47 protein-coding genes and 4 pseudogenes (1 of these 51 running past the window's edge) are annotated in these 57,671 nt (G+C 40.6%); 29 read left to right on the forward strand and 22 right to left on the reverse strand.

All coding sequences use genetic code 11. The features are described 5' to 3' along the window. The first annotated feature begins 131 nt into the window (after positions 1 to 131). From F7734_RS14990 to F7734_RS15025, 8 genes are all read left to right on the forward strand, one after another. Positions 132 to 350 carry a hypothetical protein gene (locus F7734_RS14990; protein WP_155745464.1) on the forward strand — a complete coding sequence of 73 codons (219 nt, stop codon included), beginning with the start codon at positions 132 to 134 and terminating at the stop codon, positions 348 to 350. Positions 351 to 547: 197 nt separating this feature from the next. Then, complete coding sequence (locus F7734_RS14995; protein ID WP_155745465.1) at positions 548 to 1,123, forward strand: hypothetical protein; 576 nt, start codon at positions 548 to 550, stop codon at positions 1,121 to 1,123. 474 nt (positions 1,124 to 1,597) lie between these two features. After that, positions 1,598 to 3,151 (forward strand): diguanylate cyclase, encoded by a 1,554-nt coding sequence (locus tag F7734_RS15000; protein ID WP_155745466.1) that lies wholly within the window; start codon positions 1,598 to 1,600, stop codon positions 3,149 to 3,151. A 686-nt stretch (positions 3,152 to 3,837) separates the two neighbouring features. Next, positions 3,838 to 7,110 carry a PAS domain-containing hybrid sensor histidine kinase/response regulator gene (locus F7734_RS15005; protein WP_155745467.1) on the forward strand — a complete coding sequence of 1,091 codons (3,273 nt, stop codon included), beginning with the start codon at positions 3,838 to 3,840 and terminating at the stop codon, positions 7,108 to 7,110. Positions 7,111 to 7,306: 196 nt separating this feature from the next. Next, entirely contained in the window at positions 7,307 to 7,537 is a 231-nt protein-coding gene (locus tag F7734_RS15010; protein ID WP_155745468.1) for a hypothetical protein, read from the forward strand. Between the two features lie 664 nt (positions 7,538 to 8,201). Next, the gene (locus F7734_RS15015; RefSeq protein WP_155745469.1) at positions 8,202 to 8,753 is read left to right on the forward strand and encodes a DUF4126 domain-containing protein; all 552 of its coding nucleotides are present in this window, start codon (positions 8,202 to 8,204) and stop codon (positions 8,751 to 8,753) included. Between the two features lie 244 nt (positions 8,754 to 8,997). Then, positions 8,998 to 11,355: an EF-hand domain-containing protein gene (locus tag F7734_RS15020; protein WP_155745470.1), complete on the forward strand. Its 2,358-nt coding sequence runs from the start codon at positions 8,998 to 9,000 to the stop codon at positions 11,353 to 11,355. A 1,011-nt stretch (positions 11,356 to 12,366) separates the two neighbouring features. After that, entirely contained in the window at positions 12,367 to 12,654 is a 288-nt protein-coding gene (locus F7734_RS15025) for a hypothetical protein (RefSeq protein ID WP_155745471.1), read from the forward strand. A 93-nt stretch (positions 12,655 to 12,747) separates the two neighbouring features. On the opposite strand, the gene F7734_RS15030 is transcribed toward F7734_RS15025, so the two are convergent. Next, positions 12,748 to 15,516 (reverse strand): CHASE2 domain-containing protein, encoded by a 2,769-nt coding sequence (locus F7734_RS15030; protein ID WP_155745472.1) that lies wholly within the window; start codon positions 15,514 to 15,516, stop codon positions 12,748 to 12,750. A 904-nt stretch (positions 15,517 to 16,420) separates the two neighbouring features. On the opposite strand from F7734_RS15030, the gene F7734_RS15035 reads away from it, so the two are divergent. The 3 genes from F7734_RS15035 to F7734_RS15045 all read left to right on the forward strand — a co-directional run bounded on the left by F7734_RS15035 (position 16,421) and on the right by F7734_RS15045 (position 19,677). After that, positions 16,421 to 17,953, forward strand: a complete 1,533-nt coding sequence (locus F7734_RS15035) for an AAA-like domain-containing protein (RefSeq protein ID WP_155745473.1) — start codon at positions 16,421 to 16,423, stop codon at positions 17,951 to 17,953. A 164-nt stretch (positions 17,954 to 18,117) separates the two neighbouring features. Further along, entirely contained in the window at positions 18,118 to 18,309 is a 192-nt protein-coding gene (locus tag F7734_RS15040; RefSeq protein ID WP_155745474.1) for a hypothetical protein, read from the forward strand. A 66-nt stretch (positions 18,310 to 18,375) separates the two neighbouring features. Further along, complete coding sequence (locus tag F7734_RS15045) at positions 18,376 to 19,677, forward strand: MltA domain-containing protein (protein WP_207714106.1); 1,302 nt, start codon at positions 18,376 to 18,378, stop codon at positions 19,675 to 19,677. A 178-nt stretch (positions 19,678 to 19,855) separates the two neighbouring features. Here the strand turns inward: F7734_RS15045 and F7734_RS15050 are convergent, their stop codons facing one another. From F7734_RS15050 to F7734_RS15070, 5 genes are all read right to left on the reverse strand, one after another. Then, positions 19,856 to 20,788, reverse strand: a complete 933-nt coding sequence (locus F7734_RS15050; protein WP_155745475.1) for a methylenetetrahydrofolate reductase — start codon at positions 20,786 to 20,788, stop codon at positions 19,856 to 19,858. Between the two features lie 74 nt (positions 20,789 to 20,862). After that, a complete protein-coding gene (trpS, locus tag F7734_RS15055; RefSeq protein ID WP_155745476.1) occupies positions 20,863 to 21,876 on the reverse strand; it encodes a tryptophan--tRNA ligase in 1,014 nt (337 codons plus the stop codon). A gap of 275 nt (positions 21,877 to 22,151) precedes the next feature. Continuing rightward, entirely contained in the window at positions 22,152 to 22,562 is a 411-nt protein-coding gene (locus F7734_RS15060) for a transcriptional regulator (protein WP_155745477.1), read from the reverse strand. After that, positions 22,537 to 22,845 (reverse strand): type II toxin-antitoxin system HigB family toxin, encoded by a 309-nt coding sequence (locus F7734_RS15065; protein WP_155745478.1) that lies wholly within the window; start codon positions 22,843 to 22,845, stop codon positions 22,537 to 22,539. The genes F7734_RS15060 and F7734_RS15065 overlap by 26 nt, the downstream gene beginning before the upstream one ends. 132 nt (positions 22,846 to 22,977) lie before the next feature. After that, complete coding sequence (locus F7734_RS15070) at positions 22,978 to 23,559, reverse strand: TetR/AcrR family transcriptional regulator (RefSeq protein ID WP_155745479.1); 582 nt, start codon at positions 23,557 to 23,559, stop codon at positions 22,978 to 22,980. Positions 23,560 to 23,654: 95 nt separating this feature from the next. On the opposite strand from F7734_RS15070, the pseudogene F7734_RS63460 reads away from it, so the two are divergent. After that, positions 23,655 to 23,882: pseudogene (locus F7734_RS63460) on the forward strand (glutathione S-transferase N-terminal domain-containing protein); the annotation flags it as partial. A 268-nt stretch (positions 23,883 to 24,150) separates the two neighbouring features. Here F7734_RS63460 and F7734_RS63465 read toward each other — a convergent pair. From F7734_RS63465 to F7734_RS15100, 6 genes and pseudogenes are all read right to left on the reverse strand, one after another. Beyond that, positions 24,151 to 24,312, reverse strand: a pseudogene (locus F7734_RS63465) (IS4 family transposase); the annotation flags it as partial. A 241-nt stretch (positions 24,313 to 24,553) separates the two neighbouring features. Continuing rightward, positions 24,554 to 25,561, reverse strand: coding sequence for a histone deacetylase family protein (locus tag F7734_RS15080; RefSeq protein WP_155745481.1), 1,008 nt, complete (start codon positions 25,559 to 25,561; stop codon positions 24,554 to 24,556). Then, entirely contained in the window at positions 25,558 to 26,358 is an 801-nt protein-coding gene (locus F7734_RS15085) for a hypothetical protein (RefSeq protein ID WP_155745482.1), read from the reverse strand. Before F7734_RS15085 ends, F7734_RS15080 begins: the two co-directional genes overlap by 4 nt. 83 nt (positions 26,359 to 26,441) lie before the next feature. Beyond that, entirely contained in the window at positions 26,442 to 27,323 is an 882-nt protein-coding gene (locus tag F7734_RS15090) for an EamA family transporter (RefSeq protein ID WP_155745483.1), read from the reverse strand. A 610-nt stretch (positions 27,324 to 27,933) separates the two neighbouring features. Further along, positions 27,934 to 28,260 carry a PIN domain-containing protein gene (locus F7734_RS15095; protein WP_207714107.1) on the reverse strand — a complete coding sequence of 109 codons (327 nt, stop codon included), beginning with the start codon at positions 28,258 to 28,260 and terminating at the stop codon, positions 27,934 to 27,936. Between the two features lie 86 nt (positions 28,261 to 28,346). Then, positions 28,347 to 28,583 (reverse strand): antitoxin family protein, encoded by a 237-nt coding sequence (locus F7734_RS15100; protein ID WP_155745484.1) that lies wholly within the window; start codon positions 28,581 to 28,583, stop codon positions 28,347 to 28,349. Positions 28,584 to 28,765: 182 nt separating this feature from the next. Between F7734_RS15100 and F7734_RS15105 the strand changes: the two genes are divergently transcribed. Further along, entirely contained in the window at positions 28,766 to 30,337 is a 1,572-nt protein-coding gene (locus F7734_RS15105; RefSeq protein ID WP_155745485.1) for a B12-binding domain-containing radical SAM protein, read from the forward strand. 1,404 nt (positions 30,338 to 31,741) lie between these two features. Here F7734_RS15105 and F7734_RS63470 read toward each other — a convergent pair. After that, positions 31,742 to 32,011: pseudogene (locus F7734_RS63470) on the reverse strand (IS1 family transposase); the annotation flags it as partial. A 134-nt stretch (positions 32,012 to 32,145) separates the two neighbouring features. On the opposite strand from F7734_RS63470, the gene F7734_RS15110 reads away from it, so the two are divergent. The 13 genes and pseudogenes from F7734_RS15110 to F7734_RS15165 all read left to right on the forward strand — a co-directional run. Continuing rightward, positions 32,146 to 35,223, forward strand: a complete 3,078-nt coding sequence (locus F7734_RS15110) for a peptidase domain-containing ABC transporter (RefSeq protein ID WP_155745486.1) — start codon at positions 32,146 to 32,148, stop codon at positions 35,221 to 35,223. Between the two features lie 19 nt (positions 35,224 to 35,242). After that, on the forward strand, positions 35,243 to 36,784 hold the full coding sequence (locus F7734_RS15115; RefSeq protein ID WP_155745487.1) for an HlyD family efflux transporter periplasmic adaptor subunit: 1,542 nt from the start codon (positions 35,243 to 35,245) through the stop codon (positions 36,782 to 36,784). A gap of 32 nt (positions 36,785 to 36,816) precedes the next feature. Next, positions 36,817 to 37,023: a hypothetical protein gene (locus tag F7734_RS15120; RefSeq protein ID WP_155745488.1), complete on the forward strand. Its 207-nt coding sequence runs from the start codon at positions 36,817 to 36,819 to the stop codon at positions 37,021 to 37,023. A gap of 149 nt (positions 37,024 to 37,172) precedes the next feature. Next, positions 37,173 to 37,955, forward strand: coding sequence for a peptidylprolyl isomerase (locus tag F7734_RS15125; RefSeq protein WP_155745489.1), 783 nt, complete (start codon positions 37,173 to 37,175; stop codon positions 37,953 to 37,955). 392 nt (positions 37,956 to 38,347) lie between these two features. Next, positions 38,348 to 38,659, forward strand: a complete 312-nt coding sequence (locus tag F7734_RS15130; RefSeq protein WP_155745490.1) for a hypothetical protein — start codon at positions 38,348 to 38,350, stop codon at positions 38,657 to 38,659. A 154-nt stretch (positions 38,660 to 38,813) separates the two neighbouring features. Continuing rightward, positions 38,814 to 39,074 (forward strand): hypothetical protein, encoded by a 261-nt coding sequence (locus F7734_RS15135; RefSeq protein ID WP_155745491.1) that lies wholly within the window; start codon positions 38,814 to 38,816, stop codon positions 39,072 to 39,074. 75 nt (positions 39,075 to 39,149) lie between these two features. Beyond that, positions 39,150 to 39,464 (forward strand): hypothetical protein, encoded by a 315-nt coding sequence (locus F7734_RS15140; RefSeq protein WP_155745492.1) that lies wholly within the window; start codon positions 39,150 to 39,152, stop codon positions 39,462 to 39,464. A gap of 26 nt (positions 39,465 to 39,490) precedes the next feature. After that, positions 39,491 to 39,727 (forward strand): hypothetical protein, encoded by a 237-nt coding sequence (locus tag F7734_RS15145; RefSeq protein ID WP_155745493.1) that lies wholly within the window; start codon positions 39,491 to 39,493, stop codon positions 39,725 to 39,727. 290 nt (positions 39,728 to 40,017) lie between these two features. After that, on the forward strand, positions 40,018 to 40,371 hold the full coding sequence (locus F7734_RS15150; protein WP_155745494.1) for a hypothetical protein: 354 nt from the start codon (positions 40,018 to 40,020) through the stop codon (positions 40,369 to 40,371). 209 nt (positions 40,372 to 40,580) lie between these two features. Then, complete coding sequence (locus F7734_RS15155; protein ID WP_155745495.1) at positions 40,581 to 42,326, forward strand: GNAT family N-acetyltransferase; 1,746 nt, start codon at positions 40,581 to 40,583, stop codon at positions 42,324 to 42,326. Positions 42,327 to 42,534: 208 nt separating this feature from the next. Further along, complete coding sequence (locus tag F7734_RS15160; protein ID WP_155745496.1) at positions 42,535 to 42,954, forward strand: Nif11 family protein; 420 nt, start codon at positions 42,535 to 42,537, stop codon at positions 42,952 to 42,954. A gap of 21 nt (positions 42,955 to 42,975) precedes the next feature. Next, a complete protein-coding gene (locus F7734_RS65295; RefSeq protein ID WP_279239720.1) occupies positions 42,976 to 43,104 on the forward strand; it encodes a hypothetical protein in 129 nt (42 codons plus the stop codon). A gap of 100 nt (positions 43,105 to 43,204) precedes the next feature. After that, positions 43,205 to 44,095 (forward strand): annotated as a pseudogene (locus F7734_RS15165) (radical SAM protein); the annotation flags it as partial. A gap of 292 nt (positions 44,096 to 44,387) precedes the next feature. Here the strand turns inward: F7734_RS15165 and F7734_RS15170 are convergent. Then, positions 44,388 to 44,600 carry a hypothetical protein gene (locus F7734_RS15170; RefSeq protein WP_155745497.1) on the reverse strand — a complete coding sequence of 71 codons (213 nt, stop codon included), beginning with the start codon at positions 44,598 to 44,600 and terminating at the stop codon, positions 44,388 to 44,390. A gap of 287 nt (positions 44,601 to 44,887) precedes the next feature. Between F7734_RS15170 and F7734_RS15175 the strand changes: the two genes are divergently transcribed. Beyond that, positions 44,888 to 45,601: a hypothetical protein gene (locus F7734_RS15175; protein WP_155745498.1), complete on the forward strand. Its 714-nt coding sequence runs from the start codon at positions 44,888 to 44,890 to the stop codon at positions 45,599 to 45,601. 93 nt (positions 45,602 to 45,694) lie between these two features. Here F7734_RS15175 and F7734_RS15180 read toward each other — a convergent pair whose 3' ends face one another. Together F7734_RS15180 and F7734_RS15185 are read right to left on the reverse strand one after the other, a co-directional pair. Next, on the reverse strand, positions 45,695 to 47,917 hold the full coding sequence (locus F7734_RS15180) for an adenylate/guanylate cyclase domain-containing protein (protein ID WP_155745499.1): 2,223 nt from the start codon (positions 47,915 to 47,917) through the stop codon (positions 45,695 to 45,697). A 141-nt stretch (positions 47,918 to 48,058) separates the two neighbouring features. Next, on the reverse strand, positions 48,059 to 48,829 hold the full coding sequence (locus F7734_RS15185; protein WP_155745500.1) for a DUF928 domain-containing protein: 771 nt from the start codon (positions 48,827 to 48,829) through the stop codon (positions 48,059 to 48,061). Between the two features lie 126 nt (positions 48,830 to 48,955). Between F7734_RS15185 and F7734_RS15190 the strand changes: the two genes are divergently transcribed. After that, positions 48,956 to 51,814, forward strand: a complete 2,859-nt coding sequence (locus tag F7734_RS15190; protein WP_155745501.1) for a CHAT domain-containing tetratricopeptide repeat protein — start codon at positions 48,956 to 48,958, stop codon at positions 51,812 to 51,814. Positions 51,815 to 52,330: 516 nt separating this feature from the next. On the opposite strand, the gene F7734_RS15195 is transcribed toward F7734_RS15190, so the two are convergent. The 5 genes from F7734_RS15195 to F7734_RS15215 all read right to left on the reverse strand — a co-directional run bounded on the left by F7734_RS15195 (position 52,331) and on the right by F7734_RS15215 (position 56,023). Further along, entirely contained in the window at positions 52,331 to 52,666 is a 336-nt protein-coding gene (locus tag F7734_RS15195) for a DUF4351 domain-containing protein (protein WP_243146896.1), read from the reverse strand. 29 nt (positions 52,667 to 52,695) lie between these two features. Continuing rightward, complete coding sequence (locus F7734_RS15200) at positions 52,696 to 53,640, reverse strand: DUF4351 domain-containing protein (RefSeq protein ID WP_155745502.1); 945 nt, start codon at positions 53,638 to 53,640, stop codon at positions 52,696 to 52,698. 110 nt (positions 53,641 to 53,750) lie between these two features. Next, positions 53,751 to 54,896: a pyruvate kinase gene (locus F7734_RS15205; protein WP_155745503.1), complete on the reverse strand. Its 1,146-nt coding sequence runs from the start codon at positions 54,894 to 54,896 to the stop codon at positions 53,751 to 53,753. Between the two features lie 405 nt (positions 54,897 to 55,301). After that, positions 55,302 to 55,634, reverse strand: a complete 333-nt coding sequence (locus tag F7734_RS15210) for a hypothetical protein (protein ID WP_155745504.1) — start codon at positions 55,632 to 55,634, stop codon at positions 55,302 to 55,304. Next, on the reverse strand, positions 55,634 to 56,023 hold the full coding sequence (locus F7734_RS15215) for a hypothetical protein (protein WP_155745505.1): 390 nt from the start codon (positions 56,021 to 56,023) through the stop codon (positions 55,634 to 55,636). Before F7734_RS15215 ends, F7734_RS15210 begins: the two co-directional genes overlap by 1 nt. Positions 56,024 to 56,422: 399 nt before the next feature. Between F7734_RS15215 and F7734_RS15220 the strand changes: the two genes are divergently transcribed. Further along, the gene (locus F7734_RS15220) at positions 56,423 to 57,172 is read left to right on the forward strand and encodes a DUF429 domain-containing protein (RefSeq protein WP_155745506.1); all 750 of its coding nucleotides are present in this window, start codon (positions 56,423 to 56,425) and stop codon (positions 57,170 to 57,172) included. A gap of 55 nt (positions 57,173 to 57,227) precedes the next feature. Here F7734_RS15220 and glgP read toward each other — a convergent pair whose 3' ends face one another. Further along, positions 57,228 to 57,671, reverse strand: partial view of an alpha-glucan family phosphorylase gene (gene glgP, locus F7734_RS15225; protein ID WP_155745507.1) — the final stretch only. It continues 2,175 nt past the right edge of the window; 444 of the gene's 2,619 nt are visible here — the last part of the coding sequence; the start codon falls outside the window, past its right edge; the stop codon is at positions 57,228 to 57,230.

Genomic DNA, 57,671 nt, shown 5'->3' on the forward strand with positions numbered 1-57,671 from the left:
CCCTCCTATGGCGCATTCGCGCCACGCACACGGTTCAGGGCTGGCTCCCCAACCTACGTGTTTTCGTATTTTTAGGCAAAACCGACAAGTATTGACTCAATATCTTCTCAAAAACGAAAAATTCCCTGAGAATGAGAACTGGAGGCAAATACCAAGGTTGGGTGCAATGTTTGTCAAGTCATACCATCGCAGTCTCCGATGCTACTCAGCCTTCAAAATTGTACCAGCCGATTGTCGAAGCCCAAGATTGGATCAAAACTGCCGACGGCATGATTATGTTAGTTGCCTCTGCTCCCCAAGCTATATCGTCTGCTTACACTACCTCAAAGATATGTCAAGTTACTCAATAACAAAAAAAAATTATCTATCTGGAGAGATATTTTAAGACTTTTCTTTTTGTCTTTTTAGATTTTGATTATCCTTTATGGGAAAATAATTATCAGGAATTTCAGTGGTGTCCATTTTATAAAGCAAATTGCAATTTAATGTTCTACCCTTTTTGGGAATTTATCTAAATATACAAAATATTTTTTAAGGAGAAAATTTTATGGCAACTATCAACGGAACCAATAACGACGATTGGATCATCTACCAAGTTTCTGAGAACCCGATCGCTGATGGTTATGGTGACAATGACTATCTTTGGAATGCTAGCGGTGGTAATGATGATTTGTACGGTGGTGATGACAATGATACATTTTTAAATCAGTACGGCAATAATTACCTTTCTGCTGGTGGTAATAGTTTTGATTCTCTTCTTGAAGTGTTTCGTAACGCTATCCTTGATGGCGGTGCTCTTTCAGATATTTTAATAGGTGATGTAGGCAATAATTACCTTCGTGCTGGTAATCTTATTGACGATCTTAATGGAGGGTTTGGCAACGATATCCTTGATGGCGGTGCTCTTTCAGATACTGTTGGTGATGTAGGCAATAATTACCTTCGTGCTGGTGGTATTGGTATTGATTCTCTTCTTGAAGCGTTTCGTAACGCCATCTTTAATGGTGGTGCTCTTTCAGATACTGTTGGTGATGTAGGCAATAATTATCTTCGTGCTGGTGGTCTTATTGATTATCCTAATGGAGGGTTTGGTAACAACATCCTTGATGGCGGTGCTCTTTGAGATACTTTAATTGGTGATGTAGGCGCTGATAAATTCTACTTCTACTCCAGGTTTGACGGTGAAAATACTTGCTGGGTGCTTTCTATAGATAACGGCTAGAAGTTAACTTTATCGTGTTTTTAACGACTAGGCAGAAGGTAAGGGACTTCCAATTAAAAAATTATCCCATCGTAGGGGCGCAAGGCATTGCGCCCCTACACGTTTATTTTGGATTTGGGATAATTTATTTTTTGGTGTTCCCTAACAGCTTCTCTATCTTCGCCTTTCAACCGTAAAAAAAGCTGATTTGGTGTATATATAGCCACGGTATAATTAGTATTTCTCGAAATTTAACTAATTTTTATTGTTAAAAATTTTACTATTCATTGTTGAATGTTAGAAAATTTACGGTTGAAGGTTGACCTTTTGAAAGGTCATCTTAGTGTATTGGGCTTTTCCTATCCAAATTGAAAAACCCCTTAAGGAAGGTACATTATGGCGCAAGGTGCTGGAAGTTTGCTCATTGTGGACGATCAACCTGACAATTTGCGGTTACTGGCGTCTATTTTGAGTAAGCAAGGATACAAGATTAGGAAGGCATTAAATGGAGCCACCGCACTGGAGTCGGCTCAAATTCAACCACCTGACTTGATTTTGCTGGATGTGAAAATGCCGCAAATGGACGGCTATGAGGTGTGTTCGGCTTTGAAGTCTATGCCCCAAACCTGTGACATTCCCGTGATTTTCCTTAGTGCTATGGATAGCACGGCAGATAAGGTAAAAGCGTTTACCGTAGGAGGTGCAGACTACATCACAAAGCCCTTTGAGGGTGAAGAGGTGTTAGCGCGAGTTAGGCAACAACTCACGCTCCAGTTCCAAAAGCAACAACTCCAACAAGAGATCCAAGAGCGAAAACAGGCACAAGCAGAAACTCAACTGTTATTAACCACCATTGAGGCAGTGAGCGAGGCATTAGATTTTGAGGCAGCTCTGAGTGCAATGCTGTGCTCCGTAAGACAGGCGATCGCTTGGGACTACAGCGAAGCTTGGACTCCAACCCCTGATGGGACAGCATTTTACTTAAACCAAACTTGTTACAATCCAAAAGATTTACAACTGCAACACTTTGTTGAAGTCAGCCAGTCTCACACTTTTGCAAGCAATGTGGGTTTGCCGGGTAGAGTCTGGGCATCCCAGCAACCAGAGTGGATTGTTGATGTTTCTCAAATGAACGTTTCCGTATTTTTACGAAGGCAAGATGTTATTGCAGCAGGGCTAAAAGCGGCTTTTGCAGTGCCGATCGTCCTGGATGGGCAAGTCTTGGCAGTGATAGTGTTCTTCAAACGGAGGCAAAACGAGTTTGACGCCAAGTTAGTTCAACTCGTGAGTGCGATCGCCCTACAATTAGGTGGGTTTATGCAGCGCAAGCAGGCAGAGGAAAACCTCAGACAGGCAAATCAAGAATTGCAGCGTCTGGCGAACCTTGATGGATTGACTCAAATTGCCAATCGCCGCTATTTTGATGAAGTTTTACAACAGGAATGGAAGCGGCTTGTGCAAGAACAAGCTCCGCTCTCAATCATTTTATGCGATATCGACTTTTTCAAACTCTACAACGACCACTACGGACACCAAGCAGGAGATGATTGTTTGAAACAAGTGGCTCAAGCGATCGATGACAGCGTTCGTTATTCGGAAGGCTTGGTGGCTCGGTATGGTGGGGAAGAGTTTGCCGTTATCCTTCCGAATAAAACAACTGAAGGGGCACTTCATATTGCAACGCAAATTCAGGTAACACTAGCAAATTTAAAAATTCTTCATGCTCGCTCTGAGGTTAGTAGTCTTGTAACTCTAAGTATAGGTGTTGCCACTTTAATTCTGAAACCTGAATCATCTCCCCTCAATCTGATTGCAGTAGCAGATCGAGCATTGTATACCGCAAAAGCTGAGGGGCGTAATCGGTACTGTTCCTACAAACAGCCTTGCCTCAGTTCTTTGATTGGTAACACCCTTGACTCAATGGAGAAACCAGATACAGTCTTTACCTGATTCAGCTGTATTTTTGATGGCAATCGCTCGATATGAAAATCCGCTTATAAGCTATCTTCGATTGTTAATTATTTTCTCATTATATATTTAGTTCATTATTTTCTCTATCACATTTGGGAATATATCGAAAACGGTTTAGAACTAGACTTTCCAACAATTATCAACACTTGTAGGGGCGCGGCAGCCTTGCGCCCCTACAAATGCTGTGAACCCATTCTGAAAAAGAACAGTTCTTATACCAATTCTCTATGAAGCTGCACATTATTTTTACCCCTCCCAGCCTCCCCTTGGTAAGGGGAGGTGCCGTAGGCGGTGGGGTTCTTTGTATGCATCTTCATATGAAAACGGTATTAGGCGTTCATAGTATATTAATGATAAGTTGCAATTGAATTTGGATATAACCTCACTTGATGCCTACTAGCTTTTAGGCGTGCATTTAATGTTATATAGCAATCCTATTTGAGATCCAAACAAGGGAGACAAGGAAGACAAGGAGGACAAGGAAGAGGTGTTTGTAAATCATTTAGGACTGCTATATTTGTTAAATTTTCCAGATCTAGTTCCCAACTCTTGCGTCACCACAAGTTGCTCAAAACCTGTTTGAGGTTTAATTGAAAGAGAATAATATCCCTCTAAAACCTTTTGCGACAAACCGCAGGGACAAGAGTCACACTTGAGACAGGTTCATGCTAAATATCATCACAAACTTCTTTAGTTCTAGCAGTTTTATCCCTCACGGTCACTGCTACCTCTGGAAACCAGCGCTAGTCTGGCTTCATATCCTTTCAGACTCCCTAACTGCTGTTGCCTACTACTCAATTCCGGTGACGCTGTTCTACTTTGTTCGCAAACGACAAGACTTGCCGTTTAACTGGATATTTTTGCTGTTTGCCAGCTTTATTACTGCTTGTGGCACGACGCATTGGCTGGAGGTGTGGACGCTATGGCATCCAGTATACTGGGTATCAGGAACAGTGAAAGGCGGCACGGCTCTGGTTTCGCTGTGTACAGCAATTATGTTGGTGTTGCTAGTACCAAAGGCATTGTCTTTGCCTAGCCCAGCCCAACTTGAAGCGGTTAACCGCGATTTGAGGCGTGAGATTGGTGAGCGCCGGCGAGCTGAAGCAGATTTACTTGAGAGCCAGCACCAGTTAAACCTAGCATTTGAACGCCTGCAACAGGAACTCTTTAAACGAGAAAAAGCAGAGCGACAGTTACAGGAGACCCTAATGTTACAAAAGGCAATCCTTAACAGTGCAAACTACAGCATGATTTCAACAACGGTAGACGGTACAATCACAAGTTTTAATGCCGGTGCTGAAAAAATGCTCGGTTACACAGCTGCAGAAGCGATTGGCAAAATGACTCCTGCCATTTTTCACGATTGTTTTGAGGTAATTGCTCGTGCGCGGGAGCTCTCTCAGGAATTAGGAGTACCGATTGAAGCGGGATTTGAAGTCTTGGTTGCTAAAGCCAAGCGGTTTGAGGTTTCTGAATGTGAGTGCTGTTACATTCGTAAGGATGGCTCTCGGTTTCCGGTATTGCTTTCGGTGACAGCATTAAGCGATAGTGAAGGAACTTTAACCGGATTTTTAGCTATTGGCAGCGATATCACTGCTCGCAAGCATATTGAAAACGAATGCAAACAAATTGAGGTGGCTTTACGAAATAGTGAAGAGCAGTTTCGCCATGCCTTTGAAGATGCATCGATTGGGATGGCGATCGTGTCGCTTGACGGACGGTGGGTAAAAGTCAATCCTGCGTTGTGCCGGATTGTTGGCTATCTTAAAGAAGAGTTATTAGCGTTAACCTTCCAAGACATTACCCATCCTGATGATTTAGAAGTAGATCTCAATTACGTGCATCAGCTCTTAGCAGGCGAAATTTTCACCTATCAGATGGAGAAACGATACTTTCACAAACAGGGGCATACTATTTGGATTCTTCTCAATGGATCGCTGGTACGAGATAAGCAGGGAAATCCTTTGCATTTTATTTCTCAAATTCAAGACATTACAAACTTAAAACGTGCTGAAGAATCTTTGAGAGCCAGCGAAGAACGTTGGAGATATGCTTTGGAAGGAAATGGGGATGGTTTGTGGGATTGGAATGCTCAAACGAATGAAGTTTTTTTCTCCCATCAATGGAAAGAAATGTTGGGGTGTTTGGATGATGAAATTGGAAATCAATTGAGCGAATGGGATAAGCGAGTCCATCCAGACGACAAAGAGCGGGTGTATGCCGAAATTGAAAGACACTTCCAGGGTGAAGTCCCCCAATATGTGAGCGAACATCGTATCTTATGCAAAGATGGTACCTATAAGTGGATTTTAGATCGGGGCTTAGTTATGAGCCGCGATGAACAGGATCGTCCATTGCGGGTGATTGGAACTTATACCGATATCAGCGATCGTAAATGCATTGAACTGGAACTGCAACAGGCAAAAGAAGCGGCGGAGGCAGCGAACCAGTCAAAAAGTACCTTTTTGGCTTCCATGAGTCACGAGCTACGAACACCGCTGAACGTCATCTTGGGCTTTACCCAAGTACTGCGCCGTGAGCCGTCCTTATCGGTTGTTCAAAAAGAAACAATTCAAACCATTCATCGCAGTGGAGAGCACCTGCTGAGTCTGATCGAAGATATCCTAGACATTTCCAAAATTGAAGCCAACCGCACGAGTGTAGAAGAAAGCAGTTTCGATCTCTCCGATCTTCTGAGATTTTTAGAAGATATGCTGCGCCACAAAGCAGCATCTAAAAACTTACAGTTTTACTTCGAGGCTTCTCCAGGTGTTCCTCAGTTCATTACCACAGATGCTAAAAAACTGCGTCAAATCTTAATTAACTTGGTAGGCAATGCCATCAAGTTTACCGAGCAAGGGGACGTGACACTACGGGTGAAAGCAGAACCCATTCAAGAAAGCCTTTTTGAACCTTTAGAATCTTCAATGGATCGAAGCGATCGCGCAACTCTTTTAATTTTTGAAATCAAAGATACAGGTGTGGGGATTGCAGGTGATGAGATTGAGGCTGTATTCGACGCATTTGTGCAAAGCCGTTCTGGAAAAATGACTTCGGGTGGAACAGGGCTGGGGTTAACCATCAGTCGTCGATTGGCTCGTTTGATGAACGGTGACATTTCAGTTAGCAGTATCTTGGGACAAGGGAGCACGTTCTTTGTTCGTCTTCCCATTGAGATTGCTTTAGCTGGAAGTGTTCCTTCTCCTAAACAAGAGCGACAACTCATTGGGTTAGTTCCCAGCCAACCCACGTACCGCATTCTGATTGTGGACGATCGCGCCGAAAACCGCTTGCTTTTAACGACGCTGATGACTCAGTTAGGAATGGAGATCCGAGAAGCAACCAACGGACAGGAAGCCATTGCCTTTTGGCAACAGTGGCAACCGCATTTGATCTGGATGGATATCCAAATGCCCGTGTTGAATGGATATGAAGCGACTCAACAGATTCGCTCTCTTTCTACAGAACAATCCCCAATCATCATTGCACTGACAGCTCAGGCATCAATAAGCGATCGCACTCTAGCCTTTGCCTCTGGTTGCAACGATTTTGTCATCAAACCCTTTAATGAAAACCTTGTCTGCGAAAAGATGGAAAAGTATTTAAACCTGCAATTTGTCTATGCAGACACTCAAGAGCGATCGGATGCCCATTCCGTAACAACCACTCAAAACACCTTTACTGTGCTGACACCACAGAGCTTTTCTGTGATGAGTGCCGATTGGCTTGCCGCGCTGTATACTGCTGCCCAAATTGGCGATGAAGAAGAAATTGAGCAACTTCTTCAGGACATTCCAGACTCTCATGCTCCCTTAGCAAACCAACTAAGGCAACTTGCCCGTGATTACCAGTTTGGACAAATTAAACTCCTGTTACGAGAAAACTGCCACCCAGAAGCTCTTCGTACTGCTCCTGAGACATCCGCATGGCTCATTTGAGTTAGTGGAGTTCAAGGAAGCTATGGTTAGCACAGAATAAGGGTTTTCTCATGTTTTTTTCATAATACTTTAATGTAATTAAAGTAATTTTTTCCATTTTAAAATGATGACACCATTGAAATTTAAAAGTCAGTAACAGATTATAGGGATGGGACGCAATCCCAAATACACAATCAAAACTTGGAGTAGATTGAACATGGCTAAGATTAAAATTTCTCAACTGCAAACTGTTGATACTGCCTCTATTCAAGAGTTAACAAATGCTGAGATTCATACAACAAAGGGTGGAATTGCTGGTCTCCCCTTTGATGTTTTGGGTGTTGTTAGTGGGGCTAGTGGTGTAGCACTGGATGCCGTTAGTGGAGCGTCTTCTGGCGTTCAAAAATATCTGTCTGAGGATTTACCAAAAAGTTTAGGATTGGCTTAGGCTTGGGTGCCTAAGCCAGGAAATGAAAAGTACTGACAAATTAAAGTAAGGCAGTACATTTCGGATAATTAAGCGATTGTTAACCCGCTTTTCTTTATGAGAGCGGGTTTTGTTTGGGTAATTCTTTAAACTATATTAACTGAGAAAAATCGAAAATGATATCGAGGGAAAATGTTTTTAGATGTTTTTCGGATGATAATGTAAATATTTAAAGACATAAGTGTTTTCATTATAGTTCACGTACTTGCCAAATGTATTGCGTAGGTTGGGTTGAGGAACGAAACCCAACCTACGCTCTTCTTAATGTTTACTTTATAAATCATCTCTAAAGCGCTCCGAAGGGTGTAATTTGCTTATCTGCTTGCTTGCACCTTAAATTCCCCAGACAAAAGTTTTATTATTTACATATTTATTTTTTTCTAAGTATTTTAACAGATGCACTATCCCCTCAATTGCCTGGACAAAGGAAATTATGTGTAAATATTTCTGAAATTCATGATTTTACTTATAAATACTGATTTTTTCAGAAAAATATGTATATTTATAAACAATAGTAAATACTATGGTGTCAAATTTTAGTTTTTGTGCCAGACTCTAACAAATGGGGGTAAGTCTGAGTGTTTGCCCTTTTATACACAGTTAAGCGCAATGTAAAAATAACTCTATGATTGACATCCTAGCCGCACTATCTGCATCTGCGGCGGCAGGAATTAGAATAGCCCTGCCCCTGCTTTTTATTGGACTACTGCAAGGTAAAAACCTTTGGTCAGGTGTTCCAATCCTGTCTCATGTTTCGACACCGTTCTTGCTGTTCTCGCTGACAAGTTGGTCAGTAGTTGAGATATTTGCCTCGAAAAAACTATTAGGGCAGCGAGTGCTACAAGTATTTCATTTATTACTTGCCCCATTTGTTGGAGCAATTATGGGGTTAGCCGTTGCTAATGCGACAGCAACACCAAATTGGTTGATTGCTCTTATTGGCGGTTCATTAGCCTTCGTGCTTCAACTCGTTCAAATTGGTTGGTTTTACCGATTGAAAGGCATACCACTATGGGCAGTCTTTATTCAAGATGCTTTATGCGTTGCATTAGTATTTTTTGCCTTAGATGCTCCCACACAAGGTGGATTAATTGCTTTGATTCTTTTATGGTTTGCTGTTCGTAGTGCTCGGATTTGGTATCGTTGGTATCGCAAACGACTCATCAATGGCTCCTAGCGCTAACAGAGTTGTCCTTTGAGCCTCAGTCAAACCAGTTACTCTTAAAACGTACAAGCAATTTCCTGTTTGAACATCCCAAATCCTTGCTCTAAGTTTGACAATGTCTGAAATTGCTGAAAAGCTTTTTTTTAAAGTGTTTATAGTACTTTACATAAGTTTATATAGTTTGGTTTAATTGTGCCTACCTACTTACAATGATGTGGGTGTAAATAGCAAATTGACTCTTTGGAGAGAACTGTTTATGACATCAGTGGAGCTTGAAAAAACAGGACTCAGTGATGAGCAGGTGGAGAAACTGTGGGCAGCATTTAAAGTCTTTGATGAAGATAACAGTGGTACTATCTCAACAGAGGAATTAGGACAGGTTATGCGTTCATTGGGACAGAACCCCAGTGATACAGAGTTGCGAGATATGATTAAAGAGGTAGATGTTGACTTGTCGGGTAGCATTGATTTTGAAGAGTTCAAAGCACTGATGGTGTCCAAGCAAGGCGATCGCAACAGCCGTCTGAAATTGGCGTTTAGTGTGTTTGATGAAAACGGCAGTGGCGAGATCGCTGTAGACGAAATGCGTTCCGTCATGAGTAAGTTTGGGTTGACAGACTCTGAACTTGATGAGATGGTCAAGGAGGTAGACCACGATGGCGATGGCTCCATTGATTTTGAGGAGTTCTGTAAACTCATGCCAAACGAGTCGGAGGTAGCAACTGGCTATAAGGACTCACCAATTCCAACTACCAAAAGCTCACTGACTAGGAATGCAACCACTGCTCCTCCTGAGCCTAATATACAAGAGGCAATCGCTCTTGACAGTTCTGAAGTTCCACAAATGCAAGAGCTACTCACCCAAAGTCCGGCTAGTACACAAAGGTGCGGTACATCCCGTTTGCATATGCAAATTGGGCTGTTTCGTCTGATTCAAGGAGCAGCTTATCGTTGCTTTCGAGAAAGTTTTTCAGCCAATCACGAGACTCATCTACGCGTAAGAAATCTGCCCTATAGAATTACAGATTTTGTGCAGTTTGTCAAGACGGCCATTGAGTTTTATAAGGGGTTAGGTGTGGTGGAACAAGCCTGCTATCCCGTATTGGATGAAGTGGTTAAATCAATCGCGAGTGAGTATGCTCGCTTAGAAGAGCGTATCAAAAACTGGAAGACAGTGGAAAAGACAACAGAGATGTTGGCAGAGGAAAAAGCGATGTTAGAAGCGCGAGGGAAATCTGCTAGTGTCAAACAGAAGTTTGCTGCGGGTGTCGAATTTGCTATCACATTGAAGAAAAAACATTTCAGCTTGCGTGATATTGCAGAAGGCGTGCTTGCTATCAACGAACTCAATCGACTGAGGAATATGGATCTGAATGAGGAGATGGCTCCTCCACCAACTCAATTAGGAGAAGATCCTTATGAGTACCTGAAAAAGTGGAATCGTGTCATTCTCTCAAATGCCTCAGAGGAGGTAGATGGTGCGATGATGCCAGTGGCATATTGGTATGAGGATTTCATGCCAAAGTTACTGGCTGCGTTTAGTGTCAGTACAGAAGATAATATTCAATGTAATACAGTACCTGATGAAGCAGCTTTAAACAAGTGGTACGAGACTACCAAAGCTGCAGGAGAGTTCGAGCGCTATGGGGCAGATGTTGCAGCAGGCTTTCCAAAATGTACTCCAAAACAGAAGCTCATACTTCAGCAAGCGTGGCGTCTTACACACCACTACCTTAATGGGGTACAAAAGCGTCGCGAACGCTTGGAATTTGGGCGTGAGTCAGGGGCGCTTTCACAATACGTTTCATTTATTGACATATATTTAGGTCGAAATGATGTGAAGAATGCACAAATGCGTGTCAGCTTTCCATACTACCTCGGTCCTGCAGTATGGCGCTTCTTCCACACTACAGCAGAGATAGTTTGTACTAAAACAACCGATCGACAAAAATCTCTGGTGAAAGTCTTTGAAGACTTTTTCCGTCTGTTTGCTAGCCTGTATCCCTGTCCTTACTGTCGTCACCACCTTAATATGTATGTTGTCCAAAACAAGGAAGTGGAGATGTACCCTGTGGAGTACCTTTTGCTTGGACGCGATCCACAGCTAACGAATTTTGAAGTGTCATTAGATGCAAAATTATCCTGCGTTGTCGATGGTCCTTCTCTTCGTCTATTCTTCTGGAAACTACACAATACCGTTTCTTCCTCTATTGCTCGTTCAGAGGAGTGGTACCATAAAGATGAAAAAGCATTTTATACTACCCGCTATTGGCCCAGCCTGGATTCCGAGTTAGCAAAAGCAAAAGCACTCAAACATCATAGTATTGCTTGCGATCGCATTTACCGTCTTTATGGTACTTTAAAATCAGCATCACGCCTGGTAGGAGTCAGAACAACTTTGCAAAAGCTGTTGTCCAAGGGTGATGAAGAAGGTATTAGAGAGGCATGCTTAATTGCACAAGACTATATCAAGGATTTAGAGGAAGCTGTCATTAGTAGCAACTTCTTACAAGAAACTTACTACTTTGACCCCGAACTTGTCGATCGAACCCCATACTTTTCTCCCGAAGAAGAGGCGTTTGCACGCAGTGGTGTGTTTGTTGAACTTGCCTAACCGTTTTCTACAGTCATGCCGAAGGGTTAATTAGCTCGAGCGGTAATTGGTAACTATTAATTTGGTAATGGGTAATCTCTCATCTACTCATTACCTATTCCCATTTTTTACTTTTAACCATATTAATTTTTATGACAATTAAATAAAGAGCTTGCACACTCCAGAGATAATTTACTCAAATTTCTGACTTTTCTTATATTTCTGACGTTTCTGACGTTTCTGACTTTACAGACAGCGAAGCCGCAGGCATTGCTCTACTGACTGTACCTATAAGTTAAACAAAATTTTTAGCGAGAGTATATTTAAGGATACTATATACATATGCTAAAAATTATCTATCAGAGAAAATTATATGGTGTAGCTGTTAGCCACAATGAGTGGTCAGCCTATGCCAATAAAATGCGATCGCAGTAGTAAAACACTAAAATTTACCGTGATTGTGGAACATTAATCTTTGACTACGCCCATAAAACTTCAAATCTTTAAAAATTTGAAAAAACGTTCCATTTAAGTAATTGAGATGATATTTCATAAATTCTTCATTGAGAGTTCATCGTTCTTAAGTATGAACTCTGTTATAAATTGTGAGGTAGATAACCTTATGAGTTAACTCGTTTGAGAAGGGCAAACAGATACTCTCTATCAAAGGAAGCTGGGGGACAGCTTACCTTAGTATCCCTTCATTATATGTCTGCTACCAAATATGAGTGCTTCTAGGCAATATGCCTACTTTGTCCATTTTTGAAGATAAAAATGACAAAGTACCCTCTAGTTTCAGGTACTTGATTCTAAAAATATCTGGTTTGTTAAATCATTACCGTATATAAAGTAATCGAGCAAGCCAACTATTCAAATTTTCTCCAATATATTAATTTAGGGGTGGAATTGAGAAACCACCCAGGCGGGGCAGAAAAATTTGTCTACCTCATAAGAGTTATATTTAACGCAAGTAAATACCTCCATATCATCCCTCTTTGCCTAATGATGCCAAAATATTTTTTATTAGGATTTATGCCCTTAAGTATATTCGTGCCTATTCTTTTGGGCTTTAGTTCTACTACTTGTACTCAGTCTAAATTACGGTTTCCAAACAATGATTGGCAAAAGCAGATCGTGTTTCAAGAGACTTTTGAACCTCCAGGAGACGGAGAACCAAAAGATACCGCTGGTGCTGGTTCCCGCAAGGGGTTGAGTTGTTTTCCAAATGAACAGTCTATGAAAACGTTAATTAGGTGGCAGCGTATCTGTACCCAAAAACTTACAGCATTAAAATTTATTAATGATAGTGCTAATGGCTAATGGCTAATAGCTAATGGCTAATGGCTAATGGCTAATAGCTAATGAAGAACTATCAACGGAGGATGCACAATTAGCAATTAGCAACAAGAGATTTTACAAATTTCTAAGAATTTTCTCAATAAAAGCTTGATTTTCTTTACTTTCTGCTTGCTTGAGATACTCAATAGCAATTTGTCCTTCGACTGGTTGATCCTTGGAGAGTGTAACTAATAATTTTACTGTTTCACGCAGTTGTATCTTCTCCAAGTATTTGCTAACACAAATTTGTACGCAAACGGCGGCAACAATGACTCCAATCAGTGGAGGGACAACAGGAATCCACCAACCTTTTAAAAAAGCGAGAAAACTAACTGCTATCATTCCTCCACTTGCGCTCACAAGAAGAAGTACCATATTTCTCAGTGTTTTAGCCTGCCAACTGAATACTGCTCCGACTCCAGACCATAACAGAATCCAAAGCCATTCAATCGGTTCAGACCAAACTTTTAGCATTGGTCGTCCATCCAAAGCAGCACTCAGAATTTGACTAACAATATTTGCGTGCAATGTGACTCCTGCCATCCGATATGGAGGATCGAATATGCGACTGCTGTAAGGTGTTTGAAACATATCATTAGTGCTTTCTGCTGTTAAGCCAATCAGCACAACCCGATTGTAAATTTTATCTTGTGGAATACGCTTAGCTAACAAATCTGTGAAAGAAAATATTTGGAATTGTTTTTCAGTTCCATAAAAGTTCTGTAAGATTTGATAGCCTCCGGCATCATTACGGACGTAGCCACCATCATTTGGTCTAAAGGGAACAAGCACGGTTTTTCCCAACTGAATGTAATGCGGTAATCTGGGAAGAGGTTTGGGCGCAATCCCTTCAGCTTTTAAATAAAGTAATGCCAGTCGCAAGCCCAGATTGAAACGCAAACCAGCTTTGTGAGAGCGAACTGAAAGTAAGGCGCGACGCACTTTGCCGTCTCCATCCAACACCTGATCCGACATTCCCACCTGACCTAACTTTGACAAAACAGTAGGTGGGTCAACTTTACTTCCTACAACTTTTTCAATACCAATTAAATTTGAAGTCGTTTTATAAAGTTCTACTAGCTCTTTATGTCCCGGTTCCACGGGTAAATCTCTATACAAGTCCAGACCGATAGCTCTGGGTTTATAGCTTTTTAAAGTTTGGAGTGTTTGAGCTAGTACCCGATCTGAAATTGGATAATGACCCGCTGCTTTGATATCTAACTCATCAATCGCAATTATCACAATACGAGGATCGATCGCCGCCGGAAAACGTGATTGGAAAAAGTTATCTAATGTTGCCCATTCCATACCCTGTAACAAACCAGTCAAACGCAAAAGAATGACTGAGCCAGCAACACCTCCTGCAATTCTTGCAATCCACGCTTTCCGTAAATTTATGTTTTGGGCGTACTGTTTGGCAACTCTCCGCGCATCAGCCAAGATGTTATATGCTTGTTTTGCCGCTTGTAGGGCAAATTTCGCCTTTTCTCGCTCAGCTTGTCTCGCTTGTTTCTCGAAAGCCAGAGATTTTTCAAGTTCTTGTTTTGCTAGTTCTTGACTAGCAGCCAAAAAACGGTAATCTGTGTCGCTGAGCTTTTTATCTTCAGCCCAAGCCAGTGCTTCTTGTAATGCCTTGCCTCGGAGAAGTTGTGACTCGTCTTGCTGTTCGGAAGCAACCCAAGCTTTCAAGTTTTGTGCATAAGGACGCATATTCTCCAGTTGTTTGGCAACCCATTCCTGATTAAATATAGCTTTGTAAATAGGATTTTTTACCTTTAGTTTTCCCTGTTTGCGGACAACTAAACCTGACAACTGTAGTTCTATATGTTCTCGGCTATCCTCTATTGGTATATTCTCTCCAGCAAGTATTTGTTGATAAATATTCAACAAGCGTCCTGCTGTTTTTTCACTGGCTAAGAGGCGATCGCGAATCGTCCTGAAATGCTGAGGTTCATCTTGAAATTCCCACTTCTCAACCATCTGCGATTTGACAACACTTTCTACCCAAAAAGCTTCTGCACCTCGCGGAATCGTTAAACCACCACTCACAGCTTCTTGACTAAAACTTTGTATTAAATAACACAATTTTTGAGTAAGAAAGGGCTGTCCTCCTGTCCAAGCTAAAATTTCTTTAAGAATGACAGGCACTTGTGCAGATGCGCCAGCCATATTCTCTACAAGCAATCCCTCTGCTAAAGGTTGAACTTGCTCTAGAGAAAGATCTTGCAGTTCTACAGCTTTACCAAGATTAAACGGAGTGCGCTTTTTATCTTGAATCAAATCTGAAGGTGTTGCTACGCCGAAGAGCGCAAACGTAATACGTTGATATTTTGGATCGATAGCTCTTTGGTTGTAGCAAAACCGAATCAGGGCAAAAAAGTCATCTACTGAAAAATCAAGACTGAGAATGCTGTCCACTTCATCAAGAAAAATAACAAGTTTTTCTGGTATATGAACCAGCAGAACATCAGAAATAAACTGACTCAACCTTTGAGGTAGAGAAATGCTTTCATGCTCTTGCCACCAGGCTTTCAAATTGACTTTTTTTGACAGCTTCAACCCAGACCATAACTCACCAACAATTCCCTTGTACCATTGAGCAGGAGTCACGGTTTCACTGCCAATATTTGTCATATCAATACTTGCACACCGGAACCCCTGTTGTTGCAAGCGATGCTTGGTTCTTACCAATAGGGATGATTTGCCCATTTGCCTGGTGTTGAGGACATAGCAAAATTCACCATTCTTGAGCGCTTCATAGAGTTCCTCATCCGCTTGTCGCTCCACATAACTTGGAGCATCACTCCTCAGACTACCACCTACTTGATATACGTAAAAGTTCATTATATAAATTATTAATTAAGATAAATTTTGCACTGTTTTACACCCAAACATACTCAGTCTCATTCCTCTTTTCTTTTATTAGAGCGTTCATTTAATTTTAGAAACTTTTCACACAATCATTCCTAATTCCTCCTGACATTTTTTTTGATACTTATGTCCATAAAGCACTTTTAAATGGTACAAATTTTACCAGAAATGGATAGAAATAACAATTTACAAGAAAACGGAATAGAGATTTTAGCAATCTGCGATCGCATTCACAATCCCTATTCTCAACCCTAAAATGGTAATAACCTCAGGGTTAAGCTTCCAGAGATAAATTTATACCGTCTTTGAAAAGGATAAAATACATCCTTTGTATTTTATCATTTGACAACAACATCTTAATATCAAGCTACCAATAGAGTTATTGCTCGCTCTTACATCCAACCAGGTTAGAACTACTGTAAAACAATAGCTAGTAAAACTGACCTTTTGGGAGAAATGTGACTTCCCAAAGATGTAAATTTGAAACTGTTGCCAGGGATGTTTAAAGTACCAGTAGGCTCTCACCTAGCATGGCTAGACTGTGAGTTGATAATGTTATCTTTATTTAGTCATATCATTTGCCGAGAAATTAGTATACTATTTTTAAAGTGTATTTAGTAAGGAATTTAATTGTAAGAAAAGGGGGAAAAAGCAGGAAAAAGCAGGAAAAAAGCAGGGCAAATTGCCGAGAAAATAAGTATTGAAAGTAGTAATCGTCAGAAATGTAGTTGCTGCTTACTAAGCGTTTCCACTCCAGCACCCTAATGTATGTCCTTATGTCTCCTTCATCAGCGAAGTGCTGGTTTGAGTGTAAGAAGATACACTTTGCATTTCTCAATAAAAGTGGTATCATCTAACACAAATACCGTTGAAACCAATGACCCTCTACCAATACCAAATTGGTGGTAGCCTGACTACTGATGCACCAAGTTACGTAGAACGAAAAGCAGATTCGGAATTGTACAATGCCTTGAAAGAGGGAGACTTTTGTTACGTCCTCAACTCAAGACAGATGGGCAAATCCTCTCTGATGGTAAAAACTCGTCAGCACCTGCAGAAGCAAGGCTTTAAATGCGCTACGATAGATATGACTAATATCGGTAGTGAAAACATTACTCCATTGCAGTGGTACAAGGGAGTCGTTGCTGAATTATGTTCGGGTTTTAAGCTGTATAAAAAAATTAACTTCAAGGCTTGGTGGAGCGAGCAGGAAGGAATATCTCTACTGCAAAAGTTAAGCCGCTTTATCTCTGAAGTACTGTTAGTGGAATTCCCCGATGAAAGGCTTTTTATATTTATAGATGAAATTGACAGTATTCTCAGTCTAGACTTTTCAGTAGACGATTTTTTTGCCTTAATTCGCTACTGTTACAATCAAAGAGCTACAAACCCTGAGTATAACCGTATTACATTTGCAATCTTTGGAGTAGCAACCCCATCAGATTTAATTCAAGATAGGAATTGTACGCCATTTAACATAGGAAAAGCTATAGAGATTCACGGGTTTGAGTTATCAGAAGCACAACCATTAGTCAAAGGATTGGCAGCTATACCAGTGAACCAACCCCAAGTCATATTGAAAGAAATATTGAATTGGACTGGTGGGCAACCGTTTCTCACACAAAAGTTGTGCCAGCTGGTTGTCACTTTTATTCATGGATCTAAAACAACAGGTATATCTATATTCCCTGGCACAGAAGCTTTTTGGGTAGAAAGGGTTGTTCGAGAAAAGGTGATCGATCAATGGGAATCTCAAGACGATCCAGAACATTTACGAACAATTCGCGATCGCATCCTAGCAAATTCACACCGTGCAGGAAGACTACTTGGCATATATCAACAAATTTTGCAGGGAGAGAAAGTACCAACAGATGACAGTCACGAGCAAATCGAACTCTTGCTATCGGGTTTGGTTATCAGACAACAAGGCTATCTTCAAGTAAAGAACCGGATTTATCAAGAAGTCTTCAACTTAGAGTGGGTAGAAAAGCGATTGGGATTTCTGCGCCCGTACTCTCAAGCTTTCGATGCTTGGATTGCGTCAAGGCAAACAGATTCTTCAAGACTGTTGCGCGGACAAGCATTAATTGATGCTCAAATTTGGTCACAAGGCAAAAGCTTAAGTGACTTAGATTATCAGTTTTTAGCTGCTTCTAACGAATTAGATCGGCGAGAAATGCAACAAGTCTTAGAAGCACAGCGACTTAAAGAAGTTGAAGCCCGCCTCACAGAGGAAAGAAGAAGGTTCGCACAAGAAAAGAAAACTGCTAGAGCACAACGGTTGCTCATTGTGACATTAAGCATCGCTTTTTTGAAAACTCTCATGTTGGGAGGAGTCATTGTCTATCAGTATCAGCAAAAAGTGGTTAACAGCCACAAACATACAACGAGTATAATCAGTGACCAGTGACCAGCGCTCGGCGATCGGTCGGTAGGGCAATGTTCGCCCCACTAACCACTAACCACTAACTACTAACTAACATATTTAACAATGAGTTAAGTAATGAGAATTATTGGTTTAGAAATCTTACAATCCAAGAACCAACTCTGTTGAGATTATGAGGGTTTTATCGGATGCTAAGTACTCCGACTCTGATTGGGCTGATAATTGCAGTAATTGGTGTAGTTGCTTGGATTGGTGGCAGTCTAAGAGTTGCTAACCTCGAACTAAATCTTCAAACAACAAAGGGGCGCATCACATTTATCTTTGCTGTATTACACGTTTTCGGGGGATTGGCTATCATTATTATTGATTTATTCCTCTAATGACAATTAAGGGAGGTAGTGGTTAGAATACTACACACTTCATACCTCCTTTAATGTTTCAGCCCTATGTTCCGGAAGACAAAAGCACTTGCTGTCATAGCCATTGGCTTTCCCGTTACTCCTTTAATTGCACTCATACCCGTGCAACAAGTAGCACAAAACCAACTGAGTCCTCCAGAATGTAGGGTGGCAAAGTGGGAATTACCCGCCACCGCTCAAAATCAACCTCAAAATATCACAAATCCAAAGCCTGTTACACCACCACTAGTACCTATTCAAAAGTCACCTTTTCCTTGTTGTAAAGATGATATCTCTTGCTTGGATAAGCAATTATGGGGAGAAAACAGTCAATTACCAGACAAAAAAGCGCTGATAACGTCTGTCGATCGCAGCCTGCAATATTTGTCTTCCAGTAACGCTGCAGTGGCTTACCAAGGAGCTCGAGTAGAGGGAATTACACGAGAACGTGTTATTAAAAGTTTACGAAGGTTTCGCGAACTTCTGCTACAATCCAAATCAGCCACAGAACTCAATGCAGCGATCGCAAAAGAATTTGTTTTTTACCAATCTGTAGGTAGTGACGGCAAAGGTTCCGTTTTGTTTACCGCTTACTACGAACCAGTTTACGCTGCCAGTCGCGTTCCCACAGCAGAATACCGCTATCCTGTTTATCGTTTACCACAAGATTTACAATCTTGGTCGAGACCCCACCCTACACGCTTGGAATTAGAAGGTGCGGATGGGTTGCAAGCTTCAAAAGGTCGATTGCAGGGGTTGGAGTTGTTTTGGTTTCGCGATCGCCTAGAACCATACTTAGCACAAATACAGGGTTCTGCTCGATTGCAGTTTCCTGATAGAAAGCAGACAACTATAGGGTACGCTGGCAATACAGCTTATAACTATAAAAGTATTGGAAAATCCCTAGCAGAAGATGGCAAGCTTCAACTTGAAGGGATGACTATGCCAACTATTTTGGACTATTTCCAGAAATATCCACAAGAATTAAATATTTATATTCCTCGCGATCGCAGCTTTGTGTTTTTTCAAGAGAACTATGGAGCGCCAGCACGAGGTTCTATTGGCGTAGCACTGACAGCCGAGCGTTCAATAGCAACGGATAAATCCTTGATGCCCCCCGGTGCTTTGGCGTTCATTAGAGCACCTTTTCCCTTTGTAAACAAAGCTAGTGGAAAAATGGAACACCGGATTGTGAGTCGTTACGTTCTCGATCAAGACACAGGAGGTGCAATCAAAGGCGCAGGTAGAGTCGATTATTTTCTAGGTACCGGTTCGGTAGCAGGCGATCGTGCTGGTGTCACAGTCAGTCCCGGTCAATTGTACTATTTACTGTTAAAGCCCACCATATAAATCTCTCGTTCCCTGGCTCTGCCTGGGAACGCGGACTGTGAGATAAATCTCTCGTTCCCTGGCTCTGCCTGGGAACGCGGACTGTGAGGCTCCGCCTCCTGTATCGATCTCTCAAGGGAGGCGGAGCCTCTTAAAAGGCATTCCCAGGCTCAGCCTGGGAACGAGGTGGGATGAAGTTTTAACGTGGCAAACCACTGCTGTGAATTGACGCAACTCCTGCTAAATCCAAAATTTGCGGAATCAAATCTTCACGCTTCACTGCCATCATGTGAACTCCGTGACACAGTTGACGCGCTATCTGCACCTGTTCGGCTGCAATTTTCATTCCTTCCTCTAAGGGTTTTTTTGCTTTTGCCAATCTATCTATTATGTGTTGGGGAATATTTACACCCGGTACACATCGATTGATAAATTCAGCATTCTTAGCAGATTTTAAAAGAAAAATTCCAGCTAAAATCGGTTTATTACAACTACCAGCTATTTGATGCATAAACTTTTCTAGCCGTTCAAAATCTGTAATTAACTGACTTTGAAAGAACTGTGCGCCTGCTTCTAGTTTGCGATCGAATCGGCTTTGCAAACCCGACCAACTGTTACATTGGGGATCGACGGCTGCGCCAGGAAATAAGTTAAGTGCTCCATCTGTGAGTGGTTGCTCGTTGCAATCAACACCATGATTGAGTTTTTGTATCAATTGTAGCAAGCGTACTGCCTCTAAATCAAACACCCCTTTGGCTTCCGGGTGATCTCCTGCTTTTACGGGATCGCCAGTCAATGCGAGTATGTTAAGAATACCCAATGCATGAGCACCCATAAGATCTGCTTGCAAACCGATACGGTTACGATCGCGGCAAGCAATCTGACAAATCGGCTCAATTCCATTTTGTAATAATATAGCTGATGCCACGAGTGAGGACATCCGCAGCACAGCACGACTGCCATCTGTGATGTTGACGGCATGAACCCTCCCCTTAAGAGTCGCCGCCATTTCAATCATGTGTGTTGGATCTCCCCCTTTAGGAGGTGCAACTTCAGCAGTCACGAGAAACTCCCCTGCTTGCGCGGCTGCGCGAAATGAACTCAAGGGAGTGGTTTTCAAGATGTTGTCCATAAAATTGGAAGAAGTTAATTCTAGACCTTAGATGTATGGTCAATCTAAAATCTAAAATTAAATGTGTAAAAATGCTACAGTGGTAAAGAGTAACCCATTGCCTTTTTAACCTGTGTAACTGTTTCGTTGGCAGCAGCCTCGGCTTTTTGCTTTCCTTCGCGCAACACAGACTCAAGGTAACCTTTATCGTTCAATATTGCCTGGTACTTTTCCTGAATGGGTTTCAACGCGGCATTCACCACATCTGTCAACAAAGGCTTAAATTGCCCCCAGCCCATATCCTGACATTCAGACGCAACTTCTTCTTTGGTCTTGCCTGAAAGCAGCATATACAGCGTTAATAAATTGTTACTTTCAGGACGTTCCGGATTGTCAAACTCCAAACCTCGAACTGGATCGGTTTTACACCGCTTAATTTTCTTGGCAATCTCATCAGGAGAATCTAACAGATTAATCCGGCTCAATTCCGACGGATCGGACTTTGACATTTTCTTAGTACCATCTGTTAAACTCATTACCCTAGCACCTTCCTTACGAATTAAGGGTTCTGGTAACTTCAGCACTGGACGATCCGGTTTGGCAAACAAGTGGTTAAACCTGTTGACAATATCCCGTGTTAATTCCAAATGTTGCTTTTGGTCTTCACCCACTGGGACTTTATCTGTTTGATAGAGTAAAATATCAGAAGCCATTAACACCGGGTAGTCTAACAAACCCGTGTTAACGTTTTCTCCCTGCTTCACTGCCTTTTCTTTAAACTGAATCATATCTTCCAGCCAATTTAGGGGAGTGATACAGTTAAGCAACCAAGTCAGTTCGCTATGGGCAGATACGTGAGATTGTATAAAGATAGTGGAGTAGTTTAAATCGATACCACACGCAAGGTAAAGAGCTGCGATCGTGTAGCTATCTGATGCAAGGGTTGCTGGATTGTGCGGTGCTGTGATGGCGTGTAAATCCACCACACAAAAGAAATTATCGTACTGGTTTTGGATTTCCACCCAGTTACTAATAGCACCTAAGTAGTTACCTAAATGTAGATTGCCCGTAGGTTGAACGCCAGAAAAGACTCGTTGCTTGTTGCTCATGAATTTTACTGTGAGTTGTTAATTGCTAATTGCTAATTGCTAATTGCTAATTGTTCAAAAACTATTAGCCATCAGCCATTAGCCATTAGCCACTAACAATTAGTTTACAAAAATAGACAAAACGTAAGCGAGCTTCGAACGCTGATTTATGCAGGTAGTCCGCGAGTTGTGGTGAGCCTTTGAAGCCCAGATGACCAAGCAATATCAGAACTTATGAGGGTTTTTTACGAAAAGATGCTAAAAGACGCCGATCGCCCCTAATTTTAAAATGAATCTCATTCCTTGGCAAAATAACTAGGGGAAATATGGAAAAAAGTAGCCAATTCTTTAATTTGAGCCTCTGTAAGTTGCTGTTTACCATCTAAAATATCTAAAACAGTAGACTCACTTCCACAAATGTGAGCCACATCTTTTGGGCTAAGATTAGATTCCTCTAATAAGGCTTTGAAAAGGTCAACTCCTTTAAGAATTGGCATCTGCTCATATTTTTGTTCATAGTCGTAGACTAGAGTTCCAAGCACTTTCAAATAATCTTTATCATCTTGGATGAGATTTCCTTTATCCAAGATAGAGTTTATGTGATTTTGAGTAGCAATTAACTCTATGTCATTGGTAATTGGACGGGGAGGAAATCTATTAATTAGCTCCATATAGTAGTTGCTAGGAATTTTTAAACCACTCGTCATTTTTCCAATTCTCCTTATCGTATTCAGCATGGGTAAGCACAGCACGAACAAAGATTATTTGAGAGCTATAATCTATGTAAGTAATGAGTCGGTAGTGATTACCGCTAATATTGAAAACTGTAAAATTACTAACTATATCCGCAGAAGGAAAAACTTGGTGTAAACTAGTCAAGTCTTGAAATTGAGAATCAGATATGCGTTGATACCATAACAACAGCCCAGATTTAGCATTAGAGTGTTTCTCCCAAAATTCTCTTAGAGTTCTTTTGCTAATAACACGCATGAAATTTTGGCAATCCTTTTGGATATAATCCAGTAAGCACTGTTACAGTATTCTACATAGATTTTAGCTTCTATAACTACCATAGGTTTGTTATGGCAAATACCTTGTGCTGGCTCATTCTTAATTATGGCACTATGATGACCCAACAGGCTTATTAAGGCTTCCTAGAAGTGAAGAGCAAAGTTCTTGCGGTAATTGTTTTACAACACGCTCAAAGGGAGTTAGCTCGTTTAACCCATGCGACACTATTAAAGCCCCTTGAATCGCTATGAGGGCATTTTCTGCTCGTTCTCTTGCTAAAGATTCTTTTAATCCTGCTTCTATTAAAACATTTGCGATCGCATCAATCCACGCACGCAAGACTGCTTGCACCTTGGCATGAAAAACATCTCGTGCTGACCCCATCAATATTATGGCTGTCAAGCAGGGTTGTTGCCCACCCTCGTATAACTCCAGAACGCGATCGCACATTCTAGACAATCGAGTGAGCGCATCTCCTTCTGAACGCAGTGCTTTTAAAATGTGTTGCTCAAACCAGCTATTGATAAAATCCAACACAGCCGTCATCATTTCATCTTTGCCACCAGGGAAGTGGTGATAGAGGCTTGCTTTCCCCAGCCCTGTTGCTTGAGAAATTTTGGATAGGGTTGCGCCATCGTAGCCATATTGTCGGAATAATTGCAGCAAACAGGGGATATAAGTGTCTTTTGCCATTTGTCTGGAAATTAAATTTGACCTCTTGACATTATACCAAACGATTGGTACAGTTTTTATACCGAACGATTAGTACAATTTTAGAGGATAAATCCATGATTAAACTTTACGGTCACGAATTATCTGGTAACAGCTACAAACCAAGGCTTTTGCTATCGCTTTTAAATATTGAGCATGAATGGATAAAAGTTGATTTGATGAAAGGCGAACATAAGTCTCCTGAATTTCTTGCCATCAATCCCTTCGGTCAAGTTCCCGTTCTTGTAGATGGTGAGACTGTGCTTGCAGATGCTCAAGCAATACTCGTCTATTTAGCTCGTCAGTATGGTGGCGAACAATGGTTACCACTGGATGCGGTAGCACTGAGCCGAGTTGTGCGTTGGCTGTCTACTACAGCAGGTGAAATTCGTCAGGGACCGGAATTTGCTCGTCGCTACCACCTGTTCAATGCCAATTATGTCAATATCGATTGGGTAAACCAAAAAGCAGAATTTATTCTGACACAGCTTAACCAACATTTGAGCGATCGCCAATGGTTGGAATGCGATCGCCCGACTATTGCAGATATAGCAGTTTTTCCTTACGTTGCTCTAGCACCTGAATGCCAATTGGAGTATTACGTCGGTGTTCCAAGTAACCGCCTAAACAAGCGATCGCTTCAACAGCCCAACTAACTGTTAATATCTTGGGTAGTTTGGGCGATTTAGCTTTCAAAACTTTAAGCTCAAGGGGATTAAGAATTTCAATGGCGGGTGCTGAAGCCTGGGTACGATGTAGGTCTGTGTTTGGTCTAATCAAATTGCCGTATGGCGACCCTTATTTGTCAGCAGACCTTGAAGCCCAACTCCCCCATACTACCTCCTTGTAAGTCATGTTCAGAGGTATTTGCTCTGCCTGCTTGCTCCCACTTTACGCCAGTTGCGTAAGACCTGCTAATATCTGATGAAAGTTGTAAATCTTTGCTTTTCAAGTTAGCATGAGAATGCTCAAAAATTTAATATAGAAAGGGTTCTAGAAAACTACTAACACATTTCCCAAGATATTGAAGATTATATCCTCCTTCTTGAATTAAAACAGTTCTGATATTTAATTCTCTTATTTTTCGAGCAATTTTAGAATAACTTTCTATATCCAGTAAAAAGCCCCCAATTGGATCTAGTTTATAAGTATCAAATCCTACAGTTACAAATAGAATATCAATTTTTTTACTCCTAATTTCAGTTAAAGCTTGTTCTAAAACTTCTAGGTAAACTCCCTCAACAGAACCAGAAGGTAAGCAAAAGTTCCGATTAAACCCTACCCCCCTATCAGCACCAACTTCATACTCAAACCCTGAAAAATAAGGATATTTATTATTAGGATGAGCATGTATAGAAATAGTCAACACATCTGAAGAATCATAAAAAATTTCTTGAGTTCCATTGCCATGATGAAAATCTATGTCTAGTATCGCAGGAAAAAATCCACAGTTCAAAGCATATTTAGCTGCTATAGATGCGTTTGCAAGATAACAGTATCCGCCTGCCATACTTTCAGTTGCATGATGTCCTGGTGGACGACAAATTGAATAACTATATTCTCCAGTTTGAATTGTATGTTTCGCTGCCGAATATGCTAGAGAAACAGAATTTTTAGCTACTTCCCAAATATTTGGCGTGAATGGAGTAAAAAGGTCAAAACAATACTTACTTGCTAATATAATTGGTTTTGAATGTTCCTGCTTTAACCACTTTGAAAATTTAAAAACCGAAGGGTAAATAATTGGAGTCTCACACACCTCTAAATTCTTGAGAAACTGTACATAATCTTGTTTATGAATTTCAAGTATCAAGTCTTCTGGAACTGTTGTGATTAAAGAAAATTCAATTTTATGAATTTTGCCCAAATCTTCTAAAATTACTTCAACTCTTTCAGAAACCTCTGGGCATTCTAGTTTTTGCCCATTAAAAAGTTCAAAATTTATTTCATGTTTCCTATGAATTTCATTTATAAATATTTTCATGAGTTTTGGTCTCCGTAAAGTCTAGTAGCCGTGTAGCTGTAGCTGGGATTGGGAGTAGACTCATAAGCTAAGTTAAGCACAATACGAGAAATATTATCGTTAAGAAGCTCTGTTACTTGGTGAAGACATCGATCGGCACGAAGCAAATATGCATCTCCTGAAGCATGATGTTTGGTTTGAACAAGATTAGAACAACGAGCAAGCTCAACTAAAGGGTCAACATTGAGTTTTGGGTCAGCACCAAGACTATCTAAAAAGTTATTCCAATTAGGAATAAGCTCAAGCAAGCCTCCCTCAAGCTCACAAGGAGCCTCAAAAATAATTACTAGAGCATAGCTTGGATCGTCTAAATGCCAACCGTGAGTGGCTCCAGCGCAAAGCAAAAAGTTAGCTACCATAAATTCTTCTGGGTGAAGACAAGGATAAATTTCAGTACCCACAATCATTTGAAGGAAATGACTCAGATTTTCATCTGAGTAAAGACTTTTTAGCATCGGAGATAGCTTTAAGATTTTTTGTCCCCCAAGAACACTGAGTACGCGCGGGGTTTCATAGCCTTCCATCACGAAGTTCTTTTTTATGGCGAATGGTTCGATGCGCTTAAGTTCTGCTTTAAGGTCAGTAAACGCCTCCAAAGAAAATAAACCTGGAAGCTTAACATAATTGTCAGTGATAAATTCATGTCTAAGTTGTGTCAAAACATCATAATCTGTGTATTTTTTAGAGAGAAGATTTGCCCAAAGACAAGGTTGAGCGTCTGGTTGTTTAAGAGCTTGTTTCGCGACTAGTTTATTCATCGTTTTAAAGCACAAATTTAGTAATAAGGTTCTTTGGCATCAGCTTATCGGGCATTTCAGATAATTAACAAGGTAATAATCGGTTAGTTGCTCTGTACCTTAACCTCGGTATCCGACTCATCCTTGTTTTGACTTTGACTTAGAAACAGTGCGGCTAAGACAAGAAACCCGCCAATTAGACCGCGTATTCCAAGATGCTCGCCAAGTAGCCAAAATGAGAAAATTGCCGAGAAGACTGGCTCTATTGTGTAGATTAAAGCAGCTTCGGATGCCGAAACCCAGCGCTGTGCCAAGGTTTGAAGCCAGATTACAGCAGCAGTCGCAAAGAGCGCTAGGTAAAGAATCGGTTTCCAGTGCTGGCTTATTGCCTCAAACTGCGTGAGGATTTGTGAGTTACTCCAGAGTGCGCCTAGCCCCCCAATAAACAGTAGTTGGATGCTGGTTAATGATAAAGTCGGGTGGCGTAACGTGACTTTCTCTAGGAACAGCGTATAGAGTGCATAAAGAACAGCACCACCAAACATCAACAGATCACCAATTCCTAGCTCTCCCCCTTCCCAAAACATGATACCAATCCCAAGAGCAGCGACTCCTGCGGCTAAGAAAGTTTTCCACAGTACGCGCTGACCGCTCAACCATCCCAGTAGAGGTACGATGAGTGCGCTTAGACTGACAATGAATACTGCTCGGTTTGCTGGTATAGTCTTGAGTGCAATCGTTTCGGTAGTTAAGTAGAAGAAGAACAAAAGCCCTAAGACCATACCATCACGAAGCAAAAGTGCATTTAGACTGCGTAAGTGTATAATGAAAACTCCTGCCGCTAACAAAAAGCGTGTGGCGATCAATGCATTCGGATTCATACTACTAACTATGTCTTTAGTCAAAGGGAAAGTCGTAGCCCCAATTAGATTAATAAAAATCAGCGATATTATTCCTTTAAGACGCAAAAAGTTTTCAGTTTGCATAAATAGCAAGTAATACCAATTTAATATGAAGCTGCACTGTAAACGATAGCCGAACTTTGGGGTGATGCCTTTTTGCCATGGGGTTCTTTCTGTGGATCTTCATATGGAAACGGTATAAGACGTTATGAATTGATTGAGAAAGATTTTTATGCACCATGTTTTCAGTTTTCACACAGACCTAGTCCGATTTGGAAGCGCTACGGAGAGCAAGTGAACAATGCAACCAAAAGGTCAACAGCATATTTGCTTTTGATGATTTAGATAATTTTTCATCGGTATGGGAAATATTAGTCAGGCTTGTCAGATCAGGATTAGTCATTGTTTTATAGTTGGTACCCGATGTATCTGATAAATCAGTGTCATATATTTGAGCGTGAATTGCAATAGCAGATAAGACAGATAAGACAGATAAACTAGACAGTTAAGAATTAGTTATAAATTTTTGTAAAGCCACCACAAAAAGCGCTTTGGTAGCAACGACAAGATGGCAGCAATAGCGATATTAAATTTTTACTTAACTGTTTTAACTGTCCTAACTGTCCTTGCATTTTTAATTTAACAGTGTGAGATTTAGGGTGAAGTGTAGTGTTATACATTCCTTATAATACGCCTATTTTATTATCGCTAAATTTAATACCCATACAATCAGTGAAAAGTCAACAAAGAAAGCTTGGGCAGGTGCGATCGCCATGCTATTGACCATTGCTGAAGCAGCAATCAAAATATCCGCCTCTCCGATAGGAGTTCCTTTTTTCCTTAGTTCTGCATAGATATCAACGGCTTGAACAACGATCTCATAAGTTAAAGGGAGAATAATATTGTTGGGACAAAATTGTTCAAATGCTTTGAGTTGTTTATTAGCCGCTTTAGCTTTCAGTCCTCGCAGAATTTCATAGCGAGTAATAATCGAGAAAGTAAACCTGCTATGTTGCTCCAAATATGCTTGAGTTTAAGCAAGGACAAGAGAATTTTGGTGCAGAATGACTGACAGCGTATCGGTATCTAAAAGCACTGGTTCTTGGCTCATATTTCAGTTCTATCAGAGAAAAAATTGTCTTGATTGAAGACGATGTCTTCAATTTCGTCAATATCCGTTGCTGACAATCCTTCATAAACTTGAGCAGCAAGTTGTAGCATATCTTGAGGACTAAGAGGAGTAGTAGGTTCAACTATCAATTGGACAAATTGCCCTTCAGTCAATTCAGGTTCTTCTAAGGGGCGAAATACCTCATTTTCATAAATAGCTTTCAAGGTTTGCATTTAACGATAACCTCCTCAATAGTTACTTAAACGCCATCATACATCCAACTACAGTCTTAATTGTTTTAGTCGTTAGCCATTCACGCTTAGTTTACAAAAATAAATAAAACGTAAGCTCTTTTGAAGCAAAGTCACAGTAACCTAAAGTTTAAGTATTTTAAACACTCCGAGGTGTGTGCTCCATGAAAGCTTTACTCCTCTGGCCTATAATGCCCAATTCTTTCTGGTCTTACCAGGAAACACTTGATTTATCAGGTTTACGCAGTACAAATCCTCCTTTAGGATTAATTACAGTAGCTGCATTGTTGCCTGCTCATTGGGAAATCCGATTGGTTGACCGTAATATCTGTCAGGAGACAGATGACGATTGGGCATGGTGCGATTTAGTGATTGTCTCTGCAATGATAATCCAGAAACAGGATTTTCGGGAATTGATTCAAAAAGGAATTGCGTTAGGCAAAAAAGTGGCTGTGGGAGGACCATTTCCCACATCAGTACCGGAATTTGCGCTGGAAGCAGGAGCTAATTATCTGATTTTGGATGAAGGAGAATGCACTGTTCCTCTGTTTTTAGAAGCTTTAGCACGGGGAGACGAACGGGGAATTTTCCGCGCTACAGAAAAACCGGATGTGACTCAGACTCCTATAGCCCGCTTTGACTTACTGAATTTAGATACATACCTAGCGATTACCATACAGTTTTCACGTGGTTGCCCTTTTCAGTGCGAGTTTTGCGACATTATCAACTTGTATGGGCGCAAACCTCGTACAAAAATACCAGAACAAATGCTTAAGGAGTTTCAAGTCCTCTATGATTTGGGCTGGCGGCGGTATGTGTTTGTTGTGGATGACAATTTTATTGGGAACAAACGCAACGCTAAGGTATTTTTGCGATCGCTCATCCCTTGGATGGAAGAACACAATTATCCTTTTATCCTCATAACAGAAGCTTCTCTGAACTTGGCAGAAGATGACGAACTCATTGAGTTAATGGTGAAAGCTGGTTTCACCATGGTGTTCATGGGTATTGAAACACCAGATACAGATAGCCTATTGGGCATTCACAAAGTTCAGAACACGCGCCAAGATTTAATAGAGTCTTGTCATAAAATCACGCGAGCGGGATTGCAGATTATGTCCGGCTTCATCATGGGCTTTGATAACGAACGCCCTGGTGCAGGTAAAAGGATTCGGGAATTTATGGAAGAGACAGGAATTCCTCAAGGACATTTTAGCTTGTTACAGGCATTGCAAAACACTGCTATGTGGAACCGCTTGCAGCAAGAAGGAAGATTGCTTGATGGCTTTGGGACGGTTCACCAAGGCACGATTATGAACTTTATACCAACGCGTCCAGTGGAAGAAATTACTGAGGAATACATTGACGCATTTTGGCATATTTACGAACCAATGCCTTATCTCAAACGCACTTTCCGTCACATGATGATGATGAAGGGATGGCGTGGAAAAACCAAGCGCCCCATAACTTGGCATGAAATTCGCTTATTTGCGGCATTATGCTGGCGTCAGGGTATAGTGCGTTCTACAAGATTGAGGTATTGGTGGCAATTGATAGCGATCGCTCTTGTCAAACCCCGTCTTGTCTATGATTATTTGACAGCCTTGGGTATTGGCGAGCACTTTTTCACCTACAGACATGAAGTTAAAGCACAGTTACAGGCGCAGTTAGCTGCATTACATCGTGCAAAGGAAACACAGCAGGAGGAAAAAAGTTATCAGCTAGAAACTGTTTAGTTGCATCAGAACTGGTGCAGGGTATTGAGCACTGCCCCTCCAGGTATGTCCTTACGGATACGCTACGCGTTGCCGATAAGAGATCCCTGGAAGGGTTTCCCGTGCCCAGGGACTTAGTGAACCTGGAGAGACGTTGTTTGTATAGCCATTGAGAAACGGGAATCTATACTCCTTTATTACTAGCTAAAAATGCGAAAACACGTAGGTTGGGTTGAGGAACGAAACCCAACCTACAGAAATTTTTATGCGAGCAGTATTGGGAGATATAGTACTCGACGTTAACATAGATTTTTTCCAAATCCTCACATTTTGGCAATGATTTTTGCACATCTTCTTATAATAGATGGAACTTGGGAGTTAGCCATACAAAAATGTGTACTGCTCCTTGTAATACCTACCCACTTACTATGCCTTAGCTTGCTTTCATAACACCACCTGCTACACGATTTTTACATTTTGAGCTACTGCAATCTGAGTCAGATTACTAAAATATAAGACTGTCAGGTTGCAGTGCTTGTGAGTCTTTAGTTCTACACATACACTTCCTAGAAAATAGTAGATAAAGAATTTGAGGAATTTGTGAGATTTTTGTTAAGTTTTAGTAAAGAATGCTCAGAGCGTGTCAAGTGCGAGTCCTACAATTTGTAATTGCCTGAATTTTTCACAGGTGCTCGTGATTTTATCCTCAAAGCTCTATTCCATGAACTTTCGTAAAAAATTAAAGATTAAAGTTTTTGTGAAGACATCTTGACAAAAAATCTTGTACGTATAAAAATTAAAAAATGATGATTGTATGCACTATCGCAAAAATAGCGTTGGCGTACTTTATCTATCCACTTGTCTCATTTAGGTTTTCAGATTCCCGCTATTTAGTAAATGGTCATGAGTTAGGTTTATTGGCTAAAACACCATTAAAACCTCCCTCTAAAATCTCAAGACCATCATATATTGTCAATCAAAATATCTTAGCTCTGAATAAACTCTAAAAGGCTTGCAGTTAACGCGAATGTTGATTAACAAAAGTTTAGGCTGTCGTTTAGCTGGAAAAAAATAAATCAGACAGTAAATTAGATTCTTGCCTTGACCAATTAATAACAATTCTTTTTAAGGCAAGTTTAGGCGCGTTTAACCTCTCTTTTTTCCCGTGTACAGAAGAAACAAGCACAGAAGCTGATTTAAGTTTAAGGTTTAGCCAGCGAAATTTTAGACAAATCAGGTATATTCACCCTCGGTTGCCAACCTAACAAGGCTTATGAGTTAGTTCGTATATCCAGAACATTAATCAATTAGCCTGCTGGGGCTAACTCAATTACACAGCTACGAACGCTGAGAAATCGCATAGGCATCTAACTAAGCATCTGTGACAATCGCGTTTGCGTTGGTTTCACATTGCGATCGCACAAAGAAGGTCTCTAGGTCATCTAATTCTCCAAATTTTGGTATATCGTTGCGCTTGCGGTGCATAGGGAAGTTTTTCAGCAATTTGTTTTAATCAATAAATTATGGTTGTATGCTGAACTCTTTTATCGCGCTCAATTGCTCGACGAAATCCTACGCCATTAACGTATGACCTAAACATTGTTGCTTGATTTCATCTGAGTCCCTTCTTGGTGGACTGTAAACATCCATAAATCGACGCTCGCAATTGACATACATGTAATTCTGTTTACCTATTCATTTACCATTTTTTTATCTCAGTAGACTCGCAGTATGACATTGCATGGTAGAACACCTCAATTCATCCCTTTCCGCACACAACGCCCAATTTGAAATAAACCAATCGCTCATTCAGTCTTGGAGATGAGGAAATGCCATTAAGATTTTCACAAGCGCAGCTTGGTAAACAGCTAACTCTTGTTTTGGGTGAGGAGTTAGAAGATAGAGAAGTGCAAAGCTGCTTGGCAGCGATGGAAATTGTGGAACCGCCGATAGCAAAACCTTTCTGGCAAGCAACAGCAGCAAAGGCGGGAATTTACTTAATCTTAGCAGGTCAAGTTAGATTGCTGGATATTGGGGAGAACTTAATTACTACCCTCTCCCCTGGAGAATCATTTGGAGAATTAACTTTGTTTCCCGAAGCAGGTTTGCAAGCTTACTGTGCCAGATCTTCTGTGAACTTAAAGCTTAGCTATCTCAAACAAGAGACATTACAACCTTTAATAGGCAAATATCCCAGTGTCCGCGATCGCCTCTACCATAAGGCAGAACTCTGGGATCTACTTTTGTTGTGTTGTCAAAATTCTCAATTTCCGCAGCACACATCACAAGTACAAGGGTTCCTCAAAGCTTTATCCCTATTTGAGCGGCATAATTTCAACTCTTTAGAGGCAATACCTGTACTGGAAGGTTGTAAGCTATGGCTATTGTACCGAGGTAAATTGCTGCAATCTGATGGTAGTTCCTTGACACCGGGGAAAATCTATACAAAGTTTCAACAGGAAAACTTGCAAGTACAGCAACCAACAACTGTATATATACTCCAAGATGTCCATTGGCAAACTGCACTGCAATATTGCCCAGAATTAGCGGAGTTTATCACTGTCGATCGGGGTTTAGTATCGAGCCCAGGGCCAAAACTACGTCGCAAACGTAACAGGATAGAACGTTTGGACTCATCCCAAAAAATTATTCCCTTTCCAGGACAAGAACAACCATCACAACCAAAATCAAAGAAAACACTTCCTTATTTTCCCAGTCCAAAGGTGCAAGTAGGGCATTGGTGGGGACGTTTTACCCATCAATATCCCTTTTATGCTCAACATAGTGCCTCTGATTGCGGTGCTGCTTGTTTGGTGATGATTGGTCGCTATTGGGGTAAGCACTTTAGTGTCAATCGTCTGCGGGATATGACTAACGTTGGTCGTAGTGGCGCATCTTTAGGAGCGATCGCCACGGCTGCTGAAAGCTTGGGTTTCGCCACCCGTCCGGTGAAAGCCACCCTGGATAAATTTGCCGAACAATCTTTACCTGCGATCGCTCACTGGGAAGGGAATCACTTTATCGTCGTCTATGAAATTACCAAAAAGCAAGTGATTGTGGGCGATCCTGCCCTCGGTCTACGTAAGTTTACCCGCAAGGAATTTACAGCAGGTTGGACTGGCTATGCATTACTTCTACAACCCACATCCCTACTTAAAGAAGCCCAGAATCAGGATGTCGGCTTGTGGAAGTTTTTTGAGTTAGTCAAACCTCACTATCGAGTCCTGATAGAAGTCTTTATCGCTTCGGTGTTAATTCAGGTATTTGGATTAGTAACCCCAGTATTTACCCAGTTATTACTCGACCGAGTACTCGTCCAACGCAGCGTTGCTACCCTGAACGCCGTTGGTTTGGGGATGATAGTTTTTGGGTTGTTCAGCATTATCATGAACGGAGTGCGGACATATTTGCTTAGCCACACTGCCAACCGTATCAGCATCTCCCTATTGGTAGGTTTTATCAAACATACCTTCCGCTTGCCCCTTTCCTATTTTGAATCCCGTTATGTTGGGGATATCATCTCCCGCATCCAGGAAAACCAAAAAATTCAAAACTTCTTGACTGGTCAAACCCTCTCCATCCTGCTGGATATGCTGACATTAGTCATCTATCTAGCACTGATGTTTTGGTATAGCTGGAAGATGTCATTATTTGTGCTAGTTACTATACCACCATTTTTCATTCTGGCGTTGGCTAGCACAGGGATTTTGCGACGCATTTCCAGAGATATTTTTAATGCTGGAGCCAAAGAAAACAGCTATATTATTGAATCTCTTACAGGAATTCGCACTGTCCGCTCATTGGCTGTTGAACAAACTGTGCGTTGGCATTGGGAAGAACTATTAAATAATTTGGTCAAAAAAGCCTTCAATGCTCAGGTGATTGGGATTCGCCTCTCCATGCTCAGTGGTGCAATCAATACCTTTACCAGTACAGCATTAATGTGGTTTGGCGCATGGCAAGTCATTCAAGGAGAACTCACTATTGGTCAATTGATTGCTTTCAATATGTTGGTAGGTAATGTTTTGGGTCCTTTCCAAAGGTTTTCAGGGCTGTGGAATCAATTCCAAGAAATTCTTATTTCCACAGAACGCATTAATGATGTCCTAGACGCCGAACCAGAAGAAGACTTACACAATAAACCCCGTAAGACTTTGGGTAGATTGCGCGGTCACATTCGCTTCGAGCGTGTCACCTTCCGATATCACCCAGAAAGTAAGACTAACGTCCTGGAAAATATCAATTTTGAAATCCAGCCAGAGCAAATGGTGGCATTAGTGGGACGCAGTGGTTCTGGGAAAACCACCCTAAGTAAACTAATTTTGGGTTTATATCCACCGACAGATGGCAAAGTATTAATTGACAATCAAGACGTGACTGGAATTTCTTTGCGATCGCTCCGTTCTCAAATCGGTGTTGTCGATCAAGATACCTTTTTGTTTGGTAGTACAATCCGAGAAAACATTTCCATAGCACACCCAGAAGCAACTCTCAACGAAATTATTCAAGCAGCAAAATTAGCGGGAGCAGATGAATTTATCCAGCAACTACCCCTAGGTTACGAAACCCAAATTGGTGAAGGTGGGGGAATGCTCTCTGGGGGACAACGCCAACGTTTGGCGATCGCTCGTGCTTTGTTAGGAAATCCCCGTTTATTGCTGTTTGACGAAGCCACCAGCCATCTAGACACAGAATCAGAACGGATTATTCAGAACAACATGAAAACTATTCTCAAAGGACGCACAAGTATCATTATTGCCCATCGTCTTTCCACTGTCCGCAATGCTGATTTAATTCTAGTTTTAGATCGCGGTATTTTGGTGGAAAGCGGTACTCACGACGAATTAATCGCTAAACAAGGTCATTACTACTATCTGAACCAACAACAACTAGCTCAAGTAAGTTAAAAGTCAGGAGAATAGAACTATGCCAGCTGCATCTACCAATTCCTCTTCTGCTTTGATAAGAGAGGAGGAAGATGAATTCATAAGCTACAGCAATACTGACGAATTTACTGAAAACACCGAACCGACCGCAGATAATACCAATGATTTGCATTACAGCACGGAAGAACTGTTAGATGCCTTACCTCGGGTTTGGACTCGTGGTGTATTTTATACACTAATAGGCTTTGTTGTCCTCGCTTTACCCTGGGCAACCTTTTCAAAGGTAGACGAGACAGGAAGCGCTAGAGGACGGATAGAACCCCAAGGCGCAACCCAAAAATTAGACTCTCAAGCTGGTGGCAGTGTCAAGGCTGTCAAGGTGAAAGAAGGTGACATTGTCACAGCAGGACAGGTTTTACTAGAACTTGAGTCTGATGTGTTGCGAACACAACTTCAGCAAGCAGAGGCAAAACTTTCGGGATTGTTAAATCAAAGGGTACAGTTATATGTACTCAAAAACCAACTACAGTTAACCCTTAGCACTCAGGAACAACAAAACCAATCCCAAGCCTTGGAAAAACTCTCCCAAGTTAACCAAGCGAAACAAAACCTGGATGCCAAACAGAGTATTTATAACCTACAGAGGCTTGAAAAACAAGCATTAGTCAATCAAGCCGAACAACAAATTAACACCTCTGAGAACGATCGACAGTCGGCTGAAAGTCGTTTGAAGATAGATTCCAGACAAGTCCAGCGCTTTAGTCAACTCCTTAGGGATGGTGCTGTTTCTGCAACCCAAATTGACCAACTGATTAAAGAAAAACAAGAAAGCAATCGACTTTACAAAAAGGCGGAATCTGACGTTAAACAAGCAAAATTGCGCTTAAATGAAGAAAAAAGTCGTTATCAGGCAACAATGAGTCAGTTACAGGCTAATATTGAGCAAGCAAAGCTGCAACTGCAAGAAGAACAAAATAGCTATCACAGCTTACTGCAAACAGGTAAATTGGCAATTCTGAAAAATCAGCAACAACTCAAAGACTTGGAATCACAAATCACCGGGCTAAAATCCCAAATTCTCCAAACTAAAAGCGAACTCACATCTTTAGAGATACAGTTACAGCAGAGGATAGTGCGATCGCCTGTTAATGGGATAATTTTTGAGTTTCCAATCAGCAAGCCGGGAGCAGTAGTACAACCCGGACAAAGAATTGCCCAAATTGCGCCTCAAAATGTTGGTATTATCCTCAAAGCCAATATGCCCAGTCAGGATAGCGGCTTTTTAAAGGTAGGAATGCCAGTCAAAATCAAATTTGATGCTTATCCGTTCCAAGAGTACGGCATTGTCCAAGGGAAAGTGAGTTGGGTATCTCCTGACTCAAAGGTACAGCAAACACCCCAAGGAAACATTGAAACTTATGAATTGGAAATCAGTTTAGAGAAGCAGTATATCCAAAACGGCGACAAACGTATTGCCCTGACCGCCGGTCAGACAGCCAACGCGGAAGTCATTATTCGTCAGCGTCAGGTGATTGATTTTGTCTTAGATCCGTTTAAGAAACTGCAAAAAGGCAGTTTATAAGTGTAGAGTGCTTGATTCGTAGGAATAAGATTATGCATCCAATTGACCTAATGAGAAAATATGGCTGGTCTTACCACAAACTAGCTGCGGAGTTTGGAGTTTCAGAAGCAGAAGCAAGGCGATGGGGATTTAAAAGAACTGCCACCAACTATCGAAATCCCCCATCAATGGCTTATAAACTAGCAGAAAAAATTGATAAGGAATTATCAACCTTATTAGCAACTGCACAGCACTATTGAAAGGCTCAAATCCCTCACTTTTTGAAGAAGTGAGGGATTTCATTTTTAGAACCATTGTTACCACCAAAGTGACCTAGACCCCGCTTCCAAATGCAGTTTTAATAGGTAATTGAGTTAAAAATAATTCCCTGTCATTGATTTGTTCCACTATGACCGAGCATCTGACTATCTCGATTTCAGACATAATCCACAGCCTCAAACTTTCCTGTCAAATTCCTGAGGTTGTAAAAACTATCACATCTCAAAAAATTATTACTGAAGCAGTTCGGGAAGCTGGTATTGAGGTGACAGAAACAGAATTACAGTCAGAAGGAGACAAACTCAGATTAGATAAAAAACTTGTTACAGCTAAAGACACCTGGGCTTGGCTACACAAACACCACTTATCTGTAAGGGATTTTGAAGAATTAGTCTATAACAGCCTCATTTCTAAGAAGTTAGCCAATTACCTTTTTTCGGAGCAAGTAAAAAAGTTCTTTTATGAACACCAACTAGACTATGAAGCAGCGGTCACCTACGAAGTTACTTTCGAGGATAGAGACTTGGCTCTAGAACTGTTTTGTGCGCTGGAAGAAGGGGAAATAACCTTTCCAGAAATGGCTCGTTTGTATATCCAAGACTTAGAGCTTCGTCGTGCTTATGGATATCAAGGAGTTCGATACCGTAAGGATTTCCGTCCAGAGATTGCAGCTGCTGTATTTGCTAGTTCTCCACCTAGGATTCTCAAACCAATAACCACACCAAAAGGTGTGTATTTAGTTTGGGTGGAAGAAATAATTCAACCTAAATTAGATGAAAAGTTACACGACAAAATCATTTCGGAAATGTTTGCTGATTGGTTAAAGCAACAAGTAGAAGGAATGGCAATGGTCACACAGTTAGATTTAGATATTTATTTGCAACCAGAAGAACAAATGTGTCAACAGTCTTAAACCTCATCCATATAGAAACCTAATAGTTTCTAATTATTTCATATGTGTCATAAAGACGTATAGTAAAGCAACCTTAATTCAAGTAATAATTTTGTTTTTTGTATTTATTTTTTATGGATATAAAACTTGTTTAATTCAGGAATAAAAATAAAAAAAAATTGTCTGAGCAATGTTTTATTAGTTATTGATCAGATTTAATTTTAATTTTTTATATATATATAAAAATAATTTAAAACCAAAAAAAATCAAAATTAATAAAGTAAGTCTTATTGAAATAACGAGCAAAAGCTATTGATTTTATATCTAAATAAGATAAAGTATAAGTGTAAGAAAAAAAGTTTCTTACGAAAAAAATCCCAAAAAACAACTAAGTGATTCTCAGGAGAACCCCAATGATTATTTCTGATTTGAACTACTTGGAAACTGCTGAATCTGCTAACATAGTTGGTGGCTCTAGCAAATACGTTAACCTTAAGACAAGTGTAAAACAAGATTTTGATGTTGATATTAAGATTAATGCCAAGAAAGACATCAAATCTGAGATTGATGCAAAAACAGACATCAAAGGTAACTCAGCTTATACCGTTTTTGAGAATACCGCCTTCGGAAAAAACACATATGTTCAAAGTGATGTTACCAATGTTGTCATCGAAGGTTATCTTTCTGAATCTAGTGGCACTTTAGTTGCTGCAGCTAACAGGTAAATGCTAAGCGTTGATACTTCAAAATAGGTGTCAAGTATTGACAAAAGTGTCAATAAAATGAAAAAAGCTGAAAGCTTATTCTAGATAAAAGCTTTCAGTCTCTTTCTCCTATAAAGGAAAACTGCTCAACTGCCCTTTATTCATGTATTAAGTCATGTTGATTTTGGATCTTAATTATTTAGAGGATATTTCTGAAAAAAATGCTATGTATTTACATGGCGGAAGAAAAGCTCAAGCAATTTCTGCTTGGTCAGCAGCTGCCTTTGGTCAAGCGAGCATAGTCATTACTAGTGCTAAAAATCAGGTAATTATTAGCAACAGTAGTTCTTCTGCTAGCAGTTCTGTTGTGGCTATTGCAAGCGGTGATGAGAGTGCTTTTGCTACTGCTTATTCTTTCGCATCTGTTTCAAGTTAACGGAACTCCAAAAAATAAATTGTCCAATGTAGAAAACATATCCTGTTTTCAATTATTTGTTGAACGAGGTGTAATATGAGTAAGTTACAAATTTTTGACTTAAATTTTTGTGAATTAGTAACTGAAGAAAATACTCAAATAACAGGAGGACTTGTTTTTTCTGATTTATCGCAAATAGGAAATTTTGATTACAAGTTAGAAGGCTACACAAAAACAGAAGTGCCTTCTACTGCAAAATCTCGTTTATTAAAATTAGAAAAACCTGGAAGCTATGGATATCAACTAGAAACGAATGAGAGCAACTCTAAATCTAGTATTCTTCTCTTAATTGAAGATACCACTAATGGAATAAAAAGTGTCACAAGTGCTATCAAGACTGTATCAACATAACAAATTATATTTTCCTGAAAAAATCAATGAATCGTTATAAAGTTGTCATCAAACGAATAGTCTCATCCGATGGAAAGATTATTGCAGAGGCAAAAAACATAGTTGCAACATCTGACAATAACCAAAGTGAGATTACTCAAAGCGTTTCTGTAAACGTTTCATCTGGTACTAGCTCTAGCAGTTGCTTTAGCTCTAGTAATTCTTCTCAATCTGGATATAGTTCTACATCCGGTTCTATTTCAGTTTCTTGCGATAATGGGTAGAAGATTAAGACCAATACCTGTGGATGAATTGCTTCTGAAAAAGAGAAATCCCTTGTCAAGCACAAGGGATATAAGCTTTATGTTCAAACAGCAATTGTCAACCCACACAACTTAATTCACAAAATACAGAAACTGCGATCGCCCCCTTTTGTTAGCTTTGGTAAGCCCTACAATTTAGTAAAAATTTCCAAAAGCATTTAACTTAGAGTGTTTGAGAGATTTGACGAAATTCATTCACGATTATTGAGATTAAAACAATCTCCTTCTTTTTGTAATTTTTTGGAGTTTTCATGAAGACTACTTTAGCAATCAGGGAATTAAGTTACTTGTCTGAAGTGAGCGGAATCACTGTTATGGGAGGTAGGGATGTCGTTGCTATTACTGAAACTATAGCAATAGCCAAACCTGGTTCTGCCAGTGCTGCTGCATTTGCATCTGCTCAGGGTGAATATATAGGGATTCAGACTGAAATTGAAGTAGTAAATGGAGCGAATTTTAACTTAGCTAATGCAACAGCTGAAGCATATGCAAAAAGTGAAAACAAAATTGCTCAATCTTTAAGTTATAGCAACGCTAGTTCGGTTACAAATCGATATTCGAGTACTAGTCAGGCTAATTCGGTGTCTTTTAATTGGACAACATAAACACAGCACTAAAGTAGCCATTACGTATTAAATACCTTCTGATATCTCTCAATCAGTCTTAAAAAGGTGGACTTTGAAAAGTGTATTTTCCCTTAGAAAGGGGAGCTAGGGATATTGATACAACTAAATGCTTTACAAAGGAGGTTTAGGGAATAGAAAATGTCTTAACTGATAAGTTTTAAGAAGATGATTACTGAGGCAAAAATGATATGCAGATTGATACAATTGATGATTTGGAAACATTTAAGAAAATCAGAGAAAATTGGGATTTTGTATATGCAGCCGATCCTCAGGCTCAATTCTTCTTATCCTGGGTGTGGCTATCTGGATGGTTGCCGATGGTGCATGAGCAGTGGTTTATATTAGCTGCCAAACCAGATATCCACGATTCATCCTATATTGCATTTTTTCCTCTGAAAATTGTACTAGAACAGCAAGATGACGGTGGCTTTGACACTCAACTCTACATGGCAGGAAATAGCATAGCAGATTACACGGGAATGATTTGCCAGCCCGGTTATGAAGAAGAGGTCATTCCTGCTTTTGCCTCTTACATCCTGGAGCAGTTAGAATGGTCTAGTTTCAATGTACAAAGTATTCTCGAAACAGATACACGGATGTCTCAGTTATTGAGAAGTCTTCCTAGAGATAGTTTTGAGTTTACTCAACACCGCATTCAAAATCAGGGAGAGGACACTGATAATTACATTGCCCCTTATGTTTCATTAGCAGATGACTGGGAACAATATCTGCAAAACTACCTCAGTGCCAATACTCGCCAAAAAATCAGGCGCTTTTTAAGGAAAGTAGAAAATTCTGACGAGTTTTCTATCGCCCAGGTGAACGCAGACAATCTGGAGTCTCATATTGAGATACTACTCAGGTTCTGGGAGTCAACATGGAGAAAGAAAAAAGGGGATGGCTGTGACGTAATTGTGAGTATTATTCGCGCTCTTTTACGTCATGGTTTTGAACATAACTGCCTGTATTTACCTGTTCTGTGGCAAGGGGATAAACCTTTAGGCGCGATCGCAAACTTTGTTGATGTTCAGCAAAAATCCATGTTATTTGTCATCGTAGCTCGCGATCGAACCTTTAACAATCCCCCCCCTGGACTGATTCTCCATGCTGACGCGATCCGATATGCTATCCAAAATGGATTTAAAGTTTACGACTTTTTAAAAGGGAATGAGGAATATAAATATTCTTTTGGAGTTAAAGAGCGCCGCATTCTGCATATCGTCGTCAAATACAAAAATTGTCAGAAGAGAAAATTGGATGTTAAGGCTCTTCCTTTAGCCTTTCATCTCACTGCTCAGGCTCATCGAGGCAACCAAATCACCAAAGCCGAGCAGGGATACCGTCAGATTTTGGAAGTTAAGTCAAATCACCCAGAAGCACTTTATGGACTCGGAGTCTTGATGAGGCAAAAAGGTGAATACCAAACTGCCGAAAATCTCTTGAAAAACCTGCTTCAGGTTCAGCCCAATTCTATCAAGGCTTTATTTAGTTTGGGGAATTTATATCAAACTCAAGGTCATTTATCCGAAGCGATAGAAGCTTACAATAAAGTTTTAGCTTTACAGCCGGATGCGATCGCCGCATATAATAACAAGGGCTATGCTCTACAACAACTCGGTAAATGGGAAGAAGCGATCGCCTGCTATCAAAAAGCGCTAGAACTAGAGCCTGACTGCATTGAAGCTGACGTTAACAAAGCGAATGCACTTCATGCTCAAAGAAAGCTCTCCCCAGACAAACAAGCTTATTATGCTGTGCTGAACAACGATTTAGGCAGCAAGTGTAAACACCTAGGAGATTTTAAGACTGCGATCGCCTACTATCAGCAGTCCATCTCTATGAATCCAGACTTGGCAGAAGCTCAATCTAATTTGGAAGTGGTGCTACAGGAACAAATGACTTCTGGCTTGCTGAATGCGTCCAAGAAACAATAATTAGAACGAGCGTGAATTTTTATGGAGTGGTAGTTAAACCGATAGTCTCTCCCAATGGGGTTATTCTATCTGAAGCGAAAGGTATTGTTTATTTGAAGCGAAAAGTCTTGTCAAGTCATTTGGGAACGATCAAAGTGAGATTAGTCAAAGTGTTTCTGTAAACTTTTCATCTGGCAGAAATACTGATACTTTTTGGATAAAAAAGACCATGTCTCTAGAAATTTTAGAAAAAGTCAAAGAGTTCTTCATTAGACTAGTCAAAGATGAATCTTTCCGCGCTCAATTAATGAGCGATAAAGTCGAAAAAGTGAAAAAAATAATGACAGATGGTGGCTATAACTTTTCTCAAGATGAATTTGAAAAAGCTACCATCAAAATATTGGAATTAAAAGAATTAGGTGAATTTCACGAACTCAGTGAAGAGGAATTAGTGGGGGCTGTCGGTGGTTTGAGATATGCTTGGCCTCCTAAAGAATATCCCACTCATCCCCCCTATCCAAGACCATACCCAAAACCGCGCCCTAACGATCCACAGCCTTTATATGGCATAATAGTTGACCCACTCGATCCACCTGTACAAGCTCTGTATGGGGTAGTTGTTTCAAATGACGAACAAATAATCAAATAGTTGAAAACAAAAAGGTTAATTATGCAGATTGCAGACTATTACGCTCTTGAAGGTTTTGATTGGGTAAAGGTAAAAACTTTTGAAAAACAAGGAGCGAACTTTGACTATGAATATGTGAAAACAATAGCGATCGATCTGCCAGACAAATAAACTGCACCGAAAAAGAATGTAGAGACGCGATTTTTAAAGCGGTACGACGAGCAATTTCGTGTCTCTACAAAGTTTTGGTTACTGAAATAGAGAATCAGCCATGTCATATAGTCGCACAAGTTATGCCGTTTGGGAAATAACTTTAAAATGTAATCTCGCCTGTAGCCACTGTGGCTCTCGCGCCGGCAATGCACGCACTAAAGAACTCTCTACTGAGGAAGCATTGGATCTCGTCCAACAAATGGCGGAAGTCGGGATTAAAGAAGTCACCCTCATTGGTGGGGAAGCATTTTTACGTCCAGACTGGCTAGAAATTGCCCAAGCTATTACCCAAGCGGGAATGCTTTGTGGTATGACGACTGGCGGCTATGGCATTTCCTTGGAAACCGCAAGCAAAATGAAAGCTAACGGGATTCGTACAGTCTCCGTTTCCATTGATGGCTTAGAAGAAACTCACGATCGCCTGCGGGGAAAGAAAGGCTCTTGGAAATGGGCTTTTAAAACCATGAGTCATCTACGGGAAGTAGGGATAACATTTGGTTGTAACACCCAAATAAACCGCCTCTCAGCCCCAGAATTCCCCCGGATCTACCAGTGTATACGTGATGCAGGTGCTCGTGCTTGGCAAATTCAACTTACTGTTCCTATGGGGAATGCAGCTGACAACGCAGACATACTTTTACAACCTTATGAATTATTAGATATTTACCCCATGCTAGCCCGTGTTGCCCGTCGTGCCTACCAAGAAGGAGTGCAAGTTCAAGCTGGGAATAACATTGGTTACTATGGTCCTTATGAAAGGCTGTTACGGGGACGGGGAAACGAGCATGAATTCTCATTCTGGCAGGGATGTGGTGCTGGGCTTTCCACCTTGGGAATAGAAGCTGATGGAGCCATCAAAGGTTGTCCCTCTCTACCTACGACCGCTTATACAGGCGGTAATATTAGAGACTTTTCTCTCAAATCTATAATAGAAAATACTGAGGAAGTATAATTCAATACGGTTCAGTTAGAGCTAGAAACCTGATTTTGCGTAGGTTGGGTTGAGGAACGAAACCCAACATTTTGCAGACGTTGTTGGGTAACGCTATCGCTCTACCCAACCTACAATTATCCTTAACTGAACCGTATTGGTGTATAATTATCTAACAGCTTTGGGGATTGGAGAGCACTTTTTTTCCTATCGACATCAAGTGAAAACACAGTTGCAAGAGCAGTTAGCTGCATTACGCCGTGCAAAAGAAACACAGCAGGAGGAAAAAAGTTATCAGCTAGAAACTGTTTCAGAAATTGTTCACACTATATGCTGCGTTCCAGCTCTCTCTGGCGCGATCGCATTCAGCACGGTGTTGCTCGAGCAGCTGTTTTTGTTTTGGCGTAAAGTTTTCAGTTGCTTCATAAATAGCTACCAATGATTCTTCTGCAACCGTCTTAGCAAACGCACGGTTTCGAGCCTGTTCGTTAACTTCTTGGATATCTTGAGCCTGTTTTTTCAATCCTCTTTTGCAAGCGCAGTTAGCCGCATTACGCCGTGCGAAGGAAAAACAGCAGGAGGAAAAAAGTTATCAGACTGTTTAGGATCAACCAAGTTTAACTGGTAAATCGATCGCTTTTGCGTAGAGACGCAATTTAGTTAACTATTTCTCTACCCACTTTAGTTTCAAAACCTCCGGTTGACATAGCATTGATTTAGTTTGACAATAAGTAGACATCTCCAGAAAAGAGACTAAGCATGGCTAGTCTCTACACGAATCTCAGGTAACTAAGAGGATTTTTGGTGAGAATGCCTACCTCTCGGAACAAAGGGATTGCAATTTTGTTACTTGATGCCGAAAATCTTCAACTAACGGCTGATATGGAAGCTTTCTTGCAGTCGCGCTGTTCTTACCAAATCACTTACAAAATAGCATTTGCTAATTGGCGGGTATTAGGAAATGCAGACCAATTATTGTACGAGAGAGGATACGATCTGATTCAAGTACCTGGAGCAAAGGATGCTGCAGATGGGAAAATGATTGCTTTTGGGTGTCAATTGCGTGAATTTTACCGTAAAGCCAAAGCTGTATTTGTCTGTTCCTCAGATACAGTTATGGTCAGTTTGTGTAATTGTTTGTTGCAACAAGAATTAGAAGTATACCGAGTTGTGCGACAGGATACTCAAATCAAAATATCGAAATATCCTGGTGATAATCATGTCGCAGTTTTTGGTAAAAAAACTGCGACGACAACTGTTGCTGCTACTCAAAGTGACGAACCTAATCGGGCAGCCCTCGAACAGCAGTTAATAGATATTATTCATGATGTTGGTACTGACAAAAAATCTATTGCCCTATCGATTTTAGGTCAAGAGTACTTAAAGCGTAATAATGAACCAATTACCAAAGCACTGACTCGGTTGAAACTAGGTGGCGATTTTAAGCAGTTTATTACTAATTCTAAACTTTTGGCAGTACAAAAAGTTAACAAAGTTTTTAAAGTTACACTTCTTGAAATGTGATGTGTATCTTTTGCCAATGTGATTAATAGTTCTTCCACTAACCACTAACTACTAACAATTAGTTAACAAAAATATACAAAGTTTTAGTTGGCTTCAGGGTGTAATACGTAGTGTATTGAGAACTGCGATCGCTTTTGGAGGAATAGCTGTAAACCGAATCAGAAACTCATATCCGTCAACCTCAGATTGTTTGATGACTTTAGCATAGAAGTATTTTTCTTCTGTCGCGAGTTCTGCTTCAATCAATAACTTGAGCTTGAGATTACTCAAGATTTCTAAGGAATGTGGCGATCGCAGATGCGCCCCTTTTTCTGAAAGGCTTACTAGTGCCCCCTGAAATACTGTTCCAACAGCGTGTTTTCCCTGCAAAACAGTATACTCCACAGGGACTTCCCGCTCCAAATTGATAATTTCTTCATCCTCTTGAGGTAAAAACAGGTTATGCTTACCACCAATGCCCCGAATTTCACAAATGGTTACGGGTTCTTTCATTCCCTTAGGTTCTATTTGTAATTGTCCGGTAACCTGGAGGTCAGTATTAGCATCTTTCCGGGTATTTTCGGAAATCAAAATCTGTCCCCCCACAGTATAAGTCTCAATTCGCGCCGCCAAATTAACATGACTGCCAATAACTGTGTATTGAGCGCGTTTTTGAGAACCAATATTTCCCGCTACAACTTCCCCTGTATTGATCCCAATTCCCATTTCGAGGGTTGGTAAATTCATTTGCTGAATTTGTGCGTTCACTTGCTGCATCGCTAATTGCATCCCAATCGCACAGGCGATCGCTCTTTGGGAATCATCATGACGACTTATGGGCGCACCAAACATGACAAAGATGCCATCACCCATGAAATCACTAATCGTACCTTTATATTGATTGATAACATCCGTCATTGCTCCTAAATAAAGATTGAGAATATTTACAACTTGTTCGGGTGGCAATTGTTCGGAAATCGCAGAGAATCCTCTCAGATCGGAGACAAGAACTGTAACTTTTTTCCGTTCTCCCCCCAGCTTTAAACCAGAAGGAGTTTCCAGTATATTTGCGAGTATTTCATCTGTTAGATAGCGACCGAGGTTTTTTCTCATTTCAGTCGCACTTTGGGCAAGATACTGGGTAACAGCGATCGCCGATCCTCCCAATGCTAACAGTGAAGGGACAACAGGAATCCACCAACCAGTTAGAAATGCCACGAAGCTACCGCCAAGCAAACAAAAACCAGTTAGAAAAATACTGGCAACCATAAGGTTTTTCTGAGTGTTATTGTGGCGTTGCAGCCAACACAAAGTAGCACCAACAATCGCGCACATGAAAATCAACAACCACTCTAACTGCTCGGGTAAGCATTTAATGAGGGGACGATTATCCAAAGCCGCACTTAAAATTTGACTAATTAAATTAGCATGAATTGTTACACCCGCCATGCGTTCGGGGGAAGTTAATATCCGACTGCTGTAAGGGGTGTAGAACAGATCCTTCAAACTTTCAGCAGTTGTACCAATTAATACCACTTTATCTCGCATGAAATTCGGTGGAATGCGGTCTTCTTGCAGGTTTGTGAGGGAGATTCTGGTAAACTGTTGTATACTCCCCCGGTAATTTAACAGCACTTGGTAGCTACCAGCATCTGCTTGGACGTAACCCCCATCATTAGCTTCAAAAGTATAAAAAACACTTTCACCCAATTGCAAGTAATTGGAGTTATTTTTTGCTGGCTTCTCAGTAATCCCTTCATGTTTTAAGTACAACAATGCCAGTTTTAACCCAAAACTTTCAAGAGTTTCGTCCTCGTTTAAATTTAGGTACAACAATCCGCGCCGAATTTTACCATCACTATCTAACGGTAAGTCATTGGCTCCAATTTGCTGGCGTTGTTTCAGTATGGGTGAAGGATTAACCGCAGAACTGTCGTTCGTATGCGAAACTTTTTGCACTCCAATTAAATTGGGAGTGGACGCAAAGACTTTAAGCAGTTCTTGATGACCGGGTTTTACGGGTAAATCGCGATAGAGATCTAAACCTATGGCTCTAGGTTGTTGTTGTTTAATTTTTTCTAGTATTCTAGCCAGATCTCTATCAGATATGGGCCAGTGACCTTGTTTGCGGATATCTGCTTCGTTAATATCAACTATGATAATACGAGTATCAACTAGCTCTGGGGGTCGGAGCAGAAAAAATTGATCCAGTGCTGCTAATTCTAATAATTGTAGTAATCCAGTTAAGCGGAGTGCGATCGCTAAGACTGTAATATTAGGAACTGCAAATAAAATACCCCGCCATTGCCAAATTCGCGGTTTCAGCTTTGTCCACATAATTATTTTGAATTGGGTGTAAAAGATTAAAAATTAAGAAACCGCAGATACACGCAGCTCAACGCAGATGAATTCCTCATACTAGTAATAAATAATACATATTTGAAAGAAAAAAGGTTCGTAGTTGCGCTTCAGCGCCAGTTATTTCGGTAATGAATTATCAGCCGTACAGCAATCGATCGATGGTTCTGAGACGATCGCGTTTAAACCAACTGATTTTAAAAATTGTCTCCAATCCATCTTGACTTTTAAGCTTCTTGGCTCAGTACGGCGCAGCTGCACGAGAGCTGTCAATCCTTCATGCCAAATCCCTGCTTCTGCATAGAGAGCAGGTAGCTTCCACAAATCTGCCTTGGCTAAGGCTTGCGACAAGGGTAATTCTGCTTGAGTTCGTTCTATCCAGCCATCGACAAGAGGATTATCACTGGTGTCCTCAGCATTGCAAACAATTGTGAAATACCAATGATAAGTTTTACCTATTGCAAGTGCGGGAGCGCTATTGGGAATTTTAAAGCTAATGATTCCGGGTTCATTGGGAAGGGTAAAGACTGTTTCATACAGTACTTCGCGATCGCCATCAGCTAAAAGCAAAAACTTAGCTGTTTTGACTGAAGTTGAAGGCACGTACCAAAAAAATGTTGGATGTTTAGCAAGTGTTAGCCCTAATTTATCTGAAGGTATTAAAGGGGTTAGCCGTTTGTTTCCTTTGAAACAAGAGGAACTACGGGTGGAACCACCAGCGCTTGCAGGAGGTTTTCCTCGCTTTGGTGGCTTAAACACTTGACTCATTTGCCAAGTTTTGGGTGTGTGGTCATCCTGCTTGTGTGGTGTTAGAGCAGAGACTGGAATGAAATTCCAACAAATAGGTAAGGAAAAGGCTGCAAGACACAGACATGCTTGAATCCATTTCATATCGATATAAAAGCTTGAGTTTGGTGGCTGACTCTATTAGTGTTCCCAAAATTTGGCTGAAATATCGATAATGCTCTGGCTTTTGGGAATGATAAAGCTAGGAAGCTAGAGAATAAAGGTGATTTTATGGCGAAATGGAGGATAGGTGACTTAATACAATGGCATTCTGTTCTATTGGTAGCAGGTCGCGCTAGTATTTTTTTTGCCAGCATTTTATTGTTTGTTGAATCAAGTGCTGTTACTGCGGAACAATATAGTGTATCAAATATCACAAAACTAGCACAGACAAGTTTACCAAATTCAACTTCTGCTGACGCCGAACAATTGTTTCAAGAGGCAAAACAACTCTACGAGCAAGGAACAGCAGAATCTTTGCTACAAGCGATCGCAAAATTTGAAGCTGTACTACCACTTTACCGTAGATTGGGCGATCGCGCATCAGAAGCCTTTACTCTCGGTCACCTTGGCAAAATCCACTCAGATTTAGGACAACAAAAAAAAGCACTGGATTATTTGAATCAAACCGTACTACTGAGGCGACAGATAGGAGATAAAAAAGGAGAAACTATTACCCTAAATAACATTGGTAAAGTCTATTTAGATTCAGGAGAAGTGCAAAAAGCTTTGGAATATTTTCACCAAGCCTTGTTACTCAAGCAACAAATGGGAGATAAAGCAGGGGAAGCTGTTAGTCTCAACAACATTGGTACAGTCTATTTAGATTTAGGCGATCTGCAAAAAGCACTCAATTATTTTCAACAATCCCTTTCTCTGAGGAAGCAGGTAGGCGACAAATTAGGTGAAGCTCGTACTCTCAATAACATTGGTTATGTCTACTTGAATTTAGGAGCACAGGAAAAAGCACTAGAATATTTCCAGCAATCTTTGCCTGTATACGCACAAACGACAGATAAGTCAGCCGAATCTCGCACCCTTAATAATATTGGTTCAGTCTATTTAGATGCAGGAGAAACGCAAAAAGCACTCGATTATTTTCAGCAATCCCTTGTTCTTAGAAGACATACAGGAGACAAAATAGGAGAAGCTGGTAGCTTAAACAACATTGGTATGGTTTACTTATATTTGGGAGAAAAACAAAAAGCGCTAGATTATTTCCTCCAATCCTTACCTTTATTTCAAGCTGTGGAAAATAAATTAGGGTTAGCAGCGAATCTTAACAATATTGGTCAAGTTCACCTAAATTTGGGAGAAGAGCAAAAAGCACTGGATTATTTCCACCAATCTTTACCTCTATATCAAGGAGTAGGAAAAAGGGGAGGAGTAGCGCAAACCTTATATAACATTGCCTCCGTTCAACGAAATCAAGGCAATCTTAACGCAGCCCTCACTCAAATCAAAACAGTTATCGACATTGTTGAAGACTTACGCACCAAAATAGACTCCCAAGAACTGCGTGCTTCCTATTTTGCCACGGTGCAAGATTATTATCAGTTCTATATTGATTTACTCATGCAGTTGCACAAACAACAACCATCTCAAGGATACGATGCTCTAGCATTGCAAACCAGCGAACGCGCCCGCGCTCGCAGCCTTCTGGAACTGCTGACAGAAGCTAAGGCAGATATTCGCCAAGGAGTGGCACCAAAACTACTTTCCCAAGAACAGAACTTACAGCAACAACTGGATGTTTTAGAAAAACGTCGAGTACAGCTATTAGGTGGTAACCATACTGAAGCACAGGTACAAGCTTTAGAAAAAGAAAACAAAGCTCTTTTACAACAGTATCAGCAAGTCCAGGCACAGATCCGCGCTAGCAGCCCCCGTTATGCAGCTTTAGCTCAACCTCAACCTCTTTCACTCCCAGAAATTCAGAAACAAGTCCTTGATGACAATACACTGCTTTTAGAATATTCTTTGGGGGAAAAGCGCAGTTATCTTTGGGCAGTCACAAATAAGAAGATAACAAGTTACGAACTGCCAAAGCGTGCGGATATTGAAGCGGCTGTTCAAAAGTTCCGTCAATCCATCACGACTCCATATCTCAAGCACAGTCCCTCTATAAATGCTCTATCCCAGCTAATACTTGCACCAGTAGCGCAGCAATTGGGACAGAAACGCTTAGTCATTGTCAGCGATGGAGCTTTGCAATACGTGCCATTTGCTGCTATGACTGCACCCAACTCACAAAAAAGTAGCAATTATGAACCGTTGCTGCTTAACCATGAAATTATTACTTTACCCTCAGCATCTACACTAGCTATTCTCCGACGCGAACACAAAGAACGCAAACCCGCAGCTAAAACGTTAGTGGTGTTAGCAGATCCTATTTTTAGTCGTGATGATGAGCGTCTTCAAGGTAGAGGACAAGTGTCTCGTCCACCAAATTCAGAAAACAATTTAGATCATCTCACTTTAACCAGAGCTGCCAGAGACTCGGACATAATCTTTGAGCGCCTGCACTTTACACGCCACGAAGCAGAGCAAATTCTTGCGTTTGTTCCAACTAACGAAGGCAAGCAAGCTTTTGACTTTAGTGCCAGTCGTACTACTGCTACAAGTAACGAATTGAGTCAATATCGCCTGATTCATTTTGCCACTCATGGCATCCTTAACAGCAAGCATCCAGAACTATCAGGAGTCGTATTGTCGCTATTTAACGACAAGGGAATGCCACAAAATGGGTTTTTGCGCTTACACGATGTCTTCAACCTGAAGTTGCAAGCAGAACTGGTAGTGCTCAGCGCTTGTAAAACTGGATTGGGAGAAGAAGTTAAGGGGGAAGGATTGGTAGGCTTAACCAGAGGGTTTATGTATGCAGGTAGTCCGCGAGTTGTAGTGAGTCTGTGGAGTGTTGACGATCGAGCAACATCAGAACTCATGAAGGTTTTTTACAAAAAGATGCTAAAAGAAAGATTAACACCTGCAGCTGCGTTACGAGCAGCACAGATAGAAATATGGCGGACTCAAAAATATGCCGCACCTTACTACTGGGCTGCTTTCACTTTACAAGGCGAATGGAATTAACATCTTGTCTGTGGATATATCTCCAAATTTGGTTCATAGTTGCGCTGTTTATACCTGCGGCAAGGGCGGCGATCGCATGCTCCTATATCAAAATGAAAGCAAATTCATTTGTAGGAGCGACACATTTAAGGATAGCTGTGCAAGTGGCACAGTTACAAGCCAAAATGGAAACAACTGCGCTAAATTTTAGGTTTAGGTGTAAGCGCCAGAATCGGTACTTTGGGACGTTCCCCTGCTCCTAACCGGGCTGTTTCAGGCAAACGCAACTCACATTTTTTCACAAATCAGATAGGATTGCTATATTAATGATAATCACAAAGAAGAGGGGGGAGTAGAAGCAGATGACAGATGCTTCTACTCCCCTGTCTCTTCACGATTCTTATTATTAAGAACGACTCAGGTAATATTTGCCGTTAGTAGAAATCAAGTAACATACATTTGTTGCCTTTGAACTAAACCCGTAAGAGGGTATCCGAAGCATATCATCCTAATAACGTTAGAGTTAATACGATGAAACTACTGTTGCTCCAACCAATTAGTTAAATCAGCCATCGAAGTAAAATCAAGTAATGCCTCACCCAATGTATCCAACTCTTCAACTGATAACCCACCTAGACGGTTAACTATCGTGTCATCAATCTTACCTACACGGCGATTGAGTTGACGTAATATTAACGATAAAGCGTGTTCTTTTTTACCTATTTCAATACCGCTGCGTTCAACAGAAGTAACGTACTTCATTGCTTGTCTTACCTCCAGTTGTTTAACTTCTTGTTTAAACTCTGCTTCTAAATCTAATGGTAGCGTCAACATCCAATCTAAACCCGTAAGAGGGTATCCGAAGCATATCATCCTAATAACGTTAGAGTTAATACGATGAACTACTGTTGCTCCAACCAATTAGTTAAATCAGCCATCGAAGTAAAATCAAGTAATGCCTCACCCAACGTATCCAACTCTTCAACTGATAACCCACCTAGACGGTTAACTATCGTGTCATCAATCTTACCCACACGGCGATTGAGTAGACGTAATATTAACGATAAAGCGTGTTCTTTTTTACCTATTTCAATACCGCTGCGTTCAACAGAAGTAACGTACTTCATTGCCTGTCTTACCTCCAGTTGTTTAACTTCTTGTCTAAACTCTGCTTCTAAATCTAATGGTAGCGTCAACATCCAATCTAAGAAAGCAAACAAATTGAGAATATCTTGTTCCTCAAACTCCATGGAGTACAACCGCTGTACTAAAGCTAGCTTTTCTTGTTTGCGTAATGTGCGATCGCTACGGGTATTAAGTGCCGCCAAGTGTGCCAATACTACGATAGCAAATGGATTATTACTTGCCGATAGTTGGGATTGCTGTTGTTGATAATCTAATAATTTGATAACAGGATATTCTACATTTAATCTATACCCAAATAAACTGTAATCGAATTGTGATGGTTTCCAATTAGGATTATCATCACCTAAAACTGCGATGGAAACTACTTTCTTTTTATATTTACCATAAATACGAGAGCTATAAACATACATTCTTTCCGCAAAATCTGAATCTTCTTGAGCCTGTACCTCAATATGAATAAGTACCCATTCTTCTGACCCGTTAGTCAAATATATTTTTACCAATTTATCAGCAAACCGGCGTCCAATCTCAGCGTCTTTAACAACTTCCTCTGGTTCTTTGTCTAAGAATTCAATTGGTTTTGTCCAATCAATATGTATATGTTCATTGGGCAAGAAAAATAAGATAAATTCTTCAAAGTATATTTGTAGGATATCTTTCCAAGGAGAATCATACGCAGTTGGTGGATTTTTCTCTGTCATTGTCAATCTTATTTAGTAAACACTGTATTTTAATATACTATGTTATTTACAGAAAAATCCTACAATCAAACACGAAAAAGGAACATTCCCCACTCCCCACTCCATACTCCCTACTCCCTATTCCCTGCAATAGTATGAATTTTGAGAAAATTGGTTCCTTGTGAATGTTTGGTAGGAATACCAGCCATAATGATAATTTTATCACCTGGTTCCACCCAACTGCGATCGCGCAAAATTTCCTCAACCTGTGCTGTCAATTCTTCAAAAGTTTCAACCTCACGATTAAGTAAAACGGGTTGCACTCCCCAAATAAGGTTTAAACTGCGGTAAACTTTAGGGTTAGGTGTCAGCGCAATAATTGGTACTTTAGGACGTTCTCCTGCTGCTAACCGGGCTGTGTAACCGCTACTTGTAAACGTAGCAATGCAGCGAGGGGGTAACACTTTGCAAATCGCATTGAGTCCCACACTTAGCGCGTGAGTGACATCAGTTTTTGCAGGTGGATTGTTCAGAAATTCTATCTCTGCTTCTGTTTCTGTTGCAATTTGCACGAGCATTTGTACGCCTTTGACAGAAATCTCCTTGACTTCCGATTGACTGGCGAGCATGATAGCATCAGTACCATCCATAATGGCTTTGGTAATATCACTGGTGTCTGCACGAGTGGAATGTTTGTGGGTGGTGCTTTCTGGTACTTGTACTGCGCTAATGACTGGAATTCCTTTATGATTACACAGTGCAATAATGCGTTGTTGCAGTAGAGGGAGTTTTTCCTGACTCATCCCTACACCAAAATCGCTTGGTGCTATCATTACTGCATCGCATTCGTCCAGTATCTCTTCCAGGTTGGCGATCGCATCGTGTTTTTCAATTTTAGCAACGACAGCTGTATCTGCCGCACCTTTTTGCTGTAGTAGATTCTTCAAAACCCGAACATCCTCAGCACTCTTGATAAAACCCAGAGCAATGTAATCAACTTCTTGAGATAAACCAAACTCTACATCTCGAACGTCTTTGTTGCTTAGAGAAGGTAACTCAGAGCTTTGTAGTTCTTGTAGTAAGGTGACAGGAGTGTCCAGTTCCCCCGCAATTGAGCGAATCTGAGCAATTGTTTGAGCGAGATCGTCATAACTTCCATGAGAGAAATTTATGCAAGCTACATTCATCCCGGCTTTGATCGTATCCGCAATTGTCTGGAGCGAACTAGCAGGACTGACAGTGGCGACAACCTTTGTTTGACGTGTTAATTGCTGCATAAAAAATGAGTGAAACTTTGGTAAAGAACTGTAATAAAGGAGCGATAAAATCAGTTCTACACGCAGATTTTCATTAGTTTCAACACAAATTAAGTTATGCCGAAACCATTTTGACAAGTGTACTTTACACTAGGGTAGTTGCTAGTTTATGGTGTAGAGTTGAGACCACAGGCGATAAGCTGGGCACAGCTTGCGCTTCGCGAACGCTCTTTCTCAGCAATAAAAGCAAAGCCTACGTGCAGTGATTTCGTTTTTTGCCTCATCCGACACGAATCACTTCTTACGTTTTGGCTTTCAGAACATCTATGGCTCTTCTATAGGCTAGCATTTTAGTTCCATCTTCATCTACCGTATTTACAATGAACTACCTACACCTCCACAAACTCGCGACTATAGAAATCCTCACTACTCGTATCTATCTTTTTTCGATTTAATAACTTCTGTGACCTCATCATGCCTTTGACCTTCTATGATATCTTTTAAGTGAATTTTTCCGTCAATATATTGAATATGAATTCGCCATCCTGATATTTTATCTATATCAGCACGATAGATTGCTTGTTTAATACCTTTTATTTTATGAAGTCTTGTTTTAGAGAAAGTCCTAGTTCTGTGACACTCATTATCTTCTAGTTCAGCCAAGGCTTCAAGGAAATTAATTTTAAATTCGTCTGGCAAAATTTTCATTGCTTCATGAATGATGCCATATTCATCTAAAAGAGGTTTAATTTGTGACATTAGCTAGGCTGCAGATCAGCTTCTTGATTATCTAAGATTAGGTATTTGTAAATAGAATTTGCAACAGCAGTATATGCTTCTGATGCTTCTACAGCGCTTACAACTCTATAAAGAGTGATAATAATTCTATCAAAAATTGGATCTTCATCGATAGTAATAATTACCCTTATTGCAGGAGAAAGTCTAAGAGAATATAGAGAAGAATCATAATTATTTAGGTTAATTTTTCTGAATTGTTCAAGATAATTTGTATGAGATAAATATTTTCTATCGTTTAGAATACGCTGGAAATATTGATTCATGTTATTAACAATTACAGATCGGTCAGGCTGACTGAATGCTTCTAAGTCTTGTTCAAATTCTTTTGTTGATTCAATGAGTATTTCCATAGAGATAAAGCTACAGCAATAAAAAACTTAGTCAAATTTTAACACATAAGTTGACATAAGAATGACAATTGTACTCTCATATGAGTTAGATAAATTCTTTCATAAGAAACAATTTATTTCTTGGAAATTCCTTAAGATGTGGGTTGAAAAGTGGTTGCTGTGATTTTAGACACGGATCGATCCCCCCTAGCCTCCCTTAAAAAGGGTGGAAATACTCTGAAAATTCCCCATTGTAAGGTGGATAATGGGGAAGCTTGAATGTTTTGCTACTGATGAAAGGACTTTTCAAACATCCTCTTAAGAGTTACTAATTTGTATACCAATAGTTTACAAGTTATCTACGAAAGCACCGACTTCGGCTAAAAATGCGACAATAAGCCCATCTTCTGATGGACAACAATGAAATTTCTTGGAATCGACTTAGGCTGGAAATCTCAACCAAGCGGCTTATGCTACCTAGAACTGACAGACGAAAAACTGCAAATCATAGACTTAGATCGAAAACAACACATAACAGACATTCTTTCTTGGATTGACACTTGCCTCAAACCAGAAGAATCAGCCATTATTGCTGTAGACGCACCAACCTTGATCCCCAACACAACCGGAAGCCGTCTACCCGATAAACTAACTCACAAACACTTTGGCAAATATCATGCAGGATGCTACCCAGCAAATCTTAGCCTACCCTTTGCAGAGCGAACAGTAAACTTTGGACTAGAACTAGAAGCCCGTGGTTTTAACCACGCTCCAACCATAGAACCACAAAAACCAGGAAGATATCAAATCGAAGTATTTCCCCATCCAGCAATCGTCCATCTCTTCGGCTTAGAACGCATCCTCAAATACAAAAAAGGACGCCTCAACGATCGCCGCGCAGAACTCATCAAACTCTATAATTACATCACAGAAATTTTACCCGGACTCCATCCTCCTCTGTGTCCTCTGCGACTCTGCGGTTCATTCATTCCAGAAATTCCTACTACGGGCGCATCCCTCAAAGAAACCGAAGATAAACTCGATAGCCTCATCTGTGCTTACGTTGCAGCTTACTGGTGGTATTGGGGAGAACAACGCAACCTAGCACTAGGCGATTGCGCTACAGGTTACATTATCATCCCCAATAGGATTTTAGATTTTAGATTTTAGATTTTAGATTTTAGATTGCCAATCCAAAATCCAAAATCCAAAATCCAAAATTTTCCTACTGCGCCCAAACAATCAACCGTGGCTCATAAGGACTAGAAAGATATTTGTGCTTGGGTAACACGCGCAAAGACAAACCTTGTAAACCAGAAGTTGTGTAAATAACATCAGTCGTGTAAATACTCAATCCGTCCCGATCTTCCCCTTGGTAATTCATCACCACAGAAATACCGTTGACAATATCACCATTGGCATCAATCGCACCTTGGTAAAGTTCCAATTGCACATCTTGTTCTGTTAAAGTTGCCAAATCAACTTTAGCTTTGACGCTAACAGTCTGGTTAACCTCAATCTCAGCACCAGAAGATATGTTAATATCCTTGATTTTTATACTGTACCAGTGTGCAGTTAAATTTTCTTTCCAAGCAGCTAATTCCTTAGCTGGGGCATAGTTATCAGCCGTTAAAGTGTGACAGCGATCGCTCGCCGGGAAATAAGCCCG

This window comes from Scytonema sp. UIC 10036, from assembly GCF_009725235.1.

What these genes read in the sequence shown, in the direction of transcription:
- F7734_RS15175 (WP_155745498.1), top strand. Translation starts at nt 44,888, where the DNA reads ATGCCTACCTCTCGGAACAAAGGGATTGCAATTTTGTTACTTGATGCC.
- F7734_RS15000 (WP_155745466.1), top strand. Translation starts at nt 1,598, where the DNA reads ATGGCGCAAGGTGCTGGAAGTTTGCTCATTGTGGACGATCAACCTGAC.
- F7734_RS15110 (WP_155745486.1), top strand. Translation starts at nt 32,146, where the DNA reads ATGCCATTAAGATTTTCACAAGCGCAGCTTGGTAAACAGCTAACTCTT.
- F7734_RS15015 (WP_155745469.1), top strand. Translation starts at nt 8,202, where the DNA reads ATGATTGACATCCTAGCCGCACTATCTGCATCTGCGGCGGCAGGAATT.
- F7734_RS15025 (WP_155745471.1), top strand. Translation starts at nt 12,367, where the DNA reads ATGCCCTTAAGTATATTCGTGCCTATTCTTTTGGGCTTTAGTTCTACT.
- F7734_RS15105 (WP_155745485.1), top strand. Translation starts at nt 28,766, where the DNA reads ATGAAAGCTTTACTCCTCTGGCCTATAATGCCCAATTCTTTCTGGTCT.
- F7734_RS15120 (WP_155745488.1), top strand. Translation starts at nt 36,817, where the DNA reads ATGCATCCAATTGACCTAATGAGAAAATATGGCTGGTCTTACCACAAA.
- F7734_RS15010 (WP_155745468.1), top strand. Translation starts at nt 7,307, where the DNA reads ATGGCTAAGATTAAAATTTCTCAACTGCAAACTGTTGATACTGCCTCT.
- F7734_RS15115 (WP_155745487.1), top strand. Translation starts at nt 35,243, where the DNA reads ATGCCAGCTGCATCTACCAATTCCTCTTCTGCTTTGATAAGAGAGGAG.
- F7734_RS15080 (WP_155745481.1), bottom strand. Translation starts at nt 25,561, where the DNA reads ATGAAAATATTTATAAATGAAATTCATAGGAAACATGAAATAAATTTT.
- F7734_RS65295 (WP_279239720.1), top strand. Translation starts at nt 42,976, where the DNA reads ATGCAGATTGCAGACTATTACGCTCTTGAAGGTTTTGATTGGGTAAAG.
- F7734_RS15100 (WP_155745484.1), bottom strand. Translation starts at nt 28,583, where the DNA reads ATGCAAACCTTGAAAGCTATTTATGAAAATGAGGTATTTCGCCCCTTA.
- F7734_RS15140 (WP_155745492.1), top strand. Translation starts at nt 39,150, where the DNA reads ATGAGTAAGTTACAAATTTTTGACTTAAATTTTTGTGAATTAGTAACT.
- F7734_RS15070 (WP_155745479.1), bottom strand. Translation starts at nt 23,559, where the DNA reads ATGGCAAAAGACACTTATATCCCCTGTTTGCTGCAATTATTCCGACAA.
- F7734_RS15030 (WP_155745472.1), bottom strand. Translation starts at nt 15,516, where the DNA reads ATGAACTTTTACGTATATCAAGTAGGTGGTAGTCTGAGGAGTGATGCT.
- F7734_RS15210 (WP_155745504.1), bottom strand. Translation starts at nt 55,634, where the DNA reads ATGTCACAAATTAAACCTCTTTTAGATGAATATGGCATCATTCATGAA.
- F7734_RS15155 (WP_155745495.1), top strand. Translation starts at nt 40,581, where the DNA reads ATGCAGATTGATACAATTGATGATTTGGAAACATTTAAGAAAATCAGA.
- F7734_RS15130 (WP_155745490.1), top strand. Translation starts at nt 38,348, where the DNA reads ATGATTATTTCTGATTTGAACTACTTGGAAACTGCTGAATCTGCTAAC.
- F7734_RS15190 (WP_155745501.1), top strand. Translation starts at nt 48,956, where the DNA reads ATGGCGAAATGGAGGATAGGTGACTTAATACAATGGCATTCTGTTCTA.
- F7734_RS15035 (WP_155745473.1), top strand. Translation starts at nt 16,421, where the DNA reads ATGACCCTCTACCAATACCAAATTGGTGGTAGCCTGACTACTGATGCA.
- F7734_RS15050 (WP_155745475.1), bottom strand. Translation starts at nt 20,788, where the DNA reads ATGGACAACATCTTGAAAACCACTCCCTTGAGTTCATTTCGCGCAGCC.
- F7734_RS15195 (WP_243146896.1), bottom strand. Translation starts at nt 52,666, where the DNA reads ATGATATGCTTCGGATACCCTCTTACGGGTTTAGATTGGATGTTGACG.
- F7734_RS15215 (WP_155745505.1), bottom strand. Translation starts at nt 56,023, where the DNA reads ATGGAAATACTCATTGAATCAACAAAAGAATTTGAACAAGACTTAGAA.
- F7734_RS15125 (WP_155745489.1), top strand. Translation starts at nt 37,173, where the DNA reads ATGACCGAGCATCTGACTATCTCGATTTCAGACATAATCCACAGCCTC.
- F7734_RS15135 (WP_155745491.1), top strand. Translation starts at nt 38,814, where the DNA reads ATGTTGATTTTGGATCTTAATTATTTAGAGGATATTTCTGAAAAAAAT.
- F7734_RS15160 (WP_155745496.1), top strand. Translation starts at nt 42,535, where the DNA reads ATGTCTCTAGAAATTTTAGAAAAAGTCAAAGAGTTCTTCATTAGACTA.
- F7734_RS15040 (WP_155745474.1), top strand. Translation starts at nt 18,118, where the DNA reads ATGCTAAGTACTCCGACTCTGATTGGGCTGATAATTGCAGTAATTGGT.
- F7734_RS15005 (WP_155745467.1), top strand. Translation starts at nt 3,838, where the DNA reads ATGCTAAATATCATCACAAACTTCTTTAGTTCTAGCAGTTTTATCCCT.
- F7734_RS15200 (WP_155745502.1), bottom strand. Translation starts at nt 53,640, where the DNA reads ATGACAGAGAAAAATCCACCAACTGCGTATGATTCTCCTTGGAAAGAT.
- F7734_RS15145 (WP_155745493.1), top strand. Translation starts at nt 39,491, where the DNA reads ATGAATCGTTATAAAGTTGTCATCAAACGAATAGTCTCATCCGATGGA.
- F7734_RS15060 (WP_155745477.1), bottom strand. Translation starts at nt 22,562, where the DNA reads ATGACGAGTGGTTTAAAAATTCCTAGCAACTACTATATGGAGCTAATT.
- F7734_RS15065 (WP_155745478.1), bottom strand. Translation starts at nt 22,845, where the DNA reads ATGCGTGTTATTAGCAAAAGAACTCTAAGAGAATTTTGGGAGAAACAC.
- F7734_RS15085 (WP_155745482.1), bottom strand. Translation starts at nt 26,358, where the DNA reads ATGAATAAACTAGTCGCGAAACAAGCTCTTAAACAACCAGACGCTCAA.
- F7734_RS15185 (WP_155745500.1), bottom strand. Translation starts at nt 48,829, where the DNA reads ATGAAATGGATTCAAGCATGTCTGTGTCTTGCAGCCTTTTCCTTACCT.
- F7734_RS15205 (WP_155745503.1), bottom strand. Translation starts at nt 54,896, where the DNA reads ATGCAGCAATTAACACGTCAAACAAAGGTTGTCGCCACTGTCAGTCCT.
- F7734_RS15045 (WP_207714106.1), top strand. Translation starts at nt 18,376, where the DNA reads ATGTTCCGGAAGACAAAAGCACTTGCTGTCATAGCCATTGGCTTTCCC.
- F7734_RS15150 (WP_155745494.1), top strand. Translation starts at nt 40,018, where the DNA reads ATGAAGACTACTTTAGCAATCAGGGAATTAAGTTACTTGTCTGAAGTG.
- F7734_RS15180 (WP_155745499.1), bottom strand. Translation starts at nt 47,917, where the DNA reads ATGTGGACAAAGCTGAAACCGCGAATTTGGCAATGGCGGGGTATTTTA.
- F7734_RS15020 (WP_155745470.1), top strand. Translation starts at nt 8,998, where the DNA reads ATGACATCAGTGGAGCTTGAAAAAACAGGACTCAGTGATGAGCAGGTG.
- F7734_RS15220 (WP_155745506.1), top strand. Translation starts at nt 56,423, where the DNA reads ATGAAATTTCTTGGAATCGACTTAGGCTGGAAATCTCAACCAAGCGGC.
- trpS (WP_155745476.1), bottom strand. Translation starts at nt 21,876, where the DNA reads ATGAGCAACAAGCAACGAGTCTTTTCTGGCGTTCAACCTACGGGCAAT.
- F7734_RS14990 (WP_155745464.1), top strand. Translation starts at nt 132, where the DNA reads ATGAGAACTGGAGGCAAATACCAAGGTTGGGTGCAATGTTTGTCAAGT.
- F7734_RS14995 (WP_155745465.1), top strand. Translation starts at nt 548, where the DNA reads ATGGCAACTATCAACGGAACCAATAACGACGATTGGATCATCTACCAA.
- F7734_RS15090 (WP_155745483.1), bottom strand. Translation starts at nt 27,323, where the DNA reads ATGCAAACTGAAAACTTTTTGCGTCTTAAAGGAATAATATCGCTGATT.